This is a genomic window from Calderihabitans maritimus (assembly GCF_002207765.1).
Lineage (GTDB): Bacteria > Bacillota > KKC1 > Calderihabitantales > Calderihabitantaceae > Calderihabitans > Calderihabitans maritimus.
Genome location: NZ_BDGJ01000016.1, coordinates 1 through 42,077, shown reverse-complemented (window position 1 = coordinate 42,077; position 42,077 = coordinate 1). Strand labels below are relative to the sequence as shown.

The window sequence follows — 42,077 nt, the reverse complement described above, 5'->3', positions numbered from 1 at the left end:
TGTTTTCTTGCCCATTCACTGAGTTTCATGTAGATATTATACCATAAACAACTACATATTTCTATCTTTTATTCGGCAGTTTTTAACCCTGGTAATTTACTTCCTACCACTTTAAAAGCGTCCCTAAAAGGGACGCTTTTATTTCCGAAAACGCGCGGGAATTACATCATTTCTGACCAGGTCTTCGTAAGTCTCCCGCTGGAGAATTAAATCGGCTTGTCCGTTGGCTACCAGTACGGCGGCCGGCCTTCCCAACCGGTTATAATTACTGGACATGGTATAACCGTAAGCTCCCGTGCAGAACATGGCTAAGATGTCGCCCGGTTCCGCCGGTTGCAGAGGAACGTCCCACGCCAGCATATCCCCGGATTCACAGCATTTACCGGTGATAGACACTACCTCCGCCGGAGGTTGATCAGCCTTATTGGCTATAATCGCTTCGTAACGGGCCTGGTATAGCGCGGGGCGAATGTTATCGGTCATTCCCCCGTCAACAGCTACGTACTTGCGCACTCCCGGAATTTCCTTAATCGATCCGACGGTGTAGAGTGTGCTGCCCGCCGGACCCGCTATGGACCTTCCCGGCTCCACGATAACCTTGGGAACAGGCAAGTCATGCTCTTCTGCTTTTTCCCGGAGTGCAGCAAAAACCGCATCGGCGTAATCAGTGATGGTTGCGGGCTCGTCTCCATCCGCGTAGTAGATTCCAAAGCCACCGCCCAGGTTCAGTTCCCCGGCGGTCCAGCCGGTTGTTTTTTGAATTTCCTTGATGAAGTCCATCATTACCCGGGCCGTATAGGCGTAGGAATCCATTTCAAAGATTTGCGATCCGATATGGCAGTGAAGGCCGTGTAATACGAGATTTTCCTTCTTTAAAGCAGCTTTTACCGCTTCCAGGGCCTGCCCGTTAGGCAGCGTGAACCCAAACTTAGAATCAATCTGGCCGGTTTTAATGTACTCGTGGGTGTGAGCTTCTACTCCAGGCGTTATGCGTAGTAAAATTTCTGCCTTCTTCCCCATTTCTCCCGCTAAACGGTCAAGCATTTCCATTTCATAGAAATTGTCTACTACTATACGTCCGACTCCGGCTTCCAGAGCCATGGTCAATTCCGAAGCACTCTTATTATTCCCGTGGAAGTACATGCGTTCAGGAGGGAAGTTGGCCTGTAGAGCCGTGTATATTTCACCACCCGAAACAACGTCCAGTCCCAAACCTTCCTCCTGCATAAGGCAGCATATGGCTTTGGTGAGAAAAGCTTTGCTGGCGTAGATAACCTCGGCATTCCCGTACTTTTCCACAAAGGCCGACTTATATTGGCGGCAAATTTCCCGCATTAGAACCTCGTCCATAACATAAAGGGGGGTCCCAAATTCTCGGGCCAAATCAACCGTGTCACAGCCCCCAATTTCCAGGTGTCCCTGTTCATTTACTTTCATGGTACCGTGAAACTTCATGGTTACACTCCTCTTCTGTATAGTTTATTGCCTGAGCAAGACGTCTGTTAACAAAAATAAAACGGCTATGAGCATTCCCCATAGCCGTAAAATTCCGGCGAAGAACACTCATCTCTTTCCTGTGTGAGATAGTGCTCCACCAGAGACCCAGGTACTTCTCTGGTGACAGTCCTGCACTTGTTCAGCGCAGGCCCAGTTTCAAAGCCCGGCGCAGCTTTGAAACTTCGGCGAAGGCCCCTTTCCTACCGGATCACAAACTCCCGGTCTCCCCGGCAGTACTCTTGACACTCCGCTCCTCTACCTCACCTCGGTCGAGATGAGGCACTTCTATATAAATTTTTTCAAAGGTATATTAACATAGAGCCCAGTTTATGTCAACTAAAATATCTACAGTTAACCACCTCAAAAACGCTACGGGAACAATTATCAAAGGAAACAAAAAGAAAATTTTAAGTAATTCAAACTAACACCCTCTTTCATTTAGTTCCTTGTGAGCTGATAGATGAACCGCCGTCCAACCACCACAATAATCAAGTTATGCCCCGTTATCACGCCCGCTTCCTCACTTGAAAGGTAAACAACAGCACCAACTATGTCTCTACATCTACCAAACCGTCCCATGGGTATCTTCGGCAGAAACGGATTTATTAAACTCTGCGCAAAATAACATCAGGCATTTTCTTATACAATATAATTATGCCTACCAAACGGAGGGGCTTTAAATACCCAGCAGGTAGACCAGGCCATTCGCATCAAAGCCCAGGGGAACACCGGTTACAACCGTTAGCCTCCCGGTCGCAACATTTAAAATTCCTCCTGCGGCCCACCAGCGGAAATCCTTCCTCCCTTTCAGCAACAAGTAACTACCGTCCGGGCTCCAGCCCAATATCTCTCTATAGTAATTTTCCTGTACCCGGGTCACGATTTCCCCACCGGGGGTCAGTACCTCCACCCCACCGCGTCCCATGAGTACCGCCAGGTAGTCACCACGGGGTGACCAGGAGACGCTGAGGGAATTTTCAGCCAGGACCGTTTTTTCTCCCGTTCTCAAATCCAGAAGGGAAGCCCGGGCCAACGAAAGATTTCCTCCCACGGAAGGGTTTTCCACCACCGCCAGCTTTTCTCCCGAGGGATCGAAGGACGGGTCCATTCGCAGATAAAATAAACTGTCTGTAACCAGCGGGTAGCTGAACTCCTCCAGGACTTGCCAGTCTTCACCGAACTGATACACAAGGTCCACAACCGTCCTGTTACCTTTTTCAAGACGGTAGTACAGGTAAGCCATTTCTCCATGGTTCGCCACATCCAGACCAAGTATGCTCTTTAGTTCCTCCACCGGCAGCTTGCCGAGCTCTTCCCCTGCGGCGGAGTAGGTAATACTGCCCAATTGAAACCGCCGCCCGTCCGGGTACCACTTGACGGTAGTTTTAACCGCCTCGGTTAAAAGAACTCTATCCCCTTGCAGCAGGTCCTGGAGCCAGTAGCGATAGCTGATGCCGTCCCCTACAAAACTGCTGGGTTCCCAGCAGACGGCACGAGTACCGTCAGGGGAGACTACCCCGCCGGCATAACTGCCGGGAAGAGCAATCTTTTTTTCCTTCTGCTCTTTAGTCTCGGGGTTGAACACCCGCAGTTTTGCGTCGGGCACAATCCTCAGTTCAACCGGTTCGGACATACTCAAAACCAATCCATCCCGGTCTTTGACTTGCTCCAGGAACAAGGTATAAGCCCGTTCCTCGCCCGCCGGAGTATTAAAAGTGACAACGACCTTTCGATCGTTTAGCCAGGTCAAACTGAACTCTTCCGGTGGTACGACCCTGGCCAGGGCCTGCTCCAAGCTGTTTCTGTCCACAGCCTTATTGAATTCCATGACCACCTCCGCTTCCGACGGCGAAGACAAGTACACCCCCAAATCCCGCATCTCCAAGTTAGGATAATTCTTTAGATACATAGTGACTTCAGCACCTACCTGCGCAGCAGGGGTTTTCGCTTTTTCTTCCGCGGGCGAGGCCTGCTCCCCGGACCCGGCGCAAGCGGATACAAAGAGTATTACGCTCAAAAACGCCATAACTAGCATCCATTTGTATCGCATTTTTGATCCCTCAATTTATAAAAACTTCTTATTCATTCCCAAAAAATTTTTTCTTGACTATCAAGCTCAATTCCAGTATCAAACCAATTAAAAGGGCGACACCGGCCTTTAACCAGAAAGCATAGATTATGGTTTTATCACCGTTAATCCCGTTCAAAATCATCCCCTGGACCGAGAGCAACACGGCAATAACTAAGGCATATAGTAGCGGTTTGACCAGAACAACACTTTTGGTTCGGAGAATTTCTTGAAAACTTTTAATGACAAAGACTATAATAGCTCCGTAGATTATGAAATTTAGCCAGCTGGCAAGAAACATTTTATCTTTGTAGCCCATTGGCTCAAGCTTTTTTTCGGTTTGATCTTTACTATTACCCATCCCCCGGCCCGTCGGGGGATAGATCTGGGCAAGAGTTCCATCGGGATTTCTTAAGTAGGTCCTGCCATTGATGGAAACAAAATCATTATCATTTCCCCCACTATTGATATAATGCTGGAGGGCTGCCAAATCTCCCGGATACAGGTCACTGTCAATAATTTCAAGAGTGGAGTAGTCATCCGATGAAACTTTGAAAATCCCCCATTTCACCGTAAACTGTTTATTGAACCTGTCTACCGAAATAATTACATGGTCTCCCCGCTTTAAATCAAAAGTAAGGGGATAATTACCCAGTTCCACGGCCACCCGGGAAGGGGTTTTCCGACCTGATAATATTTTTTTGACCTCGACCTCAATCTCGCCCTCATTTACCTCAAGAACTGAACCCAGGATCAAAGCATACTGGTCCCCGTGAGTCAAACGGTGTAAAACGTCGCCGGCTAACACCTGGCCGGCAAAGAGAACAAATACCAGAGCTATAACTAGCGATAACTTGACTAGCTTTTTAAACAATGGTATTCCCTCCCAGCCGTAAAACCCGCTTCCTTCCTTATTTTAGCAAAAATTAAAGGTACCCGCGATTAAGCTTTCGTTTTCCCTCTCTAATTTCCTTCCGCATTTTTCCATTGAAGAATGAAAAAATAAAAACCTAATCCAATTTTTTCTTAAATCGCAGCAGTGAAAGCAAGAATATTCCTACCCGGTGGGACCACTAGTCCCACCCTGGCATATCCGCCGTCAATACTGTTGCGTAACTCTTCATAACTGAAAACGCGGCCGACCACGTTAAAGGTTCCAGTGGCTTCAAAGCTCTGAAACAGCCTGCGGCTGGAAGAGGACATATCCTGGTCAAATACCACGGTCTTAATGTTGTCCACATCGATATTCACCGCATAACCGAAGATAAGCATCATTTTATAAGCATATCAGTTAAGGTCCATATTTGATTGTCAGGAAGCAATTGACTATGTTACAACCCAGAAAAAAGGATTGATCTCCGTGAGGGTCAGAACTTACTCGGGAGTATTAGTTATTCAAGTTAAGAACCGTCCCCGGCTTGAAATTCTTCCGTTGATTTTCTCCTGTCAGTACCGGCAAAAAAGTTTTTAGTTTTGCTAATCTCACCGGCGGAAAAAAGCATTGACAGCATTGTGTCACTAGTGATACTATGTCAATAGTAGTCAAAACGTATTCCGGGAGGGGAAATCATGTGTAACCATCGAGGGTCAACGCACCAGTTTCACGGTCCATGCTGCCACTCTCACGGGCCTCGGCTTGAGGGTTTTCTCATTCCTTGCCTGTTGCTTTTATTAAAGGACAACCCGGCCCACGGATATGAATTGATGGAAAGGCTGGCCGAACTTTCCTACCTTGAAGTCCAGCCTGACCCGGCAGTGGTTTACCGTCACCTACGCCGCCTGGAAGTAGAAGGCATGGTGGAATCCAGGCTCGAACCCGGCAGCGGCGGTCCAGCACGCAAGGTATACTCCCTCACGCCGGAAGGGGAAAGTTACCTTAAAGCATGGGCAATGCGTATTCGAAAGAAAAAAGCTTCACTGGAAGGGTTCCTGGCTGACTTTGAGAAACGTTACCCGCCTGAAAAAAGAAGCTGAACCGTCCCGCTTGAATTAGCGCCGGTATACTTTTTACGGGAGGCAAGCTGAAGCCTCCCTTCCACTTTACATAAACCAGGGGGGTGGTACCGTGTCTTTTACTTTTATCTTATATGTAATTTCAATTTTGAGCCTGACAGTCTCGTTTATAGCCGATAGAAAAAAAACGAAATCGGCTTTAACCAAATCATACAAAGCATTTTTGAATATATTCCCGGACCTGGCAGCTGTACTATTAATTATCGGGTTGGTGATGACCTTTATTTCTCCAGAAGTCATAAGTAAATTCATCGGCCGCGAAGCGGGGATTTGGGGAATAGCCCTAGCGTCAGTAGTAGGTTCAATAACCTTGATCCCGGGCTTCGTCGCCTTTCCCTTAGCAGCCTCTCTACTGAACCAAGGAGCCGGATTGATTCCCATTGCCGCTTTTGTCTCTACGCTGATGATGGTGGGCGTGGTTACCATGCCAATGGAGATAAAGTTTTTCGGCAAAAGGTTGGCTTTTTTGAGAAACGGTTTGAGTTTTATCTACGCCGTTATGGTGGCGCTGGCAATGGGAGTGTTGTTGGCATGACCAATTTTAAGCGTTATAAATGGATACTGTTTATCCTGCTGTTCGACTTGATAATTGCCTTAATAAGTCCTGAAAACGGCCAAAAAACAGCTACAAACACCTTAATAAACTTCAAGCAGATGCTCTCCGTGCTCCCGCCTATTTTTATCCTTCTTGGGCTCCTTGACGCCTGGGTGCCTCGTGAAACCATTATTAAACTCATGGGCGACAACTCAGGGCTGACAGGGATAGTTCTGAGTATTTTTTTAGGGGCGGCTGCTGCCGGTCCCCTATATGGCGCGTTCCCCGTAGCGGTTGTTATGATAAAAAAGGGAGCAAAACTCTCCAATGTAATCACTTTCTTGGGAGCTTGGTCCACCCTGAAAATACCCATGTTCCTGTTTGAAATATCTGCCCTAGGCCGTGCGTTTGCCGTAACAAGATGGTTGATAAACATTCCCGGAATCATTTTAATAGGTTACTTAATGGAATTACTGATGACTGAAGGAGAGAAACAGAATTTAAGGCAAACGGTTCTGCAAAACTTTCAGGAATAAAGGGTAGATGAGCCAGAGTTTTATTTATAGAAGTTTGAAAAATTATAAGGATATGAAAAGGGCGAGTATCCCTCAACAAAAACACTCCGATAGAAGGACCCGCCTGATGTCATTGTGCCGCTAATTGAAACGTTCGGGAAACCTCCAGGCCTTTTGAGGTCACCAGTATACCTCGGAATTACTCAACTGGAAACAAAGTTGTAAGCGAAACTATGGCTTATATTTATTATCCTTATAAATCTTGTATAATTGTTTATTAGAGAACGTTCTTCAGAAAACTAATGGTGAAAAAGGTGGCGGTAGAATTATGTCTCACACGCATGATATGCTGATCGAACTGCTGCGGGAGGTCAACCGCGGTTTGGCCGAGCAGATAAAGAAGATTTTAACCGAACATCAGCTTCCGCTCACCACGATAATGATTACCGGACAGGTCAAACGGAAACCGGGCGTTACGGTCAGTGAACTGGCGCGCAGAACCGGTTTTGCCAAATCCCATATTTCCAAAGCGGTTAAGGAGCTGGCAAAAAAGGGATGGATACAGAAAAAAACAGACCCCGCTGACCAAAGACGGGTGCGATTGTTTCTTAGCGAGGATGCTGAAGACCAGCTTGCCCAAGTCCGGGAGCGGATACGGCAGCAAATAGCCGAGGTGGTTTCCCACCTCTCGGAAGATAAAGCAGCGGCGATGATAGAGGGTTTGAAGGAAATAAGGGCTGCTTTGGAAATTACTGAGCAGGGGAAAGATGACCGATGAGTATCATTAAGATTGAAAACTTGGTCAAAAAGTTTGGGGAGATTACTGCCGTAGATGGTATAAACTTTTCCGTCAATGAGGGTGAAATTTTCGGCTTTCTGGGGCCCAACGGAGCCGGCAAGTCAACCACTATTAAAATATTATCCACTCTTTTAAAACCCACCGCTGGTACGGTGGAACTGGCCGGGTACGATGTAGTGAAGCAGCCTACCCAGGTGCGTCAGTCCATTGGGATAGTTTTTCAGGACCCTTCTCTGGATAACAGGCTGACCGCAGAGGAAAACCTCTATTTTCATGCCATGCTTTACAACGTGCCCAAGGAATTGCGAGAGGAACGAATTAACCATGTGTTGAAAATTGTAGACCTGATTGAGCGGCGCAAGTCTCTGGTAAAAACTTTTTCTGGAGGCATGAAAAGACGGCTGGAAATTGCCCGGGGTCTCCTGCATCATCCCAAAGTGTTGTTTCTAGATGAGCCAACTGTAGGCCTGGATCCCCAGACGCGTAATGCAATTTGGGATCACGTGAGAAAATTGCGGGATGAGATCGGCATTACGGTGTTTATGACAACCCACTACATGGACGAGGCGGAAAATTGTGACCGTATTGCGGTGATAGATTACGGTAAAATTCAGGCCATCGGCTCTCCGGCCACCTTGAAGCGGAGGTTGGGCGGCGACAAGATTGTGGTTCGGGGTGATAATGGTTTGAAGGAAGAGCTGGTATCCCGTTATAACGTAGAAGTCCAAGAATTACAAGGAGAGTATCATTTTACGGTGCCAAACGGAGCGGAATTTGTACCGAAAGTTGTTTCTGAGTTTCAGGGCCGTATCCGGTCCATCCAGGTGAAGGAACCAAGTCTTGATGACGTATTTCTCAAACTTACCGGAAGAACAATCAGGAGCGAAGAGATTTCCGGCCGGGAGGCTTTCCGGCAGAATGTGCGTTACAGGGTAAGGAGGCATTGAAGGTGCTATCTTTAAAGGTGATTTATACCATCTGGTTGCGGGAATTCAAAACATTTATTCGTGAAAGATCTCGTATGGTGGGAATGGTAGGACAGCCCCTCCTGTATCTTTTGATTTTGGGCAAAGGTATTACTGCCAGTATGAATTTGAACAATGCCCCGGCAGGGATGGACTACCTGCGTTTCATGTATCCAGGTATCATTGGTATGTCTGTTCTTTTTACCTCCATCTTTTCCGCAATGTCCATCATTTGGGACCGGGAATTTGGCTTTTTGAAAGAGGTGCTGGTAGCACCGGTTCCCCGCTGGGCAGTAGCAGTAGGCAAAGTGCTGGGTGGGGCTACAGTGGCCACTATCCAATCGGCCATTTTAATTGTGCTGGCACCCCTTGCGGGGATTAGCCTCTCGGTTTGGATAATAACCAAGATTATTCTGCTGTCATTTTTGATGAGCTTTGCTATCACCAGTCTGGGCGTATCAATAGCCGTTCGGATGGAATCCATGCAGGGCTTCCAAATGATTATGAACTTTTTAATTATGCCTCTGTACTTTCTAAGCGGCAGCATGTTTCCCATAAATACTGCCCCGGAATGGATGAAAAGCCTCATGGTGATTAACCCACTCACTTACGGAGTGGATGCTATCCGCACTGTGGTTTTCTCCGGTACGGTAATCAAGCTTGGTCAGGGGATTGAAAAGTCCCTTTTGGAGATAGCCCGCCAAGCAGGGCTTGTGCGCTGGAATCTTTCCATTGATATACTGGTTTTGATGGCCGTAGCCTTTGTACTGGTGATCGTCGGCACGTTAAGCTTCAGTAAGGCGGATTAAGGCAAGCTTACATCAACAATACCTTTAAGTACCAAACTATAAGGTTCAACCGCTAAAATCCGCCACCCTGTACCACTGCTTCTCTCTCTTGCCTTCTGGTTTGTTTAGTAATTGTTGTTGGGTGCCTTGTTGGCCAGCGTTATTCCTTCTATGAAACCACATCCTTCATCACTCAGTCACCATCAACATTAGGGGCAAAAGTCAAATAACCCGGGGTAGTATTCCTTGGCCTAATTGTTAAACGCACCGGTTTTCTATTGGAGCTGGTTCGATCTTCCAGGCCAAATCCACGCCAATAAATTTCATTCTAAAGGCCTTTTTCTTTGTCGATTTCCAACGAACTTACTAAACTTCGAAGGTTGTGTGCACATAAAGGGTCTGACTTGATCAAATAATCGCAAACCTTCTAAATATAAACAGTGGGGCTTATGGTAGGAAATGCTAGATTAACCAGGGCTGTGGGAGGCCTTTTTGTAGAATTTAGGGTGGGGCCTTTTTCCTTTACATTACTTTGTCCGGCTTTTTGAGGGCGGTCGAGGTGGCCGTTACTCGCATAAAGGGTCATGCCCTTGGTATGGTGAATACGGCTCCCCCATCCTACTTAAATCTCCGCATGACAGCTTCTTTAAACTTCCTGTATCTCTGGTTATTACCCATTTTCTGGGCTTCTTTTCTGTCTGTCCCATCAATATTATACTTTCCATCGACGATTATCCACCGCGCTCCAATTGTCTCAGACCAGCTGCTTATGAACAATATATAACGCGAATTAGGCTGTAATTGAGTATAGCCACCAAAAGAAATACGCATCTTCCATTAGATACACAGCACTTTATTTTTCGAGTTTTTGTAATAACTTTTTAATGTTTTTGTCTATCGAATTAATTTTTATTATCAGCCAGACTGGCAACACTATAAGCAATACTAGTGGTATTAAGTTACTAATGCTCCACACGACTTCACTAATACTATTAAGGGCCATAATTCTACCTCCAAAACCATAATACAGAGGCAGCGAATCTTACCGTCAATGCGTTTGGTTTCTACGATCTGAAGATATTCACGTATGGTACCATCTTTGTGTCGGCGTCTTTTAATTCGGCACAATAGCAACAATATTATGTATATTATATCATGTTCATACCAATATCATCAGCTGGATTCTCGAAAAAAGTATGTAGCTGACTTGACTTCTTGAGGGGTAAGTAAGTACAGCCACTTTGACTTTAACTTATTCAAGTATGGTGATAAAGACAAACCCATGAACAAATGTCGTAAAAGGTGTTGACAAAACGGGGTCACTACAGAACCAAGGATGTTAATTCCTTTTACTTTTTGCCAACCATAATAGACTTGCTGCAACTAAAACCTGTGCACAACCGATTAGGAACACAAAAAATCCAATCGAAAATCCGCTGAAAAATGCCAAAGCTAGTGATAATCCTCCTGCAAGAAATAATGCCTGTGAAGACCGATAATAAGAACCTACTCCAGTTATCCCAATGGAGTATAAAAATAAGGACCACAAAACAATTCCAGCAAAATCCCATAAATCTCGGAACCGAATTTGACCCTGTTCAACAATTAAAAATGTGACCATTCCAAGGGGAATACAAATTAATAATAACAATTTAGTAAGCTTTCTGGGAATTCGTCCCTCATGAAAATAGTTAGTTGCTAAAATTAGGCTTACCCCTCCAAAAAGCGCGAGATAACTCCAATTCATGAGATAATTTCCTCCTATATACTACTTATAATTCTAACTTAATTAAAAACATAGCTGGTTAGAAGACAGGGTTTCTTTCAACCCATCGGCTCAACAGACATACTGGGCGACCACAAAGGGCCTAGCCTTAAAATTAAAGGCTAGACTAGTAAACTCAAGATAGTTCCCACATGATCGTAATATTACTTTTACAATTACTTTATGGCCTCTTTTATTTCGGAACTAAACCTTTCGAACACTTGTTGTCTAAATCTTTCAATGTACTTTATATTTTGGACTCTACTGATCTCAATAGTATCCTTTCCATCTCCCTGACCAAAAAGAGAATATATAATGGCCCATCCTGTATCTCTGTATATTCACCAAATATTATTTTGTTTTTACCAAGAACATTTAACTGATCCACTTCCTGCTCTGACACACTCCTTTTACGGTGTGGATGATAGTACGCTTGTCCGGACTTGTTTCTACGAAAATAATGTCGCTGATATTGATTACCCGGATCTCTCCTTTCGTTTGAATGAAAAGCTTTGGTGTCTTAATCAAAAAACACCTAGGCTTCTTCCGGTTTATCATGGCAGCCCGGGCAGCCATTCGTTCTCTGACTCTGGCCATGGTTTTCCTCAGCCTGGGCCTGTCAAAGGGTTTTAGCAGGTAATCTACCGTATCCAGTTCAAAGGCTTCCACGGCAAACTTGCTTTCTACCGTAACAAAGACGACAAAAGGTTTTGAACTGATGGTGGTAAGGTGCCTCCCGGTTGTCTTCGGCTATCAGGATATTGAGCATACTGGTTTCCCCTTTCTTGGCCGGCCAATTGGGGAATCTTGTTCCAAGTTCTTCATTGACCCTGAAGCTAAAGCTTCTGTCAATAGCTACACCCCAGGTAACTTTCCCACCAAACCTATGCGGTAGAAACGCCGCCAGTTAGCGCTGTCCAATACTTCCTTGACCAGGACTTGTAACCAGGTGCCAAGCGGGAAGCTTTAGCGTCAATCTCACTCATCTTTACTTGTCAAATATATAATCCTTATCAACGGTGAAGGATTTTTCGGGCTAAACGCATTTATACGTCCTGTATATGTATCTAAAATAACAGAATCCTCAAAAGGTGGACGAGGAAAAGAATATGTTATTACTACTTCGCGTTTTCCATCTGTGTAAGTTAAATGAGCAGCCCCTTCATCAATCAACTTCCACCCATATAAGGGCATTTTTTTCTTGTAGAATTTTTTAAACAGACTTAAACTAGCCTTATTTACAAGAAATGTAACTTCCTGTTCAGTTTTACGTACCAATTCAGCGTTAGGATATATCGGTATGTTGCCTACGTTTTGTACCCCAGCGGTACAACCAGATAACAAATCTACAATAATCAAAATTATAAATAATGAGAAGAAACGTTTCGCCATGAGAATTCACCTCATTGTTAGCTTTCATTAATCGTAGTCGTATTTCGTTTGGAAAAACATTTTGATAAATGGAGTAATGATTTATCCCCAGTTTTTAATGTGAGAAGGATTTTTCCTTAGACATGGAAATTTTTCCATAGACTAAATATCGACCACCCAAATCATCCTTATCTACTTTCCTGTCATTGGAAATTCATTCGTTCCTTACCTTTCCAGGTTTAGTAATAGATAGTATAAATTCTATATCAGTAATCGAACTGCCGGCATAATCCACTTTGTTCATGGACAAAACCGCAGGAGCCAAAGACAGGGCAATACCAACAGTAGTCCAGGTGAAAGTAAAAACGATGATTATAAAAACTTTTTATTCATTCCCAAAAAAAAAATTTTTCCTGACTATCATGCTCAATTCCAGTATCAAACCAATTAAAAGGGCGACACCGACCTTTAACCAGAAAGCATAGATTATGGTTTTATCACCGTTAATCGATTTCCTTCCGCATTTTTCCATTGGAGAAAGAAAAAATAAAAACCTAATCCAATTTTTTCTTAAATCGTAGCAGTGAAAGCAAGAATATTCCCGCGCTCATGGAAACAAGCCACACAACTTCGGTCCAGAGAAACTCTATACCCACGCCTTTCAATATGATACCCCTCAGTACCCGCAGGAAATAGGTGATGGGTATAAAGTTGCCGATAAAATAGATAAACGCCGGCATGGACTCCCGGGGGAACATAAACCCGGACAGGAGTACACTCGGCAATATCAAGGCAAAAGAAGCCTGCATGGCCTGAAGCTGGGTCCTGGCTACGGTAGAAATCATTAGACCAAATCCTAGAGCCGTCCACAAAAATATCAGGGCCAACGACATTAACAACAGAAAACTTCCCTTTATTGGAACATCAAACCAAAAGACCGCTACAGTAATCACCAGCAAAACATCAAAGAGTCCGATGAATATATAAGGTATGAGCTTCCCGATAATAAGTTCAGCGGGCTTGATGGGAGTGATAATCAGTTGCTCCAGCGTCCCTCTCTCCCGTTCTCTTACCAGGGCAAAAGCCGTAAGCATGACGGTGATATTCTGAAGTACGACGCCGACCAGCCCCGGAATGTTGAACTTTATGCTTTCCATGTCCGGATTGTACCAAACCCTGCTTCTTAAATCGATAGGCATCTTCAATGATTTTTCATTAATTCCCCTGCTTTGCAATCTCTCTTTTTGGATAACAAAGGATTTGGCCTGAGCCAGCATGCGGGCGGTGGACAATGCCTTGGTGGCTACCAGCGGGTCTGAACCGTCAATAATAATTTGCAGGGAGGCGCTTTTACCACTGTACAAATCCCGACCCAAACCCGGTGGAACCACTAGTCCCACCTTGGCATATCCGCCGTCAATACTGTTGCGTAACTCTTCATAACTGAAAACGTGGCCGACCACGTTAAAGGTTCCAGTGGCTTCAAAGCTCTGAATCAGCCTTCGGCTGGAAGAGGACATATCCTGGTCAAATACCACGGTCTTAATGTTGTCCACATCGGTATTCACCGCATAACCGAAGATAAGCATCATTACTAAAGGAAGGAGCAGGGCGATGGCCAGACTGGGTTTATCCCGGCGAATCTGAATAAACTCCTTCCAAATGATGGCTCTTATACGGTTCCACTTCATTTCATCATCCCCCGGCGGGCGAAATCTGCTCCCGGCCCTTCCTTTTCTACGCAGGCAATAAATACGGACTCCAGAGAATCGAGACCGTGCCTGGCCTTAATTTCTTCCGGAGTTCCGAAATCCATGAGATTGCCCCGGAATATGAAACCGACCACGTCACATTTTTCGGCTTCATCCATGTAATGAGTAGTAACCAGGATGGTAACCCCTTCCTCGTGGGCCAGCCAGTACAGGAGGTCCCAAAAAATCTTTCTGGACAGGGGGTCAACTCCGGCAGTAGGCTCGTCTAAAAAAAGCAGCCGGGGACGGTGTACCAGAGCGGCCGCCAGGGCCAGTCTCTGCTTCCATCCCCCGGACAAGGTCCCGGCCAGTTGTCTCTCCCGGCCAACTAGCCCGGCAAGCTCTACCAGCTCTCTAACTCTGCCGGTAAGTTTCTGTCCCTTCAGGCCGTAAATTCCCCCATAAAACCTCAGGTTTTCTTCTACGGTCAAATCTTCATAGAGGCTGAATTTCTGGGACATGTAACCTATCTGTTGCTTAATCCGTTCTCCCTCTTCCAACGGTATGCCCAACACCTCTCCGGTACCCGCAGTAGGAGTCAAGATCCCGCACAGCATACGAATGGTAGTGGACTTTCCCGATCCGTTGGGGCCGAGAAAGCCGAAGATACTGCCGGGCTTGATGGAAAAAGAAAGGTTGTTAACAACCCTGTTTTCGCCGAAATCCTTGGTCAATCCCGATACTCTAATGGCATACTCCATAAGCTCACCCCCTACTCGACAAACACCACATCAGCCGGCATACCGGGCTTAAGCTTACCGCCGGCATTTTCCAGGGCTACTTTCACCCTAAACACCATATTGGTCCTTTCCTTCCTGGTCTGTACGTTTTTAGGGGTAAATTCCGCCTCCTGTGAAATATAGGTTACTTTTCCTTTAAACGTCTCACCGGGAAAAGCATCGACAGATACGCGGGCGGCCTGTCCTATTTTTACCTTTCCTAACTCTGCTTCAGGAATATAAACTTCCAGCCAAAGGTGGTCAAGGTCGGTTATAACGGCTAACGGGGTGCCGGGATTAACAAATTCACCTTCATTAATGAGTTTTTCCGTAACCACACCATCTGCGGGCGCCTTTATTACTGCCTTTTCCAGCTGGGCTTTAGCAATTTTCCAGGCTGCTACAGCCTGTTCAAGGCCTGCTTCCAGGGCAGAAATAGTCTCTTTGGTAGCACCGGCCTTAACCAGCTTTGATTGTTCCCTGGCCGCCCGGTACTGGGAAGAGACAGCGTCCAAATGACTTTGGGCTGCATATACTTTAGCCCGGGCTGCCTCCAGTTGTCGTTCCGTAACCGCCCCCTCTTCATAAAGCTCTTTTAATCTTTCATAGTCTTTCTGCGCCGTGAGAAGGGCTTTCCTGGCCCCTTCCACCAAAGCCCGAACCTGGGCCGCTGTAGCTTCGGCTTGCCGTATTTGTTCTAATCTGCTGCCTTTTTTGGTTTCCCCCAACCTGGCCTCAGCGGCCGCCACCGCAGCTTCCGCTTGCTTTACCTGCCACTGTAAAACTGTATCATCAATGCGAGCTATTTCCTGTCCAGACTGTACAAATTGTCCTTCGCCCACACTAAACGAAATTACTTTACCCGCTATTTCCGCTGCTACTACGACCTCATTAGCCTCAATGGTTCCCGACGCCTCCATTCTACCGTTGTCATCCTTCTCTAGTAATGCACAACCGGTAGCTAGCACGGAAATAAGCAAAAATAACGCTAATTTTTTAAAATACTTCATGTGTTATCTCCCTCTTTCTTAACAACGCCATGCAAAAAGATATTAACGATTTCCTGAAGGTATACTTTTTGATCTTCTTCATCGAATTTTTCCGGAGGCAACATGTACTTGGAAATAAGGAAAGACAGAAACATTCCCCCAAAAATTCTCGCGGCAATCACGGAATCAAGGGGACGAAAAATCCCCTTAGCTATCCGTTTTTCAATATAACCGGCTAAAGCCCCTAAGATTTCAGCTCCGATATTTTCATAAACTTCCTTCCTTATCTCTTCATGGAATTGTGCTTCCGTAATGATGACTTTCAATAATTTCATGTTCTCAGATATTACTTTCAGCCTGTTTTCCATAATATTTTGTAGGACTGTTTCGTCATTGGTCTCCGGTAGGTCCTCAAACACCTGCTTCAGTCCGTGCAGAGCAACGGGCCGGGCAAGGGAAATCAATATATCTTTTTTGGTGGGAAAATAACGAAAAATGGTTCCTTCGGCACATCTTGCTTCGTAGGCAATCTCCCTGGTAGTAGTGGCAGAAAACCCTTTTTCGCTGAACAACTTCAGCGCCGCATCTAAAATGATCTTACGGGTATCTCTCTTTTTGGCGCACAAACAAATCACTCCCTATAGTGATTGATGAAGGTTTAATGAGTGAGTACTTACTATAAGTCTCCAGTATATAATTTCATTTGTCAATACCTAAGTTCCGAAATAGTTTTCATGTTGCGACATATAAGTCGGAATACAAACAGAAAACACCCGGCCACTTTACGACCAGGTGTTAGGGTCTGACTTGAGGATTTGGTTTCCAGTTGGGAAAGGAAAATATCGAGGTCAAATTTACTAAGAGACTTTTTTGATAGGAAAATTGGGGGTAACCGGAAACGTGGGCGTGTATTTTCTCAGATACTCCAGTATTTTTTCTTCCAGCGGGACCTTCCTCTCCCGGAGAGCCTGGTTGCCAAAGAGCACGTTAAACTCCAGTATATAGGGACGGCCATCGACAAAAGCAACGTCAAAGCCGGCATGATTGATTTCAAAGTGACGCGCTATTGTCGTTACCACCCTCAGGACCTCCTCCGGAATATCTTCGAAGGAAACCCTGGCGCCCCGGGCAACGTTGTTATAAAAATTACCTTCTCCCCCTATCCGCCAGTAGGCAGTAAGGACTTCTTCCCCCACGAAAACCACCCGCAGGTCCCGGTCAATGGGCAGCCTCTCCTGAACATAAAGAATTTTGTTAGTTTCAGCATAAGCCAGAAGCTCTCTTTCGGTCTCAACCAGTCTTACGCCTCTTCCTTGGGAACTCCTGACTTCCTTGACAACCAAAGGCAAAGTCATCTCATCAAGAATTTTTTCCACGCTCTCCGCCCCGCCGGGCAGGATCAAGGTATGCGGGACATATTCAGGGAATACCGCCCAGAGAGCCCTGGTCATCTCCACCTTGTCGTGTCCCAGGTGGTAGGAACTCACGCTGGGAAAGATACGCTTTTTCAAGCCGTAAACCAGAGCGTTGACCTGCCAGTATTCGGGAAACAGAACCCAGTCGGCCTCTTCAATCTCCCTGCGCCGGCTAAAAATCATTTCCGGTTTGATGTACAGCACCCCGGGTATTCCCAGGGTGCGAAAAGGGTCGAAGGTTACCAGTCTCATTTCCTCTCCCCCGCCACCATATTTAGATCGGAATAATATTCGGCATTAACAAGGAAATCCCTGCTGTAAAACTCCGGCTAAAGCATTTATTCTTTACCGTAAAATGTTATTTCAAAACCGTCTCGCTTTATTTTTATATTCGCCCGTCGAATAAGTTTTTCCGTATAATCTTCCCAAGCATTTTCCCTCAATACTTCAAACTCAAACCCTCTTACTTCAGGATATCTTTCACCCAGTTTACTAGCAAAGTTTTCCTTAAGGCGTTTAATAGCCACGCTTCTGGCAATCCGGGGAATCCTTGATTCTTTCCATTCCTCCCTCGAACGATAGCCCAGTGCCTGCCAGGCTTCTTTTTCAAGCTCGAGAACCTTCTCCCAACTACCCTCTCGTTTATAACTCTTTTCAGACATCTCGTCTACTTCTTCTAACAGCTTCCGCGCTTCTTCTAAACTAACGTCAAAACCCTGCCTCTTTGCTTCCTGATACAGCACTTCCCGGCGTAGCAAGAGATTGAACGCCTGATTTTCATCCAGGGGAGCCATGCTGCGGCGCATCCGCCGAAAATAACGTTTTTCATCCTCGGTTAAGGAGGAGGGATCCAAGCCTATGTTGCGAATATATTGCTCTATATAATCCTGAGGATTAAAAGAGTTGTTCTCCTCATCTTCTCCAGACAATTGCTGCACCCTGCGACTCATTTGCAGGCTGACTTCTCTTTCTCTAATTTCCTGCCTTATTTCCTGCAGGGTAATTTCCCGGCCGTTAACCACCGCCACCACATCATTGCCGGAGGTATTATTACTGCAGGCGACCAGCCCCAGTAAGAGCAACAGTCCAACTACTAATTTGACACCTTTACAAACAGATTTCCTTTCCATATTAGCCAACCCACCTTTGTGTCTCTCCCTCACCGCTGCCACATCTAAAAACCTCGCTAATCAAAATATTCGCTAGTGTAGAAATATTATCCTGTTATAGTATTATTTTATTTAATATTCCCGCCCGTTACCCGAATGGCTTTGACAGCGGGGCTCCGACGGACTTTTGTACGCGGGAGGAAGCCGAAATCGCAATCAACCGTCATACCAGCCAAGCCGTTTTCCCGTAAGCCTAGATCTCTTCGTATACACTAGGGAGACTTCAGCAAGGTCTTCGGCGTGGCAACCTTTTACGCCCAGTTTTGGAGGTCTGTGAATTATATATCACATTACCGGCAGTAAAATTGAGCCCGTTATTGCACATGTTTGATATCACGATTTAAGGGAAAGGCTTAACTTATGGCATTAAGACTATTGATTACCTCGTGCGGCGGCCCGGGACAGCTAAAAACTCCCTCCTAACGGTTGATACCACAACTGACCCTTGATAGAAAACTGAACGGTTAAGCGACCCGCCGTCCCAGCATCCTGGTATCAAGAAAGCTTGCGGTTATCCGCAAGCTTTCTTCTGCCACCCCGTTTGTAACTGGCCTTGACCTTGGCTTGGCTGGACAGCAAAAATTCTGCCTTTTGGATCAACCTTTCCCGGTCAACTTAACTCCCTTCCGGTATGGAAGGTTATTTTAACGCTATTCCCCGTTACAAGGGAACCGCGAGGGCATGCCCAGATAATAACCCTGCCCGTATCGAACACCGGCACGGCGCAAAATCTCAACTGCTTCGCGGCTTTCAACGTACTCGGCCACTACTTCCACCGAAAGTCCTTGTAAGAGGCTTACCATGTTTTCTACAATCATCCTGCAGCGACCACTCCTGGTTATCTCGCGCACCAGAGACCCCTCTATTTTGGCAAAGTAGCAGTCGAAGTAGCGTAGATAAAGAAACGAAGAAAAACCGCTTCCAAAGTCGTCGACTGCTAGGCGCACGCCCAAATCTGCCATGTCCCTGGCAAAAGCCTGCACGGCATGCATATCGCGCACGGCTTGTCGCTCGGTAATCTCGGCAACAATTTCTTCCGGGCGGATGCCGTAGCGGCGTAAAAGATCAGCCAGGAACTGCGGAGTTCCTCCGCTCTCTACCTCGCGCATGGAAAAATTGATGAAGAAAAGCATGTCCTCAGCCCAAGAATTCTTTTTTTCCTGCAGTGCCTGCTCTATAACTATGCGCCCAACTTCCCCCATAAGGCCGAATTGCTCAGCCGCCTCTACAAAAAGCCCGGCAGGAAGATACTTTTCCCCCCTCCTCACCCGAGCGAGAACTTCGTAACCTACCGGCCTGCCGGTCTCTAGATCTACAATTGGCTGGTAAAAAGGAACAATGGCCCCCTCCGAACGCAGAGCTTCTCGCAAGAGAAGAATTCTCTCGTGAACCACTGTAGGATTAGTGCTCTCACCGGCTGCATCCACCAGCAGTGCCCGGTTCTTACCGGTCCTCTTGGCCATTACCTGAGCAACCTCGGCGGCACACATTAGGTCGGCTAGCGCTTCCCCGTGGTGGGGGTAAGAAGCCACACCTATGCTGCCTGTAATAAAAATTTCGTCCCCCAACGGACGAACTTTCAAGGCGGCCATGCCCCGGCACAGTTCCTGCGCCTTGGCCAGGGCCTCGGCAGGACCCGTATCCATTAGGATAACTCCATACTCGTTACCGCCTATGCGTGCAATCGCAAAGGCATCGGACACCGCCTCCCGCAGGAAGTCTGCCACAGCCTTAAGTACAATATCCCCTACGGTATAACCGTAAACGTCGTTAACCAGCTTAAAATTATCAATGTCTATCCAGCACAAAGAGAACTCTCGTTTTGTGCGCCGGGCGAACTCGAGTGCCTCCTGCAACTCTTTTTCGAACTTGCGGCGGCTCAAAAGGCCTGTAAGAACATCTACTTCCGAAACCATCCGCATCTGGCGCGCTACCTCCCCCTCGTATCCGAGGAGTAACAGGCCGAGGTCGAGAAGCAGCGATGTCCCGCCGTACTTCAAGCTTTGCAGTTCTCTCTCCGGGAATGGGAGAACCGGGACTAATTCGTCGCACCAGCGCCCGAAAAGGAAACCGTAGGCTGTTACCAGTTGTTCCAGCGACACTTCTGCAGCGCCCAGCTTTCTCCCAAATTCTATACGCCGCCGCAAGAGTTCCTCGTTATGGCTTCCAGCAAACAACGCCAAAAAGTCGCTCGCTGCTCCGCGCAGTTCTGTCTCGCTTGTCTCTTGCCTTACCCGTTCCAACAAGGCTCGCAGTCGGTCGGCGTATGCCTGCACCACCCTTTCTGTAACTTCTTCCCCAACCAAGGACAATTGCTCCGCCTGGGATGTTAATTCTTGAACAAGCTCCAGCATTCCCTTGGAAAACCACACACACGTTCACTCCTCATCGTCCTTGGCAAAAACCACCCTGTTTTTGCCCAATTCTTTGGCTCGATACATCGCTTGATCCGCTTGACGGATTAGCTCGTCGGGTTCGACGGCACCACGGCCGGCATACTCGGCAGCTCCTATACTTACCGTAAGGCCTTCCAGTCCTGGCAGCACTTTTTTTGCTGCTACTTGGGCCCGAATTCGTTCGAGAGGAATCCTAGCCCTGACAGAATCTGTAGCCGGAAGGACAATTACAAATTCTTCACCGCCAAGACGAACGGCTACGTCATCACTTCGCAAAACTCTTTCGATCAAACCAGCTACGGAACGAAGTGCTTCATCACCTGCCTGGTGACCAAACCGGTCATTGATTCGCTTAAAATCATCCAAATCGAGCATGGCTACAACAAGCGGCTTGCCCTGCATTTGAGCATCTTTAAGCATCCGGGGAAAAAGGCGGTAAAGGGCTACCCGATTGTAAAGCCCGGTGAGATGGTCGCGCTCAACCCTTTCCTTCAACTGGAGGAAGAACGTATCAATAACTATTAGGACTTGGGCCAGAAACTCGGTCGCGCGGTCTATGTATATCCACTGCACATTGTCACTGTCCCGCCTGATTCCCATAACCTCCCGAAAGGCACGCGTATGCACATCCAAAATGTTGGCGGCCTGTACCTCGCTCTCATCCAGGCAGCGGAGGAGATCTTGGTACGCTTCCAGAAGTACCCCCTCCGTAGCCCCTTCATATATATAACGTTCAAGATATTTACGGTAAGTTGCATAAAATTCCCCCGACAACTAGACATGCCTCCTCCCTACCAGTACGCTGGCATCGTCTTCAGCGATACCATATCTCTTTAACACCTGGCGGGCCGTTTCTTCCACCGTCCCTTCCCAAAGCCATGGCAACCCTACGGGTGAAAAGCTACGCTTTATCCCGTCGGTACAAACCACGAGAAGAGCTGGCTCCGACAGCTCCAGTCGGCGGACGGCAGGTTTCAACATTCTCTTGCCTACAATGCCCGGCTGCCCTACCAAAACCTCCGTAGCTTTTGGCGTCAGCACCCACCCCCTGATGTTCCCGACCAAAACATATTCTATGGCTTTTCGTTTAAGCAGGGCCGTAAAAAGAGCGCATCCCCGCGTCTGAAAAGCCGCTTCTTCCAGAATGGAGTACACCTGCTGCAGGTCCCCCGCAGCCCGTTGCAGCGCCTGCGCTAGGACTGCCACTCCCCGGTTTGCTCCTTCCCCGTGGCCCAGAACATCCGCAACAACTGTAAGTACATGTGTTTCTAGCTCCTGAGTATAACAAAGGTCACCACTCACCTTTTCCCGCCAGTGGGGACGCGAAAGGGTCGACACTTTCCACCCGGAGCCTCTTCCTGCCTGCTCATCAGTTTCCAATTTTTCATCCTGTAATCTCAAAACCTGCGCCTCCTCTTTTCCACCCTCACCACGGTGCCCGTACCGACTTCGGAGGCAATCTCAAAAGAATCCATAAGGCGTCTTATTCCCGACAAGCCTATGCCTAGACTGCGCTCATACGTTGTGTAACCTTTTGTCAAAACCAGGTCTACGTCCTCAATACCCGGACCGTGATCAACCGCCACCACCTCTATGGTAGGCCCGCCATTCTCCTCGAGCCGCTTGCGGATCATTATTTTGCCGGTTTGCGCATAGCGATAGATATTGCGCGCAAGTTCGGAAACCGCAGTTGCTACTTTGGTTACGTCAGCCAGAGAAAAACCAAGCTCCTGAGCAAGTTGCTTGGCCATCTGCCTAGCTACCGCAATATCTTCTTCCCGCGCGATACGCACCACCACGTCAAAGTCGTTCGCCGGGATATCCAGTAACTCCCTTACTTTCCCTTCCAAGGCCTCCTACTCCTCCCTTAAGAGGGCTATACTAGAGTCAATGCGTGCTCAAGGTCTCGGGCAACCAAAAAACCCTGCAATTCTATTCCCATTTGGGCCAGAGTTAGGGCCACAGGAGGCCGGATACCGCAGATCACCGTGCGGCAACCCATCAGGCGGGCCATAGCAGCAGTCTCGGAAAGAGTATAGGATATATAGCTGTCAATTACCTCTACCATCCGTACGTCCAAAATAACCGCCCGTACCCGCTGTTCCTGAATTTCCGCCAAAAGTTGTGCCTGCAGCTGCTCCACAGTTTTATCGTCCAGGTCTATCTGTATGGGCACCAGCAAACAATCACCCACCCTTATGGTTGGAACTACCCTTTCTTTATGTGTCATGGTGCTCTTCACCTTCGCCTGAAAAATTACTGCCCTGCGCCCATGCGATTTGTCTACGCTGCTTCCTCTCTTCCTCGAGGAGGGCTATAGCCTGGCGCAGAGCATCTTCAAGGTCACGCGCTATCGCCACCATGCGGAAATCGATCCCCAGCTTTACCAAAGTGTGGGCAATTTCGGGCTTGATGCCGGTTAAGATAACCTCCGCTCCTAGTAGCTTGACCGCGCTAAACATTTCAATAAGAAAACCACCTACTGCGGTATCAATCGTGGAGACCCCTGTGACGTCCACGACTACCACTTTGGCCCGCGTAGTACTGGCACGCTCCAAAAGCCTTTCTACCAAAGCCTGCGCCCGATCACTATCGAAGCCACCAATCAGCGGCACCAGCAAGACATCCGTCCAAACGCGAATAATTGGCGCTCCCAACTCCGAAAGCATATGCTCAAGCTCGCAAACCGTCTGCTCGCTATGGTGGCGCAGCTCACCGCAGAGCTCTAGGATCAACGGCAAAAGCTCGGCAGTTGGAAAAGTCGGTATGCGCTCGATAACAAACTTTAACTTTGCCCCTAGATTCACTTCTCCCAGTTCCTGAAGCAAATCACACAAGGGTTCCCTTAACGCCTGGCGCAACTCATTTCCGCCGGCACCCGAAACAGCTTCCCGCAAGAGTTTGCGCCATAGTTTTCTTTCCTGCTCACTGGCCCCCAGTTCCTCCACAAGCATTTCTAGCCGGTTGTTGTCCACTATAGCCAACTCCTTTCTCGCCAACCTAAAGTACGAACACGCAGAAGGCGTACCCTCTCATTTATTAGACTTTATTCTACAACAACACAAGCTGTTTGTCTACCCTCCCATGAAAAGTTAAGGCTTGGTTCAGTATCTTCCCATTTGGAAGCTAAAACGGATATGGTCAGGGCAGGTTCAAGCAGAAGCGGTTTTTTCCTTCTTTCTTGGCTCGATAACAGGCCTGATCCGCCCTTGCCAGCAGCAAATCGATAGAATCGTCTTTCTGTGCCGAGGCTATGCCAATGCTTGCCGTGATCCGGCGGTGCGGGAAAGGGAAAGTTTCTATAGATTTCCGTATTCTTTCTGCCACTCTTACCGCACCTTCCTTGTTTGTTCCCGGAAGAATGATTACAAACTCCTCGCCCCCGTACCGGCCCGCAATATCCACCGTCCTGATGGAGTTTCTTATTATCTCTGCCGTTTTCTCCAGCACCACATCGCCGGACAGGTGGCCAAAAGCATCATTGTAAGCCTTGAAGTCATCTATGTCCAGGAAAATAACCGAAAGAGGAGTACCGTACCTGACTGTCCTCTCGAGTTCGTTAGCCAATATGTTCCGCAGGGCACGCTTGTTAAAGAAACCGGTCAGGACGTCGGTTTCGGCTTCTCTTTCCAGGCGGCGTATAAGGGTCGCGTTGGACAGGGCCACCGCAGCGAAGTTTGCATATATCTGCAGGTTTTTGTCTCCGTTGTCATCCATGGAAACAGGGGCCACTATACCTAACAAACCGACGGCCCCCAAAGCAGTCCAGAGGGGATAAATTAGAATTTCAGCTCCGGGAGTAACCTCTACACCGGCAAAACCCGGTAGAGGCCTTAATTCCTCAAGACTCAGGAATGACGGCTCAACTTTTGAAAAAACCTGTTCCATCAGCGGGTGGACCAACGGCCATTCCCTTCCGATCAATGGTTGGGCGTGTTCCCCTTTAGCCTGCGCTACTTTGATTTTATCTCCCTCTCGAAGGCCGACAACGCATAGCTCGGCCTTGTAGATTATGATCAACGAATTCGTTATAAGATCCAGAACCTTGTCCAGTTCGACGATCGAGGTCATCAGGCGGCTGATCTCATAGATGCTGTTCAGTTCAAGCCTCCTTAATCCTAACAGGTTTTTTTCCAGGATGGCCTTAAGAACTTCATTGATCGTCTGGTAAATGCTGTTTGCTTTCGACACAAAGGTATTTTCTTCCTCAAGTCCCACCTGGGTTCTAAGCCTGGTAGGAGCGACCACCAGAAACCCTATCTTTTGGGCATAGGAGCCCAAACGGTATGCACAAAGTTTAATCCCGTAAGGACAGGTAACAATATCTTTATCTTCTAAGGAAGCGAGGGCGGACTTATAAAAACTGATACACTTTTCGTTACGGAGTTCCCTCCCTTTATTTACCTCCTGGCATAATTCAACAGGCAAACTGAAGCGGGAAAAAGAACCACCGTTTATATCAAAGATGTAAATGTTTGCGTCCATGACCTTGGCCAGCGTATCCTGAAACTCCTGCCAGTACTTTACTGAGACGCTTAGGAGAAGGTTGGTTGGCATTTAGTATCACCTCACCTTAGCATATCTGCTTTGTTTAATTTGTCGAGGATATTTATTCCGTTTGGAGTAATCTCATACTCCCTCAGGGCCTTGTCATGGTCGCTTCCACGGGTTTTCAAGATTCCAAGAACCTTTTTGATGCTGGAACCGTCCTCCACGTACCGCAGGATGATTATATTATCAGCGAGTAAGGATATTTGTTCTCTGGATACTATCAAAGGTGAAAAAGGGTCATCGTTGAGCGCCGTAAATATAGAGCTGATATGCCGCCTCTTGAGCTGCTGTCCTAACGCCCAGAGATAATCCCTGTACTTTTGCGGGTCAGAAACGCTGTTTTCAAAAGAGGAGATGCTATCGATGACAAACCTCTCCACCTTTTTTTCCCTGATCAGGTCCAGTATCTCAAAAGCGTGTTTATCTACATCCAGTTCTATGGGGGAAATGAACTCGATGCTCAGTCGACCCTGGGCCAGATATTTGTCTATCTCCCATCCCAGACGACGGGCCGTATTTTGCAGTTGAGCCTCAGGCTCTTCAAAAGAAAGGAATATTCCATTTTCGCCTTTTTCAGCCCCTTCCAGTAAAAACTTAAGGGCGAGTATCGTCTTACCCGTACCGGTAGCACCGGAAACGAGGGTGATAGTCCCTTCTGTTAACCCACCATACAGCATTTCGTCTAAACTCGGAATTCCGAATCCCTTTCGTCCCGGCTTGAACCCATACTGGAGTTCTTCACCCTCCGGCCTCATCCTCGGGAACACTTCTATCCCCACCGGGCTAATTTGAAACAGGTGTTCCCCTTGCTGAAAACTGGTCCCCCTCATTTTCAGAATACGGATGAACCTTTTTTGAAATCGCTTTTCTTCCTGCCCGTAAAGGTGAAAAATTCCATCCGCAATGGCAAATTCGCTTAAGAGCGTCAGCTCTTTTTCTTCGTATTCGCCGACGAGAAATACAGTGATCTCCCATATCGATAGAGCGGCAGCCAGATCAAAAACAAAAGCCTTAAAAGTTTTTTCATCCGGGAAGATGTCTCTTATGGCCTTGAAACTATCAATTACAACTATGTTTGGTAGATGTTTCTTAATCATTTCCGTCAAGTATCCCAGAGCCTTATCCGCGCCCTGTTCCCGTAGAACAGCTCCCAAATCTCCATAAATAACCTTCTCCCCCAACAAATCATCCGAAAAAAACTCAAACCCCTGCAGGTGTCTTACCATCTTGAACTGTGATTCCGATATGGTAGTCAAATATAGACTTTTGCGACCGGCCCTGGCGTTGTTAAATATGATGTTTTGGACTAGTATCGTCTTTCCGCTACCCGGAGAGCCAGAAACGATGTTTAATGAATAAGCAGGTATGCCGCCACCAAGAATGTAGTCAAGATTTTTTATGCCCGTTATCAATTTATCCATCTTTCATTCCTCCCTGGAGTCAAAAGGAATACTGGCAAATTCTTCGTTCAGCCTCTTTTTTATTTCTTCCGTTCTTTCACGGCCAATGAGTCTGGCCAAAATTGCTACATACCTGGTGATAAACTTCATGAACATATCTCCAACCGGCAGCTCTGGGTTTTCCTTCAGACGGGCCGCTATCCTTGCGCAGGATATCCCATCTTGGTCGTACTGAAGAAGTTCTATTTCCTGATACTCCAGCGAAACCTCCCACACCACTCTTTCCACCAGCAGGTTTACAGAAAGTATCCCCAGGTACTTCGCCGACGCAGTCCACATCTCCCTGAGCAGGTTTTCATAGCGCTCGATCTCCTTCTCCGTGATTTCACTCATAACCGTCCCTCCTTGGATAAAAAACGCAGATTCTCAGTAACTCCCGGCCCTTAGCCAGAAGCCTCTTTCTTTTTTCACCCATAGCAATTTAATTATAAATCTTCCTCTAAAACCTTTTTCATGGCTTCTACCACTTCCGGGTCAAACTGCTTCCCGGAACAACGGTTCAGTTCCTCTATTACCCATTGGCGGGAAAAAGCTTGGCGATAAGGCCTGTCCGACGTCATAGCGTCATAAGAATCCACCACCCTGATAATCCGAGCCAGAAGCGGTATCTTATCGCCAGCGATGCCCTCCGGATAACCACCGCCATCATAGTCTTCGTGGTGGTAAAGAACTGCTTCAACTACTTCTTGCGGAAGCTTTGCCGGCTCCAGGATCTTCGCTCCCACGCAGGGATGAGACTGTATTTCTTTTTTCTCTTCCTCGGTAAGCCTGTCTGCCTTGAGCAGTATGTACTCCCTTACCCCGACCTTTCCTATATCGTGCAACAGCCCTCCTATATAAACCATTTCCTGTTCTTTTTCAGAAAGCCCCATTTTTCGAGCTACTGCCTTTGCCCACCGTGCTACCCGCAGCGAATGGCCCTGCGTATACTTGTCTTTTGCTTCCAACGCCGCGGCCAGCGCTCTTACAACGCTCATGTAATTTTCCCGTAAGGATTCGTAAAGCTTTGCGTTCTCTACCGCCAGGCCCACTTGACTGGCTATGATCGCCAGATAACCGATCGTATCTTCCTTCCAGTTATGAGGCGAAGACGTGTAAACAGTCAATGTACCCAATACCTTTCCCCTGGCCTGTACAGGAACCACAGCAACGGAACGCATTTCCTCGCTGTAATATGGCAGGCGCAAAGAGGGATCGCCCTTGGCCAAATCTTCCACAATCAGGGGCCTCGCCGTTTTCAACACCTCGCCCAGGATCGTGCCTTCTGCTCGCACTCGCTCCGGCTCGGCTGGCAAATCCTCACTCATTTCTAAATTCGCTTTCAGCACCAGTTCTCCCGTTTGCTCGTCAAGCAGCCTCAGCGCACACCACTTCGCCCCTAAAACTTCCTTTAGGCTTTGCAGCGCATATCTCATGATCGCGTCTATTTCCAGGCTAGAAGATACCAATTGGCCGACCTCAATTAGTTGCTTGAGCATTGCTGCGTGTTCCTCTAGACCCCTGTCCAGGGCCAAGGCGAAGCTTGTACCGAGGACGCTCAAAAAGCGAGCTTCGTCCTCGCCGAACTTGACGTCCTCAGGTTTAACCGGGTGGGTAAAAGCTCGGGTTATTTTCTCCCACACCTCGCGGGGTAGTGAAAAGGCCGCCAGCCTTTCCTCTACTGTTCTGCTTCCCAGGTGGCGCAACTCATTCGCTTCACCCGTTGCCCCTTCAACAAACTCTTTCCCAGAACCCCCACGCGGTTCCTGGTTGGTATCCGAAACAGCAAATTCCGGGCTTTCCTGGGGAAGCTTAACCGGCAACCCACCGGTGGCACCGGCCACTCCGGGTACGATTTCCGGGACCCGCTTGGCTACTTCTGACAAAGAAAGACTTGACGATACTGCCTGGCTCAACTCAAACCAGCCCTTGAGCTCTTCAACCTTTTCCCACAACTGTTGCCTCGAATTCAAAAGCCGAAAAAGAGTACTCGTGAAGGCGTGAAAAAGTTCGACTGCCTCCCGGAGGCGCTCTTCCGTCCACACCGGTATTACCCGTGCCGCTTCCGTGAGTTCCTTTCCGTTAATGCCCAGCTCTCTCGCCAGTTCCGGCACCATCTCCAGAGACAGCGGTTTTAGGCTCACGCCTTCCCCTATCGTGACAGCTACCGTCTCGCTTTTTATTTTAATGGGGAGGGCAATCTGTGCCAGCCCGGAATGGCACAACTGCAGCGAGGGTTGGCCGGATTTGACAGCAGCCTTCGCTAATTCATTCCGGGAAGCCATACAGCGCAAACGGCCCGAGTCCGTGTTATTGACCATCGTACAGAAAGAGCAAGGAATACTTGCCCTGCTAATCGGCTTACCTTCCGGGTCTGTAACTAAAACTGCTAGGCCCGTTACTATACTCACTCGTTCCTGTATCTGCTGTAATCCTGCTTCTTCCAAAAGTTCCTTAAAGTGCAGTAGTGAAGATTCATTTTGCACCGGCCTGACCTCCTTAAAACAAGTAATATTAAAGTTTATGTCGATTTGTCTGGTTAATCTTCTCACTCACCTTCCCGTTTTCGCCTTTTTCTCTATTAAATCAATTGTACTATTTATAAACCCTTTACCGCAATAGCTGAATTTCATTGAAGGGCTGCGTAGGGCAAAGAATCTTTTGCAGGCATCCTTGCCTTAAACTAACGACTACTGCCACCTTCGTCGTTCGGGACTTTCACCCGTAAGCCTTCGTCCCTGCCGGGCGCAAAAAAAACAGCCTGTCTACACAGGCTATAGTTAAAAAATCCCTCATAAGATTTTTTTCTAAAGGGTTGCTTCTCTGTAGTCTGTTTCTTAAGCAGGTTTTGCAATTAAAAGGCTTGCGGACTAGCCGCAAGCTTTTGTTCAATGATACAGGAATTATTCCACCTGAGGCAATTTGGCCAGGCTCTGTTCTAATAGTTCCGGCGAATACTCTATGTCTTCCAGCTCGCCGGCCAGGTAGGCATCATAAGCCGCTAGGTCGAAGAAACCGTGCCCGCTGAGGCAGAAAAGGATGGTCTTCGCTTCTCCACTTTCGCGGCAGGCAACAGCTTCGTCTAGGGCGGCCTTTACCGCGTGGGCCGCCTCAGGAGCCGGTACTATTCCCTCACTACGGGCAAAGGTTACCGCCGCTTCGAACACAGCCCTTTGCGGATAGGCTCTGGCCTCAATAAAGCCGTCATGGTAAAGCTGGCTTACCAGGGGAGCATCCCCATGGTAGCGAAGGCCTCCGGCATGGATGCCGGGAGGTACGAAGTCGTGTCCCAAAGTGTACATCATACTTATCGGTGTCAGCTTTGCCGTATCCCCGTAATCGTAGGCAAATTTGCCCCGGGTCAGCGTGGGGCAGGCACTGGGCTCCACCGCCATGACTCTTGTTTTACGCCCGCCGCTTAATACGTCCTGCAGGAAGGGAAAACTAAGACCGGCGAAGTTGCTGCCGCCCCCGCAGCAGCCTATAACTACATCCGGGTAGCTATCCACTTTCTCCAGTTGTTTCTTCGCTTCCAGACCAATCACCGTCTGGTGAAGCAGCACATGGTTTAACACGCTGCCCAGAGCGTAATTGGTATCTTCCCGGGTAGCGGCGTCTTCTACCGCTTCACTGATGGCAATACCCAGGCTGCCCAAAGAATCGGGGTTCTCGGCCAGAATCTTTCTTCCCGCTTCCGTATGTTCGCTGGGGCTGGGGATGACATTGGCCCCGAATAGCTCCATGAAAGAACGGCGGTAAGGTTTCTGATGGTAGCTCACCTTCACCATGTATACAGTACAGTCCAGACCGAAGAAACGGCAGGCCAGGCTCAAAGCGCTACCCCACTGCCCGGCGCCGGTTTCGGTGGCGATCCGTTTGATGCCCGCTTTTTTATTATAGTAAACTTGAGGCACCGAAGTATTTAACTTGTGGCTACCCGCCGGGCTCACGCCCTCATACTTGTAATAAATTTTGGCCGGGGTATCCAGGGCCTTTTCCAGCCGGTGGGCCCGGTACAGGGGAGTGGGGCGCCACAGGTGGTATATTTCCCGGACTTCGTCGGGAATGTCGATCCATCGTTCGGTGCTCACCTCTTGTTTAATCAGGTCCATGGGGAAAATGGGAGACAAATCTTCAGGGCCAAGAGGCTTCTTGCTGGCCGGATTAAGAGGTGGTTTGGGCAGGTTCGGCATGTCTGCCTGGATGTTATACCACCGCGTCGGAATGTCTTTTTCTTCTAGTAGAATTTTGGTAGGTTCTTTCAATCTCCTCTCTCCTCTCCTCGACTTTTTATAGCACCATTTTACTAAATGTATTAGGAGGTTGTCCAGATTGAGTATACTATGCCTTTTAGTTTTATCCAGTAGCGGTTGAGGACAGGATGTTGCTCCACTTGCCGCACCGGTCACCCCAGCGGGCCAGCACCTCTTCCTCCCTCCGGATTTCTATCACTTCGCAAAGGTTGGCACAACCCTTACACTCGAAACTGGAAGCGTCGTAAGTAAAGTTGGTCAGTTCAAAGCCGTAGAATTTCGTTTTTCCGGATTTTTGAACGGCTTCTTTGGCCAGTAAAGCCGCTCCCACCGCCCCCATCACGTTGTAATACCGGGGTACAATAATATCTGTTTCCAAGGCCTTGGCAAAAGCCTGGCGCATACCGGCGTTAGCCGCTACCCCTCCCTGAAAAACTACCGGGGGCAGAATTTCTTTGCCTTTTCCCACATTGTTCAGGTAGTTTCTTACCAGCGCCTCACACAGACCGGCAATTATATCCTCCAAGCGGTGGCCCATCTGCTGCTTGTGAATCATGTCGGACTCCGCGAAGACTGAACAGCGCCCTGCAATCCGCACCGGTGTCCGGGCCTTGAGCGCCAGTTCTCCGAATTTTTCAATAGGAATATTGAGCCTGGCAGCCTGTTGGTCCAAAAAGGAGCCCGTACCGGCGGCACATACCGTATTCATGGCAAAATCCACTACCACGCCGTTGCGCAGGATAATGATCTTAGAATCCTGCCCGCCGATTTCCAGTACCGTCTGAACCCCCGGTACCAGGTAGGAGGCAGCCACGGCATGAGCGGTTATTTCATTCTTAACTGCATCAGCTCCTACAATCGCCGCCGTCAGGTAGCGGGCACTGCCGGTGGTGCCGACCCCTTTAACTTTACAGGACGACCCTAGGCTTTCTTCGATCATTTTTAAACCTCTGGTTACGGTGACAATTGGCTGTCCTTGAGTTCTCAGATAAATGTTCTCCCTAATTTCTCCGTTTTCACTCATGGCCACTAGATTGGTGCTCACCGAACCTACATCTATGCCCAAATAAACTTTCATTCTGACTCCTTCCCTTCCAGTATATAGGCTCCGCACCTTATCCCTGAACTAAACCAATTTCTTTATAATTTGACCGGCCGACCAGATCTAAAAATGCTTCCAAACGGGTGACTATACCCGCCTCCCCCGACTGTTCGTCCACATAGAAAGTCATCACAGGTATGTTTTCCTGCCTTCCCACTCCGGGCAGGATCGAATGGGCCACAATCTCCGGCATACAGGTAAGGGGAGCCACCTGTATTACTCCCTGAAATCCTTCCCGGGCAAAGCGGACGGTACAACCAACCGTCTCCCGGCCATGACCACCTACAAAAGAATTAAGGTGGGGAACGGCCAGCTTTTTTACTTTCCTGCTCCCGCCGGTTCCCAAAAGGCCGAAAAACAAGTGCTCGTCAATCCATTCGCTGAGATAAATAGACCGTCTAACTTCGGCTCCCAGCCGCCCCAGATGCCTCTCCATGTTGAGGTTGACAAAGGGTTCCAGGATGGTATAAATTTCCCCTACTATCCCGATTTTCAGTACCGGACCTTCTCTTTGAGGAACGGAGTTCAGTTCCTCCTCAGCCTGCTTCACCGCCCGGTCAATGGCCTCCCTTCCGGAGGCGTCATCGATAGCCCCCAAAGCCTTCCGGTAAATTTCATCCACCCGGCCCGTAGCTTCTTCCCGGGGGCGCAGATACTGAACCCTTCTTTCAACCCGGTCCACCGCTAAAGCTTTCCACCAGGCCAGACGCAGGGCTTTAAAAATCTCCTTCCAGGAACGCCTTCCGGTAAGGTAACGAATTTTCGCCAGTACTTCGGAAAAATGTTGGTCGGGGGGTTCCAGTACCACCATCTCGTATTCATAACCAAGGTCCTTCAATATTTCCCGCTGGATCTCAGCGTAGTACCCGAAGCGACAGGGTCCTACCCCTCCAGCCATAAGGATGGTATCCGCTCCCCTTTCCGCCGCTTCCATGTAATTCCCCAGGTTAACTTTCAGCGGCAGGCAGGCAAATTCAGGAGAATGGCGGGCTCCTAAAGTGAGTGTTCTCTTACTACAGGCGGGTGGAACTACCACCTCCAGTCCCAGTTCCTCCAGCAAAGCCCTCACCACGATATAAAGATTGCCCATATGGGGAAAGGTTACTTTCATGACCAGGCCCCCCTCAAGGCCAGCATGTCTACAAAAGCTTCCAGGCGGGTGGCCACCCCGGCCTCACCGGTATGCTCGTCGACTGTCAGCATTAGGAAAGGTAGCTTGCGCGTCCGACGAATATACCGTTCTACCAGTTCCCCAATCATGGAATCGGGACCGCACCCGAAGGAAGCCAAGTGGATAATCCCTTTGATGCGCGGGTCCTGCAAAAAGTGGAAGGCAGCCCCTATAATCCTTTTCCCCAGGGTCCAGAACATGCGCTTAGGGAGCCGGGATGCTTCCCGTTCGATTACTTCTCGCGGCACGTTATCGGAAGTAACCACCGTTGTTCCCAGTCGCCTAAGCTTGCCAATGACATCCATGCTGGTATGGTGATCATAAAGATTATACCCATGCCCGAGCAGGGCTACCCTGAACTCGCCTTCATGAGAAACTTTTGGCATCTGGCCTTCCATAATTTTCAACGCCTCACAGGGCAATACACCGCCCCACGTCATGCGCTGGTATCTCTCCTGCTCCTCCACAGCCTGGTTCCAAGCTTTCCGAATCCGAAACGGATTTTGAGTAAAATACAGTCCCGTTTGAAAAACGGCCTGGTATAGTTTTTCTTCCCGCCGGCTCAGATCGATATCGACCACCAATAAATCGGGAAGACCAGGTATATTGGCTTTTATCATATCGGGAAGTCCCATTAATTTAGGGCAGATATAGGCCTTTCTCTCTAAGCCGATTAGACGCGGTACAAAGATACAGTCGACTTTTTCTTTCAGGTTCATGACATGCCCATAAAAAAGTTTCACCGGCAGACACGTTTCGTCTACCGCCCTAGAAATACCGTCATCCAGTATTTTTTTATTGGTTGAAGGGGAGGGTAATACCTCAGCCCCAAGCTCCATGAAAAACGTTTGCCATAAAGGATAGTAGTAATAATAAAAAAGGGCCCGGGGAATCCCGATTTTGACAGCCATCTATCCAGCCCTCCTATATTGATTCAACATCCAAATTTATTATTGCCATTAAAATCCAGATTATTCGTCTTTTCTTCTACTTCCGTTTGTTTCCGAATTTTCACTTTTCCGTTTCAACGGTTTGGTAGCTGGTAACGGCTGGCGGCTGGCATCTTGAGGTTTTAAAGCACTAGGACGGGTGTTTTGAATGGGCACCGGTGAACGAACCAGGATAGACTTCAAAGCGGTCCAGTTAAAAGGTATTAGCGGCCATAGATAAGGGACACCGAACGATTTACTCAAGGCCAGGAATATGAATACCAGGCCAAAACCTACCAGCAAACCAGGCAGGCGGAATAGCCCTACGGCAAAGATTAGTAAAATCCGGACCAAAGTGTTGGCCATACCCAGTTCGTAACTGGGAGTGGCAAAAACTCCCACCGCGGCAATGGACATATATAAAACTACCTCCGGCGCAAAAAGGCCAATATCTATAGCCACTTCACCAATCAGGATGGCAGCGATCAAGCCTAGAGCGGTGGTCAGGGCCGAAGGAGTGTGTACTGCCGCCATGCGAAGCAAATCTATACCCAGTTCGGCAAAAAAGAACTGCCACATTAATCCTACCTGCCCGGGTTTGTCGGGACCGATAAACTTTAGCCCCTCAGGAAGCAATCGCGGTTCTAAAGCCACCAACAACCATACCGGAGCCAAAAAAACCGAAGCAGCAATGCCGAAAAATCGTACCCAGCGCAGAAAAGCCCCTACCAGCGGGCTTTGGCGGTATTCCTCGGCGTGCTGTACATGGTGAAAAAAGGTAGCGGGTAAAATCATGACGCTGGGAGAAGTATCCACCAGCACCAACACATGTCCTTCCAACAGGTGAGCTGCCGCTACATCCGGGCGCTCCGTATACCGGATTTTGGGAAAGGGATTCCAAAAACTTCCGGGCATAATAAGTTCTTCCACGGATTTTTCGGCCATGGGCAGGCCGTCCATCCGGATGGCTTCAATTTTTTCCTTTATCAGTTGCACTAAGTTGGGGTTGGCTACATCCTCCAGGTAAGCAATACAAATGTCGGTCTTGGAACGAGTGCCCGCTTCCATCAATTCCATGCGTAATTTGGGATCACGAATTCGCCGGCGGATAAGAGCGGTGTTATATACCAGGGTTTCCACAAATCCGTCCCGGGAACCGCGCACCACTCTTTCCAGGTCCGGCTCTTCCGGCGAGCGAATAGGGTACTCCCGGGCGTCAATGAGAATGGCTTTTTGTTCGCCCTCGATAAACAGGGCGGTTTGACCCGCCAGAACCCTATCCACCACCTGATGAAGATCGTCGGTCTGGTCCACTTCAATGTAATCGATATAAGTTTTAAAGATTTTTTCCAGAGTATTAACCACTATATCTTCCCGCTTAACCAGGGTTAAACTGCGGAGAAGATACATCATTATATTATCCTTAGTGAAGCCGTCCACAAAAAGCAGAAAGGCATCCTTGCCTGCAAAATGCACCTGCCGGCTGATGATATCAAAATTCTTGTCAATACCCAATGCTTCGTTTAGCCACTTGAGGTTTTCGTCCAGTTTTTTGCTTATCTTGGCCTTCTGACCGTCGTCAGCAATCATTGATTAACCACTCCCATCCGGGTAGTTTATCCCTGGGGATTGAACAGTACAGCCATCACATAGCCGAACACGATGGCAGCCGCAATACCTACAGCCGTCGCCTCGATTCCCCCGCCGAAGGCTCCTAGTAAACCTTTAGTTTTTACCGCCTTAATAGCCCCCTGGGTTAAAGTGTGGCCGAATCCACTGAGGGGAATAGTGGCCCCGGCTCCTCCTATGTCTACCAGAGGCTGGTAGAGACCCAGGCCGCTGGATACGGCGCCCATGATCACAAACCCCACCAGAACGTGAGCGGGAGTTACTTCATAGGGAGTAAGATCCATAATTAACTGCCCAATTAAACAAATTATTCCTCCTACTAAAAAAGCCATTAGCAGATTCACTACACCATCCCCTTTCTGAAACTGTTACAGCTCAATGGCTACTGCGTGAGCAATACCAGGTATGGATTCTCCCTGCTGTACGCTCAAAGGACTCAGTAAGGCACCGGTTGCTATACCTAAAATCCTCCTCAGCTTACCGGCTTTCATCTGGTTTAGAATATAACCGCCGGTTACTACAGCTATGCAGGCACAACCGCTTCCCCCGGCATGAGTATCCTGAGACGGGTCGAATATAAGAACACCACAGTCGGTGTAGTTTTGGGACAAATCGTAGCCCTGCTGCTGAGCCAGTTGGATTAACACCGAACGTCCGACAGAAGCCAGGTCTCCGGTTACGATCAGGTCATAATCCTGTGGACCGCGACCGGTATCTTTAAAGTGGTTAACCAGGGTGTCAAGAGCCGCGGGAGCCATAGCCGCGCCCATATCGAAAGGATCTTTAACTCCCGCATCCACCACTTTACCCACCGTAGCGTGCGTAATTCTCGGCCCCGTACCCTCACTGGCCAAAACAAAAGCCCCCGCACCGGTGATAGTCCACTGGGCAGTCATGGGACGCTGGGACCCTAACTCGGTAGGATAACGGTACTGGCGCTCGGAAGTGTTATGATGGCTGCAGGTCGCCGCCACTACCTTAGAGGCAAAGCCTCCGTCGATAAGCATGGCCCCTAGGGCGAGACCCTCGTACATAGTAGAGCAGGCACCATACAACCCGAAGAAAGGTATACCGAGCGTGCGGGCCGCAAAATTGCAACAAATAATCTGGTTTATCAAATCTCCTGCCAGTAGATAGTCGATATCCTGCAGCGACAGATTAACCTTTTGTAAGGCCATCTGGACACTCTCTTCCAAAATTTTGCTCTCCGCTTTTTCCCATGATTTTTGTCCGTAGTAGGTATCCTCCATAACCTTGTCAAAAGTATGGGCCAGGGGACCTTCCCCTTCTTTAGGCCCCACTATGGTTGCCGTTGAAATAATGCAAGGCGGGTTAGAAAACTGAACCGTTCGCTGGCCCACCCTTTTTAGCGTCTGGCTCAAGAATATCCCCTCCTGTACCTCAGGAAAACATAAACGCTATCAAGCCAACTATTACCGAGATTAAAAACCCGTAGACCAATACGGGACCTGCAATATTGAACATACGGGCACCAACTCCAAAAACGAAACCTTCCCTTTTAAACTCCATAGCGGAGGAAACGATAGAATTGGCAAAACCGGTTATAGGGATGATAGACCCGGCCCCGGCAACTTTCCCTATATTGTCATATATACCGAGACCGGTTAAAAAAGCCCCCAGGAACACCATAACCATAATCGTGGCGCTGCTGGCCTCCTGCTGGGCCAAACCGCCGGCCATAAACAGATTCATAAATATCTGGCCGATCATGCTGATAAGTCCACCCACCAGAAACGCAAATACAGCATTTTTTAGCACCGGAGGTTTCGGTTTCACCCGGTTGACTAAGGCCTGGTATTCCTGTTGCTGGTATTGCTGTTGACTCTGCTGGATTTCCTGCGGTAAAGAATTTGGAGAATTCGTTCCCCCTTGTTTTGGTGGGACCATACTATCGCCTCCCAAAAAATATTATGGTCCCGGTGAGTGGCCTTTATGCAGGACAAATAAAAACACCTGCCTGCAGGCAGGTGCCCTATCAAGAGGCTTACTCATCGGTATAAGCAATTTTTACGTTAGCTTTAAAATCCACCAGACGTCCCTCGTGAACGTCTGCCGTCAGGTTGTAAATCTCCACTCCCGTTATGTTAGGTATGGTTTTGGACGCTTCACTTACGGCAGACTGTACAGCATCCTTCCAGCTGACATGAGATTCTCCCACCAGCTCAACTACTTTTACATGCAACTGTCATACCTCCTCCAAGGCTTTTTCTAATTGGTCTCATTCTAAGTATCTCTCTCACCAATTAAAATATACTATAGCACTAATATTCCCCCGATGGCTCTGGTTCAGTCATGAGCTGGCGGATAATTTTAAGGGCCTGCCTTTCAATCCTGGAAACTTGCACCTGGGAAAGGCCTATAATTTCGGCCACTTCCATCTGGGTCTTATCCTCAAAAAAACGAAGCATTATAACCCGGCGGTGTTTTTCCGGCAACTTTTTCAACACTTCCTTCAAGGCCACCCGGTCAACCCAAGCACCTGCTTTCCCTTCCCTTGCGGCTAACTGATCCAGAACGTATATGGGATCCCCATCATCTTCATAAACAGTGTCATGAATGGAACTGGGTAATTGCACGGCTTCCATCGCCTCCACTATCTCCTCTACGGGAATATCTAGGGCCGACGAAATTTCGCCGATGGTAGGTTCTCTACCCAGTTCTTTACTCAGGTTTTCTTTGGTCCGATTAACTTTGAAGGCAGTTTCCTTTAAGGAACGGCTGACCTTCACCGGACTGTCATCGCGCAAAAAACGCCTAATTTCCCCCATAATCATGGGTACCGCATAGGTAGAAAATTTCACATTGAAACTCGGGTCGAACTTATCCACTGCCTTCATCAATCCAATAGTGCCCACCTGAAACAAGTCTTCCAGCTCGTATCCCCTGTTTTCGAATCGCTGCACCAAATTAAATACCAGTTTTAAATTACAGTTGATTAACTTTTCCCGGGCTTTCTGATCTCCCGCTTTGGCCTTTTTTAGCAGCTCTTCCATTTCTTCATCGGAAAGCAGCGGGAATCGCGGGATGTTCATTTCCGACAGACGTGCCACCATAGTATCCCCACTTAATCCTCTTTTTAGCCTTCTTCTCCATTTGCCGGCCACTTTTTGACCAAACGCACGCGAGTTCCCTCGCCCACCCTAGAATCCACCTCTACCCGGTCCATGAAGGACTTCATAAAAACAAACCCCAGTCCGATACGCTCCGGATTGCTGGAATAAGCCGGTTCTATAGCCTTCTCTACATCTTCAATACCTTTGCCTTTATCCTCAACCAGAATTTCTAAACCTTTTTCAAACCTTTTGACTTCCAAAAAAATTATCCCGTCTGGGTTGTTATCGTACCCGTGAATTATAGCGTTAGATACTGCCTCCGACACGGCAACCTTTATCTCTTCCAGTTCATTCAAAGTAAGGTCTTTCCGAGCCGCTACCGAAGCTACTACTACACGGCAAAGACCAATATTTTCCGGTACACTTAGGAGCTTTAACTGCACTCTATTTTCCAGTTTACCCAAGTTATCAGTTGACATTCTTTAGCCTCCTTTAAGCCAGTTCGTCCATTCCCTGCTGTATGGTATCGTAGTGGGGCATTATTTTAAGCAGTCCTGACAATTCCAAAATCTTTTTAATCTGTGGTCGAGCGCCGGTAAGAAGTACTTTCCCGCCTCTTTCAGTAACCTTTTTATACCTCCCCAGGATAACTCCCAGTCCCGAGCTGTCGATAAAGGTAACCTCCTTCAGGTCCAGTAAAAGATTTCTAACCGGCCATTCTTCTAAACAGCGATCTATTTCCGAACGAAAATTATCCGCAACCAGAAGGTCCAGTTCTCCCTGCAGGTCGACTATCAGAACGTCTCTTTCCCGGCTTAATTTAAGGTCCAAATCTATCCCTCCTGTTTAAGAAGATTTTGACAAGAATGTATTCTACAGTTAATAGCTATTATCCTGCTAAATCCTGGAAAAATAGACTGTTTACTTAAAAAAGTATAGGAAAGAGCAGAAAAATCTAATACTAAAATAGGTTAAATAGGATCAGGCCGCTTCAGTCTATATTACAGGGAGACGTACAGGAGGGTACGGCAATGAAAGATACTTTTCTGGTAGGAAGTTTGGCAGGTATTATCGGTACTCTGGCCATGGACCTTTTGTCCGTTGTAGCCACTCTACTGAAAATACCTCACTCGACAGCTATTGGTGTAGCCGCGGATATCTTTTTGGTCCGGCAGCTATTGGGCACCCCTGCCGCGTGGCTGATAGGAATCGCAGGTCACCTTGTCATAGGGATGGTCGGAGGAATTTTTACCGCTTATCTCCTCCGCTATACCGGAAGAGATTATGCGATATTCAAAGGCATTCTCCTGGCCTGGATTATTGGTATGGGAACTGTAGGCTTTGTCATGCCCTTACTAAAGATCAGTCCTCAAATACAAAGAGAAGCCTTTACCAACCTCTTTGCCGTGGTCAGCCTAGCCGTTTACGGGGGAATTACGGCCTATCTGATCGCCAGGTTTGGGAAAATATTCATCCCTAATAGAAAATAAAAAACCGCGCACCCGCAGATCGAATCGAAAGAGAACCCGTCATCAAAGACGGGTTCTTTTTTGTTTTAAAAGATGTAAGCCCGACTAAAAACACAAAAAGATTGTGATTCCCGTCACAGAATAAACTGGCTCCGCCAATTACAATCAAAGTAAAAAAACGGAAGAGGAGGAGATTGGTATGTTTTGTTACCAGTGTGAACAGACGGCCGGCGGTAGCGGCTGTACCAGGGTAGGTGTATGTGGCAAGAACGAAGATATCGCGGGGCTGCAGGACACTTTGCTTATTGGTCTGAAAGGCATCGCAGCCTATGCATACCATGCACGGGAACTGGGTGCGCGCGATGACCAAGTTGAAGCCTTTATGCATGAAGCTTTGTTCTCCACCCTTACCAACGTCAACTTTAATCTTGACCGCCACATTGAACTGCTTCTGAAGTGTGGGGAAATGAACCTGCGGATTATGGAGCTACTGGATAAAGCCCATGTAGAGCGCTTTGGTTCGCCCGTCCCTACCGCGGTTTCTACCGGTACCAAATCCGGCCCCGGTATTCTGGTCACCGGACATGACCTGCTGGACCTGTATGAATTACTTAAGCAGACGGAAGGGACAGGTGTGAATGTTTACACCCACGGAGAAATGCTTCCGGCCCATGCCTATCCCGAACTGAAAAAATTCTCTCACCTCGTGGGTAACTATGGTACTGCCTGGCAAAACCAGAAGAAGGAGTTTGAGCAATTCCCCGGTGCAATTCTTGCTACCACCAACTGTGTGTTGATCCCTAAGGAGTCTTACCAGGACCGTATATTTACCTGCAGTGTTACCGGACTACCGGGAGTAACCCATATTAAGAACCGCGACTTCACGCCGGTGATTGAAAAGGCCAAGTCTCTACCGCCGCTACCAGAAACTGAAGGTAGAACCATTACTACCGGCTTCCATCACACGGCCATTCTAGGTTTAGCTGATAAAATTATCGAAGCAGTCAAAGCCGGTAAGATACGCCACTTCTTCCTGGTGGGCGGTTGCGACGGAGCAAGACCGGGCCGCAGTTACTACACCGAATTTGTCCAGAAGGTGCCGAAGGACTGCGTAGTGCTCACCTTAGCCTGCGGCAAGTATCGCTTCAACCATCTTGACCTGGGAGACATCAACGGTATCCCGCGCCTCATTGACATCGGTCAGTGCAACAATGCTTATTCAGCCGTCCAAGTGGCATTGGCTCTGGCTAAGGCTTTCAACTGCGGTGTCAACGAACTACCGCTCAGCCTGGTATTGTCCTGGTTCGAGCAGAAAGCCGTAGCCATCCTGCTAACCCTTCTGCATCTAGGAATCAAAAATATTCGCATAGGCCCCACTGCACCTGCATTTATTACACCAAATGTACTCAAAGTGCTGCAGGAACAGTACGGTCTCAAACTTGTAACCACTCCAGAACAGGATCTCAAAGAAATCCTTGGATGAGCGCAACTTCCCTCCTCAAAATAGGGTCCGGTGTTAACCGGACCTTTACTATTTTCCATAAAAAATGTACCGCAGCCGGCAAATTGTATTAGTATTACAGGAATAGCCCCGGAAACCTGAGTAAATTCCGAGGCTATCTTTTTTATTCGAGCCAATTGCGCTGTGCGGAAGCAAGCACAAATAGCCCGTTTTAGGGTATCAAACAAAACATCTTACCCCAAC

The 42,077-nt window shown here is 48.1% G+C and carries 43 protein-coding genes and 1 riboswitch; of the genes, 8 read left to right on the top strand and 35 right to left on the bottom strand.

The features are described 5' to 3' along the window. Positions 1–138: 138 nt before the first annotated feature. The 4 genes from lysA to KKC1_RS02510 form a co-directional block, all read right to left on the bottom strand. Positions 139–1,455, bottom strand: coding sequence for a diaminopimelate decarboxylase (gene lysA / locus KKC1_RS02525; protein WP_088552936.1), 1,317 nt, complete (start codon positions 1,453–1,455; stop codon positions 139–141). Between the two features lie 121 nt (positions 1,456–1,576). After that, positions 1,577–1,763, bottom strand: a riboswitch (Lysine riboswitch). Positions 1,764–2,173: 410 nt separating this feature from the next. Beyond that, positions 2,174–3,547: a TolB family protein gene (locus KKC1_RS02520; RefSeq protein WP_143288659.1), complete on the bottom strand. Its 1,374-nt coding sequence runs from the start codon at positions 3,545–3,547 to the stop codon at positions 2,174–2,176. Between the two features lie 28 nt (positions 3,548–3,575). Next, a complete protein-coding gene (locus KKC1_RS02515; RefSeq protein ID WP_088552934.1) occupies positions 3,576–4,439 on the bottom strand; it encodes a hypothetical protein in 864 nt (287 codons plus the stop codon). 152 nt (positions 4,440–4,591) lie between these two features. After that, on the bottom strand, positions 4,592–4,837 hold the full coding sequence (locus KKC1_RS02510; RefSeq protein WP_368731547.1) for an ABC transporter permease: 246 nt from the start codon (positions 4,835–4,837) through the stop codon (positions 4,592–4,594). Positions 4,838–5,134: 297 nt separating this feature from the next. On the opposite strand from KKC1_RS02510, the gene KKC1_RS02505 reads away from it, so the two are divergent. From KKC1_RS02505 to KKC1_RS02480, 6 genes are all read left to right on the top strand, one after another. Beyond that, positions 5,135–5,539 carry a PadR family transcriptional regulator gene (locus tag KKC1_RS02505; protein ID WP_088552932.1) on the top strand — a complete coding sequence of 135 codons (405 nt, stop codon included), beginning with the start codon at positions 5,135–5,137 and terminating at the stop codon, positions 5,537–5,539. Between the two features lie 91 nt (positions 5,540–5,630). Continuing rightward, positions 5,631–6,113 carry a permease gene (locus KKC1_RS02500; protein ID WP_088552931.1) on the top strand — a complete coding sequence of 161 codons (483 nt, stop codon included), beginning with the start codon at positions 5,631–5,633 and terminating at the stop codon, positions 6,111–6,113. After that, positions 6,110–6,649, top strand: a complete 540-nt coding sequence (locus KKC1_RS02495; RefSeq protein ID WP_088552930.1) for a permease — start codon at positions 6,110–6,112, stop codon at positions 6,647–6,649. The genes KKC1_RS02500 and KKC1_RS02495 overlap by 4 nt, the downstream gene beginning before the upstream one ends. 307 nt (positions 6,650–6,956) lie before the next feature. After that, the gene (locus tag KKC1_RS02490; protein WP_088552929.1) at positions 6,957–7,406 is read left to right on the top strand and encodes a MarR family winged helix-turn-helix transcriptional regulator; all 450 of its coding nucleotides are present in this window, start codon (positions 6,957–6,959) and stop codon (positions 7,404–7,406) included. Further along, the gene (locus KKC1_RS02485) at positions 7,403–8,374 is read left to right on the top strand and encodes an ATP-binding cassette domain-containing protein (protein WP_088552928.1); all 972 of its coding nucleotides are present in this window, start codon (positions 7,403–7,405) and stop codon (positions 8,372–8,374) included. Before KKC1_RS02490 ends, KKC1_RS02485 begins: the two co-directional genes overlap by 4 nt. A gap of 2 nt (positions 8,375–8,376) precedes the next feature. Beyond that, complete coding sequence (locus KKC1_RS02480; RefSeq protein ID WP_088552927.1) at positions 8,377–9,201, top strand: ABC transporter permease; 825 nt, start codon at positions 8,377–8,379, stop codon at positions 9,199–9,201. A gap of 1,318 nt (positions 9,202–10,519) precedes the next feature. Here the strand turns inward: KKC1_RS02480 and KKC1_RS02475 are convergent. From KKC1_RS02475 to spoIIAA, 31 genes are all read right to left on the bottom strand, one after another. Further along, the gene (locus KKC1_RS02475; RefSeq protein WP_088552926.1) at positions 10,520–10,927 is read right to left on the bottom strand and encodes a hypothetical protein; all 408 of its coding nucleotides are present in this window, start codon (positions 10,925–10,927) and stop codon (positions 10,520–10,522) included. Between the two features lie 393 nt (positions 10,928–11,320). Beyond that, complete coding sequence (locus KKC1_RS02470; protein WP_088552925.1) at positions 11,321–11,614, bottom strand: LytR/AlgR family response regulator transcription factor; 294 nt, start codon at positions 11,612–11,614, stop codon at positions 11,321–11,323. 309 nt (positions 11,615–11,923) lie between these two features. Then, entirely contained in the window at positions 11,924–12,337 is a 414-nt protein-coding gene (locus KKC1_RS02465) for a hypothetical protein (protein WP_088552924.1), read from the bottom strand. Positions 12,338–12,870: 533 nt separating this feature from the next. Continuing rightward, entirely contained in the window at positions 12,871–14,007 is a 1,137-nt protein-coding gene (locus KKC1_RS02460; RefSeq protein WP_088552923.1) for an ABC transporter permease, read from the bottom strand. Then, positions 14,004–14,768 carry an ABC transporter ATP-binding protein gene (locus KKC1_RS02455; protein WP_088552922.1) on the bottom strand — a complete coding sequence of 255 codons (765 nt, stop codon included), beginning with the start codon at positions 14,766–14,768 and terminating at the stop codon, positions 14,004–14,006. Before KKC1_RS02455 ends, KKC1_RS02460 begins: the two co-directional genes overlap by 4 nt. Positions 14,769–14,779: 11 nt before the next feature. Beyond that, positions 14,780–15,796, bottom strand: a complete 1,017-nt coding sequence (locus tag KKC1_RS02450) for an HlyD family secretion protein (RefSeq protein WP_088552921.1) — start codon at positions 15,794–15,796, stop codon at positions 14,780–14,782. Then, positions 15,793–16,401, bottom strand: a complete 609-nt coding sequence (locus KKC1_RS02445; RefSeq protein ID WP_192868041.1) for a TetR/AcrR family transcriptional regulator — start codon at positions 16,399–16,401, stop codon at positions 15,793–15,795. The genes KKC1_RS02450 and KKC1_RS02445 overlap by 4 nt, the downstream gene beginning before the upstream one ends. Positions 16,402–16,632: 231 nt before the next feature. After that, a complete protein-coding gene (locus KKC1_RS02440; protein ID WP_088552919.1) occupies positions 16,633–17,442 on the bottom strand; it encodes an ATP-grasp domain-containing protein in 810 nt (269 codons plus the stop codon). A gap of 86 nt (positions 17,443–17,528) precedes the next feature. Next, positions 17,529–18,320, bottom strand: a complete 792-nt coding sequence (locus KKC1_RS02435; protein WP_088552918.1) for a SurA N-terminal domain-containing protein — start codon at positions 18,318–18,320, stop codon at positions 17,529–17,531. Positions 18,321–19,009: 689 nt separating this feature from the next. Then, entirely contained in the window at positions 19,010–20,731 is a 1,722-nt protein-coding gene (locus tag KKC1_RS02430; protein ID WP_088552917.1) for a putative bifunctional diguanylate cyclase/phosphodiesterase, read from the bottom strand. Between the two features lie 6 nt (positions 20,732–20,737). After that, the gene (locus tag KKC1_RS02425; protein ID WP_088552916.1) at positions 20,738–21,529 is read right to left on the bottom strand and encodes a GGDEF domain-containing protein; all 792 of its coding nucleotides are present in this window, start codon (positions 21,527–21,529) and stop codon (positions 20,738–20,740) included. Next, positions 21,530–22,156, bottom strand: a complete 627-nt coding sequence (locus KKC1_RS02420; protein ID WP_088552915.1) for a SpoIIE family protein phosphatase — start codon at positions 22,154–22,156, stop codon at positions 21,530–21,532. Then, positions 22,153–22,605, bottom strand: a complete 453-nt coding sequence (locus KKC1_RS02415; RefSeq protein ID WP_238134167.1) for an anti-sigma regulatory factor — start codon at positions 22,603–22,605, stop codon at positions 22,153–22,155. Before KKC1_RS02415 ends, KKC1_RS02420 begins: the two co-directional genes overlap by 4 nt. Before the next feature lie 26 nt (positions 22,606–22,631). Next, complete coding sequence (locus KKC1_RS02410) at positions 22,632–22,985, bottom strand: STAS domain-containing protein (protein ID WP_088552914.1); 354 nt, start codon at positions 22,983–22,985, stop codon at positions 22,632–22,634. After that, complete coding sequence (locus KKC1_RS02405; protein WP_088552913.1) at positions 22,975–23,730, bottom strand: STAS domain-containing protein; 756 nt, start codon at positions 23,728–23,730, stop codon at positions 22,975–22,977. Before KKC1_RS02405 ends, KKC1_RS02410 begins: the two co-directional genes overlap by 11 nt. Positions 23,731–23,896: 166 nt before the next feature. Further along, entirely contained in the window at positions 23,897–25,312 is a 1,416-nt protein-coding gene (locus KKC1_RS02400) for a GGDEF domain-containing protein (protein ID WP_088552912.1), read from the bottom strand. A gap of 11 nt (positions 25,313–25,323) precedes the next feature. Beyond that, the gene (locus KKC1_RS02395) at positions 25,324–26,727 is read right to left on the bottom strand and encodes a DUF7125 family protein (protein ID WP_088552911.1); all 1,404 of its coding nucleotides are present in this window, start codon (positions 26,725–26,727) and stop codon (positions 25,324–25,326) included. Positions 26,728–26,730: 3 nt separating this feature from the next. Further along, positions 26,731–27,099, bottom strand: a complete 369-nt coding sequence (locus tag KKC1_RS02390; protein ID WP_088552910.1) for a hypothetical protein — start codon at positions 27,097–27,099, stop codon at positions 26,731–26,733. Between the two features lie 92 nt (positions 27,100–27,191). Next, positions 27,192–29,231, bottom strand: a complete 2,040-nt coding sequence (locus KKC1_RS02385) for an HD domain-containing phosphohydrolase (RefSeq protein ID WP_192868040.1) — start codon at positions 29,229–29,231, stop codon at positions 27,192–27,194. 417 nt (positions 29,232–29,648) lie between these two features. Beyond that, entirely contained in the window at positions 29,649–31,010 is a 1,362-nt protein-coding gene (locus KKC1_RS02380; RefSeq protein ID WP_088552908.1) for a TrpB-like pyridoxal phosphate-dependent enzyme, read from the bottom strand. A gap of 91 nt (positions 31,011–31,101) precedes the next feature. Beyond that, a complete protein-coding gene (locus tag KKC1_RS02375) occupies positions 31,102–32,076 on the bottom strand; it encodes an acyl-CoA dehydratase activase (protein ID WP_088552907.1) in 975 nt (324 codons plus the stop codon). Between the two features lie 37 nt (positions 32,077–32,113). Beyond that, positions 32,114–33,211, bottom strand: coding sequence for an acyl-CoA dehydratase activase-related protein (locus KKC1_RS02370; protein ID WP_088552906.1), 1,098 nt, complete (start codon positions 33,209–33,211; stop codon positions 32,114–32,116). Further along, a complete protein-coding gene (locus tag KKC1_RS02365) occupies positions 33,208–34,182 on the bottom strand; it encodes an acyl-CoA dehydratase activase-related protein (protein WP_088552905.1) in 975 nt (324 codons plus the stop codon). The genes KKC1_RS02370 and KKC1_RS02365 overlap by 4 nt, the downstream gene beginning before the upstream one ends. Positions 34,183–34,242: 60 nt before the next feature. After that, the gene (locus KKC1_RS02360) at positions 34,243–35,790 is read right to left on the bottom strand and encodes a spore germination protein (protein WP_088552904.1); all 1,548 of its coding nucleotides are present in this window, start codon (positions 35,788–35,790) and stop codon (positions 34,243–34,245) included. Between the two features lie 26 nt (positions 35,791–35,816). After that, positions 35,817–36,173, bottom strand: a complete 357-nt coding sequence (spoVAE, locus tag KKC1_RS02355) for a stage V sporulation protein AE (RefSeq protein ID WP_088552903.1) — start codon at positions 36,171–36,173, stop codon at positions 35,817–35,819. Positions 36,174–36,197: 24 nt separating this feature from the next. Continuing rightward, positions 36,198–37,211: a stage V sporulation protein AD gene (spoVAD, locus tag KKC1_RS02350; protein ID WP_088552902.1), complete on the bottom strand. Its 1,014-nt coding sequence runs from the start codon at positions 37,209–37,211 to the stop codon at positions 36,198–36,200. 19 nt (positions 37,212–37,230) lie between these two features. Beyond that, positions 37,231–37,737 (bottom strand): stage V sporulation protein AC, encoded by a 507-nt coding sequence (gene spoVAC, locus KKC1_RS02345; protein ID WP_088552901.1) that lies wholly within the window; start codon positions 37,735–37,737, stop codon positions 37,231–37,233. 97 nt (positions 37,738–37,834) lie between these two features. Then, entirely contained in the window at positions 37,835–38,032 is a 198-nt protein-coding gene (locus KKC1_RS02340) for a dodecin family protein (RefSeq protein ID WP_088552900.1), read from the bottom strand. 79 nt (positions 38,033–38,111) lie between these two features. Next, complete coding sequence (sigF, locus tag KKC1_RS02335; RefSeq protein WP_088552899.1) at positions 38,112–38,903, bottom strand: RNA polymerase sporulation sigma factor SigF; 792 nt, start codon at positions 38,901–38,903, stop codon at positions 38,112–38,114. Positions 38,904–38,926: 23 nt separating this feature from the next. Continuing rightward, positions 38,927–39,382, bottom strand: a complete 456-nt coding sequence (spoIIAB, locus tag KKC1_RS02330; protein ID WP_088552898.1) for an anti-sigma F factor — start codon at positions 39,380–39,382, stop codon at positions 38,927–38,929. A 13-nt stretch (positions 39,383–39,395) separates the two neighbouring features. Continuing rightward, entirely contained in the window at positions 39,396–39,734 is a 339-nt protein-coding gene (gene spoIIAA, locus KKC1_RS02325; RefSeq protein ID WP_088552897.1) for an anti-sigma F factor antagonist, read from the bottom strand. Between the two features lie 200 nt (positions 39,735–39,934). On the opposite strand from spoIIAA, the gene KKC1_RS02320 reads away from it, so the two are divergent. Together KKC1_RS02320 and hcp are read left to right on the top strand one after the other, a co-directional pair. Then, positions 39,935–40,393 carry a hypothetical protein gene (locus KKC1_RS02320; RefSeq protein ID WP_088552896.1) on the top strand — a complete coding sequence of 153 codons (459 nt, stop codon included), beginning with the start codon at positions 39,935–39,937 and terminating at the stop codon, positions 40,391–40,393. Positions 40,394–40,571: 178 nt separating this feature from the next. Beyond that, the gene (gene hcp / locus KKC1_RS02315) at positions 40,572–41,855 is read left to right on the top strand and encodes a hydroxylamine reductase (RefSeq protein WP_088552895.1); all 1,284 of its coding nucleotides are present in this window, start codon (positions 40,572–40,574) and stop codon (positions 41,853–41,855) included. Positions 41,856–42,077 lie beyond the last annotated feature (222 nt).

Coding starts and splice junctions, on each gene's coding strand:
- KKC1_RS02435 (WP_088552918.1), bottom strand. CDS start 18,320: ATGGAAAGGAAATCTGTTTGTAAAGGTGTCAAATTAGTAGTTGGACTG.
- hcp (WP_088552895.1), top strand. CDS start 40,572: ATGTTTTGTTACCAGTGTGAACAGACGGCCGGCGGTAGCGGCTGTACC.
- KKC1_RS02370 (WP_088552906.1), bottom strand. CDS start 33,211: ATGAAAGTAACCTTTCCCCATATGGGCAATCTTTATATCGTGGTGAGG.
- KKC1_RS02390 (WP_088552910.1), bottom strand. CDS start 27,099: ATGAGTGAAATCACGGAGAAGGAGATCGAGCGCTATGAAAACCTGCTC.
- KKC1_RS02465 (WP_088552924.1), bottom strand. CDS start 12,337: ATGGCGAAACGTTTCTTCTCATTATTTATAATTTTGATTATTGTAGAT.
- KKC1_RS02440 (WP_088552919.1), bottom strand. CDS start 17,442: ATGAGACTGGTAACCTTCGACCCTTTTCGCACCCTGGGAATACCCGGG.
- KKC1_RS02485 (WP_088552928.1), top strand. CDS start 7,403: ATGAGTATCATTAAGATTGAAAACTTGGTCAAAAAGTTTGGGGAGATT.
- lysA (WP_088552936.1), bottom strand. CDS start 1,455: ATGAAGTTTCACGGTACCATGAAAGTAAATGAACAGGGACACCTGGAA.
- KKC1_RS02375 (WP_088552907.1), bottom strand. CDS start 32,076: ATGAAAGTTTATTTGGGCATAGATGTAGGTTCGGTGAGCACCAATCTA.
- KKC1_RS02400 (WP_088552912.1), bottom strand. CDS start 25,312: ATGCCAACCAACCTTCTCCTAAGCGTCTCAGTAAAGTACTGGCAGGAG.
- KKC1_RS02505 (WP_088552932.1), top strand. CDS start 5,135: ATGTGTAACCATCGAGGGTCAACGCACCAGTTTCACGGTCCATGCTGC.
- KKC1_RS02450 (WP_088552921.1), bottom strand. CDS start 15,796: ATGAAGTATTTTAAAAAATTAGCGTTATTTTTGCTTATTTCCGTGCTA.
- KKC1_RS02360 (WP_088552904.1), bottom strand. CDS start 35,790: ATGATTGCTGACGACGGTCAGAAGGCCAAGATAAGCAAAAAACTGGAC.
- KKC1_RS02410 (WP_088552914.1), bottom strand. CDS start 22,985: ATGACACATAAAGAAAGGGTAGTTCCAACCATAAGGGTGGGTGATTGT.
- spoIIAB (WP_088552898.1), bottom strand. CDS start 39,382: ATGTCAACTGATAACTTGGGTAAACTGGAAAATAGAGTGCAGTTAAAG.
- KKC1_RS02320 (WP_088552896.1), top strand. CDS start 39,935: ATGAAAGATACTTTTCTGGTAGGAAGTTTGGCAGGTATTATCGGTACT.
- KKC1_RS02495 (WP_088552930.1), top strand. CDS start 6,110: ATGACCAATTTTAAGCGTTATAAATGGATACTGTTTATCCTGCTGTTC.
- KKC1_RS02455 (WP_088552922.1), bottom strand. CDS start 14,768: ATGGAGTATGCCATTAGAGTATCGGGATTGACCAAGGATTTCGGCGAA.
- KKC1_RS02520 (WP_143288659.1), bottom strand. CDS start 3,547: ATGCGATACAAATGGATGCTAGTTATGGCGTTTTTGAGCGTAATACTC.
- KKC1_RS02475 (WP_088552926.1), bottom strand. CDS start 10,927: ATGAATTGGAGTTATCTCGCGCTTTTTGGAGGGGTAAGCCTAATTTTA.
- KKC1_RS02510 (WP_368731547.1), bottom strand. CDS start 4,837: ATGCTTATCTTCGGTTATGCGGTGAATATCGATGTGGACAACATTAAG.
- KKC1_RS02490 (WP_088552929.1), top strand. CDS start 6,957: ATGTCTCACACGCATGATATGCTGATCGAACTGCTGCGGGAGGTCAAC.
- KKC1_RS02395 (WP_088552911.1), bottom strand. CDS start 26,727: ATGGATAAATTGATAACGGGCATAAAAAATCTTGACTACATTCTTGGT.
- KKC1_RS02365 (WP_088552905.1), bottom strand. CDS start 34,182: ATGGCTGTCAAAATCGGGATTCCCCGGGCCCTTTTTTATTATTACTAC.
- spoVAC (WP_088552901.1), bottom strand. CDS start 37,737: ATGGTCCCACCAAAACAAGGGGGAACGAATTCTCCAAATTCTTTACCG.
- KKC1_RS02460 (WP_088552923.1), bottom strand. CDS start 14,007: ATGAAGTGGAACCGTATAAGAGCCATCATTTGGAAGGAGTTTATTCAG.
- sigF (WP_088552899.1), bottom strand. CDS start 38,903: ATGGTGGCACGTCTGTCGGAAATGAACATCCCGCGATTCCCGCTGCTT.